Source organism: Paraburkholderia sp. BL25I1N1 (genome assembly GCF_003002025.1).
Taxonomy (GTDB): domain Bacteria; phylum Pseudomonadota; class Gammaproteobacteria; order Burkholderiales; family Burkholderiaceae; genus Paraburkholderia.
This window is the reverse complement of the sequence record NZ_PVZB01000014.1, coordinates 166031-223228: the sequence shown is the minus strand read 5'-3', so window position 1 is coordinate 223228 and position 57198 is coordinate 166031. Positions and strand designations below refer to the sequence as shown.

The window sequence follows — 57198 nt, the reverse complement described above, 5'->3', positions numbered from 1 at the left end:
CGCTCCACTTCGATCGTGAAGTCGACGTGTCCGGGGGTGTCGATGATGTTGATCCGGTGTTCCGGATAGTTGCCGGCCATGCCCTTCCAGAAAGCGGTGGTGGCCGCCGACGTGATGGTGATGCCGCGCTCCTGCTCCTGTTCCATCCAGTCCATCGTTGCCGCACCGTCGTGAACCTCGCCGATCTTGTGGGTCACGCCGGTGTAGAACAGGATGCGTTCAGTGGTGGTGGTTTTGCCGGCATCGATGTGAGCGCTGATGCCGATATTCCGGTAGCGCTCGATGGGAGTCTTGCGGGGCACGTGAACCTCCTTGGAATGGCGCGCCTGAAACGCTTGCCGGGCGGCAGTCTGTACCGCCCGGGGAGCCTTGGGTGCTGCTTTACTAAGACTACTAGGATAGCGCGTCGGCCCGTCTTTTGCAGGAAACTTGCCAGCCGGACGCGAAGGCGTGCCGGCAAGACTTCGGCTGGCGGCGCCGCGCGCCTGGTCGCGCCACAAGGCGAGCGGATGTCGCGCCGGCCGATGCCGCGGCGCGGAAAAGAAAAAAGCCGGCGCCTCGAAACGAGGCACCGGCTCCTGGAGAGCGGTGGGCCGAAGCGCGGCGCTTTGGCGCGGCCGGCGCGGGTGTTATTGCGCTGCGGGCAAGCCCTGAATCTTCATTCCCGGTTTGATGCCTTTCGCCGTGAACCAGCCTTTGCTCATCTCCAACGCATACACGCCGTTGTTCTTCGGGCAGTGATTATTGGTGGTCTCGGCTTGCATTTCGTCGATGTCGGTGACCGTGCCGTCGGCGCGGATGAACGCGATCGACAGCGGGATCAGCGTGTTCTTCATCCAGAAGCAATGCACGGCGTTTTCGCCGAAGACGAACAGCATGCCTTCATTCGGCGCGAGGCTCGTGCGATACATGAGGCCTTGCTCGCGGTCCGCGTCGTTCGCGGCGACGGCGGCGTCGATCACGAACATGCCCGCCGTCAGTTTCGCACGGGGAAATTCGCTGGGCTGTTTGGCGCCGGCCGGCATCTGCTGCGCATGCGCAGGAGCGGCAGTGGAAGCAACGAACGACAACGCGGCGAACGGCAGCGCAACGGCAACAGCGAAACGCGCAATCAACGAGCGCATGGGAAATCGCACGGCATGACTCCTTGCTGGAAATTAACCCGCGAATGTTACGCGAGCGCGTCAAAAACAAAAAGGCAGATCGCCTTGCGGTGATCTGCCTTTCAACGCCGTAAGAACGGCAATGAAGCTAGTTCTTGACTGCGTTTTTACAACAAACTTACTCCGAAGCGCCCGAAGCTGCAGCAGCTGCTGCTGCCTTCTTGTGCGACTTCTTGTGAGCGTGCTTCGTGGTCTTCTTTGCCGACGAAGCTGCTGCCATCGGAGCTGCCGAAGCTGCTGCCGGTGCCGAAGCTTGTGCGAATGCTGCCGTTGCGAAGAGACCAGCGACCAGAGCGGCGATCAGTTTGTTCATTTTGTGAATCCTCAGCTTTAGTTAATTAACCAAATGACCCGGTTATATGTAGAGTCATGTCGGTAAACGTGCCATCCACCTTTCGGTTGACATCCGCATCGACAAATTTTTCGACACGTCTGCTTTAGCGCTCAGACTGCCCGCACCTACCGCAAAAGCGGCTTGCACAAAGGCCCTTAAGGCTGAATGCCGGATAGCTTTAGGCGGCATCTGCGTCGAATAACGCCTGAGCTCGCGCACCGGTTGACGTGAATTTTATGGAAAAGTTATATGCGCTTGCGTTAGTGCAAACGACAGACTGCGGCGTACCCGCGCATGCCATTGTTTCACGCGCTCTTTTGTTTGCCGATACAACGAGTTAGCTTATTTTCCGCAGCGTGGAATGCAGGCGTGTTGCGGATTCGATCATCAGCCGGCGCGCCTGTGCGGATGATCAGGCGATGCCTTCCCACGGCGCCTTCGGTGGCAATTCGACGCTCTCGCCCGGTTGCAGCCCCAGCGAAAAAATGTCGAGCGCGCCGATGCCGACGCGTACCAAGCGAAGCGTCGGGAACCCCACGGCGGCCGTCATGCGACGGACCTGGCGGTTCTTGCCTTCGGTGATGGATAGCTCGATCCAGGTGGTCGGTATCGCGGCGCGAAAACGGATCGGCGGTGTGCGTGTCCAGAGCGCGTCGGTCGGCTCGACATAGTCGGCGCGGCAGGGGCGCGTCACATAGTCGCCGAGATCGACACCGCGTGCGAGCTTTTTCAGCGTGGCCGCGTCGACAGCGCCTTCCACTTGCGCCCAGTAACGTTTGACAAGCTTGTGACGCGGCTCGGCAATGCGCGCTTGCAATGCGCCGTCGTCGGTGAGAAGCAGCAGGCCTTCGCTGTCGGAATCGAGCCGGCCCGCGGGATACACGTTGGGCACTTTGACCCAGTCGGCCAGCGAAGCGCGCGTCTCGTGCGGCGAGAACTGACAGATGGTGCCGAACGGTTTGTTCAGAGCGAGAAGGGGCATAGGAAAAAAATAAGAATGGCGTAGAGAGGCTTGCGCCGCCACAGCGCCAGGAGGCGCCGGGCCGACCGTAAATGGCGGGATAATAAAGCATCATGCGCGACTGAATACTCGGCATCTTATATAAGACATAAGACTCGCGCTTTGCCGTTTCGCATTCGTCCATGTTGGAAAACCCCGAGCCGTTGCCGCCTCGGAGCGACCGCCGCGTGGGCTAGAATAGCGGCCAGGCCGCTTGCAGTCGTCCGGCATTGCGCGTAGCGAGGAGCGCCCCATTTCGCAGTCTCCCCACCAGCTTTCAGCACAGCCTTCACTGGAGTCCGATCATGCCGTATCAGCACATCAAGGTTCCGACCGGTGGTGACAAGATCACCGTCAACGCCGATTTTTCGCTCAACGTGTCGGATCAGCCGATCATTCCGTATATCGAAGGCGACGGCACCGGCCTCGACATCACGCCGGTCATGATCAAGGTCGTGGACGCCGCGGTTGAAAAAGCGTACGCGGGCAAGAAGAAAATCCACTGGATGGAAATCTACGCCGGCGAGAAATCGACCAAGGTGTATGGCCCGGACGTGTGGCTGCCGGAAGAGACGCTGCAGGTGCTCAAGGAATACGTCGTGTCGATCAAGGGCCCGCTCACCACGCCGGTCGGCGGCGGCATCCGTTCGCTGAACGTCGCGCTGCGCCAGGAGCTGGACCTGTACGTGTGTCTGCGTCCGGTGCAGTATTTCAAGGGCGTGCCTTCGCCGGTGCGTGAGCCCGAAAAGACCAACATGGTGATCTTCCGCGAAAACTCGGAAGACATCTACGCCGGTATCGAATGGCCGGCCGAATCCGAGCAGGCGAAGAAGGTCATCAAGTTCCTGCGCGAAGAGATGGGCGTGAAGAAGATCCGCTTCCCGGATACGACGGGGATCGGCATCAAGCCGGTGTCGCGTGAAGGCACGGAGCGTCTGGTGCGCAAGGCGATCCAGTACGCGATCGACAACGAACGCCGCTCGGTCACGCTGGTGCACAAGGGCAACATCATGAAGTTCACCGAAGGCGCGTTCCGCGACTACGGTTATGCGCTGGCGCAAAAAGAGTTCGCAGCGGAACTGATCGACGGCGGCCCGTGGATGAAGATCAAGAATCCGAAGACCGGTGGCGACATCGTCCTGAAAGACGTGATCGCCGACGCGTTCCTGCAGCAGATCCTGCTGCGTCCGGCGGAATACGACGTGATCGCCACGCTTAACCTGAATGGCGACTATGTATCGGATGCGTTGGCCGCGCAGGTCGGCGGTATCGGTATCGCGCCGGGCGCGAACATGTCGGATTCGGTCGCGATGTTCGAAGCCACGCACGGCACGGCACCGAAGTACGCGGGCAAGGACTACGTGAACCCGGGTTCGGAAATTCTCTCGGCGGAAATGATGCTGCGCCATCTCGGCTGGACCGAGGCGGCGGACCTGATCATCAAATCGATGGAAAAATCGATTTTGCAAAAACGCGTTACGTACGACTTCGCACGCTTGATGGAAGGCGCGACGCAGGTATCGTGTTCGGGCTTTGGCCAGGTGCTGATCGAGAATTTGTGAAGCGGTTCGCGCTGGACTAGTTAGTTCGTCTTTGCAACCCCGGCGCCGTGAGGCGGCCGGGGTTGTTTGCTTTTTGCCCGCGGGATCGCGAGTTCGAACGCATCGCGATGCCGCGAAAAAACGCGCTATAGCTTCGCCGGCGCGGCAGTGACGCGCGTGATCGGCATTGCGAACCGTTATTGAGATGCCGGCCGTACGGCGTCGGTTAAGTTACGCCGCAGCGAGCGCCCGCTCGCCCGGCGCGAGGGTCGCGCAACTTTGTCCGAGCCTCGGCCGCGTCACTGCATGCAAACACAATAACGATGAATACGAACCTCACACCCATCGTCGCGAATGTCTACGTCGCCACGCCGAGCTATGGCGCGGTCGTCACCACCGGCTACGCGCTCGGACTTCTGGATCTGCACGATCTGGCGCAGCAATACGGCTTTGGCGTGCGCGTGAACTTCAACAGTTTCGACAGTCTCATCACACGTGCCCGCAACACCATGGTCGCGGAGTTTCTCGCCGATGATCGCTTCACGCATCTCATGTGGATCGACAGTGATATCGGTTTCAAGGGCGACGATGTCGTCCGCCTTCTGCGGGCGAACCGGCCGGTCGTGGCCGGCGTCTATCCGATGAAGAGCGACGGCTGGCCCGCCGCGGGTCTCGCGCAGCCGCTGCCGGCCGGTTCGACGCGCGCGGACTTCCGGATGATGCACGCGTCGTATCCGGCCGTGGCGCGCTCCGACACGCTCGAACCGGACGCGGACGGCTTCCTCGACGCGCTCGATGCGCCGACCGGTTTCATGCTGATCCGACGCGAAGTGTTTCTTGCGCTGATCGAGGCGTATCCCGAACTGCATTGCCGCTCGCGCATTGTCGGCCGCCCGGAATTCGACGCCGGCAAGGCGGCGGACTTTTTCTATGCGTTTTTCGACACCGGTATCGATCCCGAGACGCGGGCGTACCTTTCCGAAGACTATTGGTTCTGCCGACTGGTGGCGAGCATCGGCATCACGCCGGCGATCGACGCCCGTTCGAACCTGACACACCAGGGAATCGCAGTGTACGAAGGCGATGTCGCCCGCAGCCTGGAAGCGCAGCGCGCGATGATGCGCCGTATCGCCGCATAGGGTGTCGCGTCGGCGCTGCTTGCCTAGGAAGCCCGGCGCAGAAAAAACGGCGAAGGGCTGTTATCGCAAGCGCGGAAGCGTGCAATGAACGAGCCTCTACCCGATATATGGGACGCACGTTCAGTCAGCACGACTAGAGACTGACGCCAAAAAAAAGAAACCCGGCACGAAGCCGGGTTTCAAAGGACGGGTATCGACCAGTATCAGGCGGGTGCCTGGATGTTCGATGCCTGTTTGCCTTTCGGGCCTTGCACGACCTCGAAGGTCACCTTTTGGCCTTCCTTCAGGGTCTTGAACCCATTCATCTGGATGGCCGAGAAGTGTGCAAACAGATCCTCACCACCTTCGTCAGGCGTGATGAATCCGAAACCTTTTGCGTCATTGAACCATTTGACCGTACCAGTTGCCATTCCAACTTCCCCTGTAACTCATGTCACTACCACGAGCCCTCGAAAAGCTCGACGACCGCGCGATGCAGCCGCTCCCTCCTCACAAGCTCACCATCGGCATTTTTTCGAAATTATGGCGCAGTGAAAAAAGTGCCAGCTTGATTGTTGAGGCTCTTTATTCGGGTGTCAAGAAAATTTTGAGACGGAGTCGCGGCGTTGCAAACAGGCCATTTCCAGGGTTTTTCCCGCTTTCGTTATGTGCGGTTGCGCAAGCGGGGCGTCTTGAAAAGTCGCATAATCGACTCACATGCTGTTCTGCGGCGCGTACCGCTCAAGTTGAGGCCGGGCGAGCCGTCAGCCAGTTAAGGCAGGTTGTGCGATACTCGATCCGACTGCGGTGCAACACGACCGCAAGGCATCACAGGATAGGGGCCGGCTCCGCAATCGGCTCGTCGATTTAACGCACGCAATGGCGGGGTCTCTCCCATCAGGCGATAGCGAACGGGCTCACCGGCCGGTCGGCCGGGTTTTGACAGGATTGCGGGCCTGTCCTAGTTGTTTAGAATGGGTGTATGGCGATTATCCCGGACAAGCAGGACGGCACCGTACTGGAGCGGCAGGAGAAAAAGCTCAAGCCGCCATCCATGTACAAGGTGGTGCTGCTGAATGACGACTTCACGCCAATGGAATTTGTCGTGATGGTCGTGCAGGAATATTTCAATAAAGATCGTGAAACCGCAACACAGGTAATGTTGAAGGTGCATCGCGAGGGCAGGGGAGTTTGTGGGGTCTATACGCGGGACATCGCGTCGACCAAAGTCGAGCAAGTCGTTACCCACGCACGGCAGGCCGGGCATCCGCTGCAGTGTGTGATGGAGGAAGCATGATTGCCCAGGAACTGGAAGTCAGCCTGCACATGGCGTTCATGGAAGCACGCCAGGCGCGGCACGAGTTCATAACGGTCGAACACCTTTTGCTGGCCCTGTTGGACAATCCAACCGCGGCGGAGGTGTTGCGTGCATGCGCGGCCAATATCGAGGATCTGCGCCAGAACCTGCGCAACTTCATTCATGACAACACGCCAACCGTGCCCGGCACGGACGACGTCGACACGCAGCCCACGCTGGGTTTCCAGCGTGTGATCCAGCGCGCGATCATGCATGTGCAGTCCACCTCGAATGGCAAGAAGGAAGTGACCGGCGCGAACGTGCTGGTGGCGATCTTCGGCGAGAAGGATTCGCACGCGGTGTACTACCTGCAACAGCAGGGCGTGACGCGTCTGGACGTGGTGAATTTCATCTCGCACGGCATCGCCAAGACGAGCAGCACGGACGCCGCGAAAGCGAGCGACGCGAATGCCGAGTCCGACGAAGCCGCCGCGCAGAAGGAAACCCCGCTTGCGCAGTTCACGCAGAACCTGAACCAGATGGCGAAAGACGGCCGCATCGATCCGCTGATCGGACGCGAGTCGGAAGTCGAGCGCGTGGTCCAGGTGCTGTGCCGCCGCCGCAAGAACAATCCGCTGCTAGTCGGTGAGGCGGGCGTCGGCAAGACGGCGATCGCCGAAGGCCTCGCGTGGCGCATTACGCGCGGCGAAGTGCCGGACATTCTCGCGGATGCCCAGGTGTATTCGCTCGACATGGGCGCGCTGCTCGCCGGCACCAAGTATCGCGGCGACTTCGAACAGCGTCTGAAGACGGTCCTCAAGGAATTGAAGGAACGTCCGCACGCGATCCTGTTCATCGACGAAATTCATACGTTGATCGGCGCAGGCGCTGCGTCGGGCGGCACGCTGGACGCGTCGAACCTGCTCAAACCGGCGTTGTCGTCGGGTACGTTGAAGTGCATCGGCGCGACTACGTTCACGGAATATCGCGGCATCTTCGAAAAAGACGCGGCCTTGTCGCGCCGTTTCCAGAAGGTCGACGTGACCGAGCCGACCGTCGAACAGACGGTGGCGATCCTGCGCGGCCTGAAGTCGCGGTTCGAAGAGCATCACGGCGTGAAGTATTCGTCGGGCGCGCTGTCGGCGGCGGCTGAATTGTCGGCACGCTTCATCACGGATCGTCATCTGCCGGACAAGGCGATCGACGTGATCGACGAAGCGGGCGCGGCGCAACGCATCCTGCCGAAGTCGAAGCAGAAGAAGACCATCGGCAAGAACGAGATCGAGGAAATCATCTCGAAGATCGCTCGCGTCCCGCCGCAAAGCGTGTCGCAAGACGATCGCAGCAAGCTGCAAACGCTGGATCGCGATCTGAAGAGCGTGGTGTTCGGGCAGGATCCGGCCATCGACGCGCTGTCGGCCGCGATCAAGATGGCGCGCGCGGGCCTCGGCAAGCTGGACAAGCCGATCGGCGCGTTCCTGTTCTCCGGCCCTACTGGCGTCGGCAAGACGGAAGTGGCCAAGCAACTGGCGTTCACGCTGGGTATCGAGCTGATCCGCTTCGACATGTCGGAGTACATGGAACGTCATGCGGTCAGCCGGTTGATCGGCGCGCCGCCGGGCTATGTCGGTTTCGACCAGGGCGGTCTGCTGACCGAAGCTGTCACGAAGAAGCCGCATTGCGTGCTGTTGCTCGACGAAATCGAGAAGGCGCATCCGGACATCTACAACGTGCTGCTGCAGGTCATGGACCACGGCACGCTAACGGACAACAACGGTCGCAAGGCGGATTTCCGCAACGTCATCATCATCATGACGACGAACGCGGGCGCCGAGGCGATGGGCAAGTCGGTGATCGGTTTCACGAACCGTCGGGAAACCGGCGACGAAATGGTCGACATCAAGCGCATGTTCACGCCTGAGTTCCGCAACCGTCTGGACGCAACGATCAGCTTCCGTTCGCTCGATGAAGAAATCATCATGCGCGTGGTCGACAAGTTCCTGATGCAACTGGAAGATCAGTTGCACGAGAAAAAGGTCGATGCGCTCTTCACCGACGCGCTGCGCAAGCATCTCGCCAAACACGGCTTCGATCCGCTGATGGGCGCGCGGCCGATGCAGCGTCTGATCCAGGACACGATCCGTCGTGCACTGGCCGACGAGCTGTTGTTCGGCAAGCTGATGAACGGCGGCCGCGTGACGGTCGACGTGGATGCCGAAGACAAGGTGCAGTTGACCTTCGACGAACATCCGGCGCCGCGCAATCCGAATCCGGAAGCAGTGGAAGTCGAGTAAACTTACGAGGTAGTACTGATAAAAAACGGCGTGGACAAGGTCCACGCCGTTTTTTTTGAGCCGCGTTATTGATCGAACGTGATCGGCTGGTTCATGTAGGCATTCAGTTTCTGTCTTGCCCACGGCTCCGGATTACCGATTGCGGAAACGATGCCGGTCGTCGCGCCACCCCCGAGCAGCACGCTGAAGATACCTCGCAACGGGAAGTCGCCGTACAGAGGGTTCGAAATGTCGAATGGTTCGGAGCGGATGAACATGTCCTCGGCGGTGGCCCCCATGTATTGCTGGAACGCCTCCGGAAATTGCAACGCGAGAATGGTGGGATGCACGTTCTCGTAATTGGAGCCGATCGCAGGATCGCCCAGCAGGCAACTGCCGCCCGTCCCCCAGTGTTGGGAGTCGAAATCCGTCGCGACCGGATCGGTCGTGTTCGGAATGCGGCTCGCGGGCATCTGCCATGGCATCACCGGCAATTTAAGCGCGCGGCTGACTGCCTTGCAGAAATCGAAGTAGCGGTCCCATTCGCGAGGGCCGTAGCAGTAGCCATTCACATAGGCGCGCTGCGTGAAGTCGTCGGCTTCGTACCGGTCGATCGCCAGGAAGTCGGGCTCGTAGGGCGCATCGTAGACGCCGAGGCTCGTCACATAGTCCGCGGTTTGTTGCGCCTTCTGAGCCGGATCGATGCCGTCGTCGTAGATCCATTCCGAGTAGCCGACACCCCACAGATTGATCTGCCAGCCGAACGTCACGCTGGGCGCGACCGTGCGCGTCAGCCAGTTCACCGCGAGCACGTAGCCGGCTATGTTCTCGGCGATGTCGTCGGGAATGGCCGCCTTGATCGACCAATGGTCGAGTGCTTGCTGTAACGGCTCGCGCACCGGCATCGGGTAGGTCGCCCCGAAGTTGGCTTGCTGGCAAGCGCCGAGAAGTTCAGGGTTCACGATAAAACCCGCAGGGACCGGGTGGTCGCTGTCGATGGCCTCCGTCGCGATGTTGAGCGCCAGAATGTAGTTGGAAAAACTGTGCGCGTGAGCGTCGGCATTGGCGAGGATGGTGGGCGTGTCGCCGAGCGACAGATTGCAGGTGTACGACACCATGACGGGCAAGACCGGCTGAGTATTTCCCAGTTGGAGCTCGACGTTGCGCGCGAGCGTGATGGTCGCTCGGGTTTGCGGATCGTCGGTCAGGTAGACGGACGAATCGCCGGCGCGTCGGTGCCGGCGTAGTCGAAGACCGAGGTCGCGCGGGCCGCGGCGAAGTCCGCCTGATTGGACGGCGTCAGGTCCGCACAGCCGCCGAAGCACAGGTAGGCCGGAAAGCCGCGCACACTGAGATTCGCCGATGCCTCGATCGTCACGTCGAGTGCGGCGCTGCCGCTGCCTGGCACGCTCAAGCTTGACGGCGTCTCGACTGCGTAGACGACGCCGGCGGAGAGGAAGTCGTCGGCCACTACGGTGTAGTCCCACGGTTGAACGAGGGCCGAGAAAGCGGTCTGTTGCGATGTTGCCGTGACGTTCTGCAGATAGTTCATGCTGCCGCCAATCAGACGCAACGGGAGCTGGCGGTCGACTGGATGGTCGACGGTGACATTGATCGCCACTCGGGTATATCCCGTGGTGTCGACGTTTTCTGTCTGCACCATGGAATTGTCGATGGTTATGGTCTGCAGTGCGTTCGTCAGCGTGACAAGCGGTACGTTGAACGAATAGTCGACATTGTCGAGTGCGATGTTCTCAATCGACACCCGCGCCGTGCCCGATGGCGGTAGCTTGCGCAGGGACGTGACGTGGTTGGTCGTGGTGGTGAACACGGCCAGCGTTTCGCCTGTCGCGCTGTCGGTCAATGTGACATTGAGTGTTTCGGTCGATAACCCTGATAGCGATCCAACCGAGATATCAAGCGCGCAGTAGTATTCGACGGGAGCGAACGTGACCCCGAGCGTGGTTGTTGCGCCAGCCACGACGTCGATCGTGTTGCGGTCGATTACAAGCGGCACAATGACCGTTTGATCGCTTGTGCTGACACTGTCGCCCGTCACCGCGTAGGTCCCTTGATCCACGGTGATGCTGGCCGTGGCGCCATAATCGAGCGGCATCGTGACGACTGCGCTGCCTCGCGTGAGTGTGAGGGCGGGCGCAATGCCGGCGAGCGCCGGATCCGGCGCGGGCGCGCAAGTTGCGGACACCGTTCCGGTGATAGCCGGCGCCTGGTCGGCGGCGAACACGAATGAATCGAGCCAGGTCTGCGAGTCGGTCAAGAGGTCACCGTCCACGCCGATCGTAATCTGATCGGCCCGCTGCATCGTATAGCTGGTTGTGTATTGGATCGTGGCCGTTACGTCGAAGGTGCCGTCGCCAATTTGCGTGGTGTCTGCCGTGATGTCGCCGGTCACCCACGTGCTAAACGACGGCTGGATTGCCGTGGCGTCCAGATTGGCCGGCGAGCGAAAGTTGAACTCGAGGAACTGATTGACGGTGACCGCGCTACCGTCTTCATAACGCAGGTTGGAAACGACGATCGTGCCATACCATTCGTTCGCGCCCGACCCAACGATTGCATCATATTCGATCTTCATACAAGCTCCGTTCAACGTAGGCCGGCGAACACCGAGCGCCCGCGTGGGCTAAAAAAGTGCTATCCGGACAGTGGCTTATCAGTGATGCGCTCAATTTAATACGTATGCCTAAATAAAAATCTTGATATAAGAATGTGATTTCGGTCTTTAACCTCCTGGGGTTTGCGTGGATAAGGTGGGAAAGCCGACGGTAAGACGGCCGCCGGATGCAGATTGATTAGTTAAGCAGATTAAGTCGTTTGTCTTGTGACTGATTTATAGGTGGCGCGTGACCCTGTCCAAATGGGACAAGTCCGAATTTAATCTGCCGCTCGCGAAAGGCGCGAGGGATATGGGAAGGGTAGAAGGAAGCCGTGCTGATTGAAGCTCATCCAGCACGGCCTCAGGCAAACATGACGGGCTTAGTGCTTGCCTGTGCTGCCGAAGCCGCCGGCGCCGCGTTCGCTGGTTTCAAAATCGTCGACGATATTGAACTCCGCTTGCACGACCGGCACGATCACCAGTTGCGCAAGACGTTCCATCGGATTCAACACGAACGTGGTCTCGCCACGGTTCCACGTCGAAATCATCAGTTGACCCTGGTAATCCGAATCGATCAGGCCGACCAGATTGCCCAGCACGATCCCGTGCTTATGCCCCAGGCCCGAACGCGGCAGAATCAACGCGGCATAGCCCGAGTCGCCGACGTGAATCGCCAGACCCGTCGGCACCAAAGCAGTCTCGCCGGGTTTCAGCGTCAACGGTTCGTCGAGGCACGCGCGCAGGTCGAGGCCCGCGCTGCCGGTGGTGGCGTAAGCCGGGAGCTGATCGCGCATGCGCGCGTCGAGGATCTTCAGGTCGAGTTTCATGCAGGTTCGAAGGTTAAGTGGTGGAGGCCGGGCGTTCAAGCTGGAACGCTTCGGCGAGAAGTTCATAGGAGCGCAACCGGGCGCGGTAGCTGCCCGCGACGGTGAGCACGATCAGCTCGTCGGCGTCGAACTGTTCCTGCAACGAGTGCAAGCGCTCGGTGACCGTTTCCGGCGTGCCGATGATACTGCGCGGCTTCTCACGATCAATCACCAGACGCTCGCGCTCACCGTATTCCTGCGCGACGCCCTGTTCGATCGTCGGGATCGGTTCGTTCAGGCCGTAGGCCATTTGCACGCGGCGCAGATCGACGGCTTTTTCCAGATCGGCTGCTTCCTGTTCGCTGTCAGCGCAAATCACGAACACCGCGGCTGCCAGATACGGTTGCTGTATGCCTTGGCCGGCCCTGAAGCGTTCGCGATACGCATGCGCGACCTGATGGCCGAAATGCGGGTTGATGAAGTGCGCGAACGCGAAGGGAATGCCGAGTTGCGCCGCCAGCAAGCCGCCGAATTCGCTCGACCCGAGCATCCACACTTGCGGACGCGTATCGACTTGCGGCTGCAGCAGCACGCCGCTCGCAATGTGATCGGCGGGCAAGGTGCCGTGCATCAGGCCGAGCAGATCGGCCACCTGCTGCGGAAAAATATCGCCGCGATTGTAGTCACCGGCAGCGACCGCTTGCGCGGTGCGCATGTCGCCGCCCGGCGCGCGTCCCACGCCCAGATCGATGCGATTGGGGAACAGCGCTTCGAGCATCATGAATTGCTCGGCGACCTTGAACGGGCTGTAGTACGGCAGCATCACGCCGCCGGAGCCGAGTCGGATATGTCGAGTCACACTGCCGAGGCGCGCCAGCATGACCTCAGGGCAGGGGTTCGACACGCCGCGCAAGCCGTGATGCTCGGCACACCAGTAGCGCGTGTAGCCGAGATCGTCGGCGAGTTGTGCGAGTTCGACCGTGGCGGCGATCGCGTCCGCCACCGAGTGCCCGGATATCACGGGCGTTTGATCGAGTACGGAGAGTCGCGTCATGTCAGTGCCGCTCCAGATGATTCCATTCGCCAACGCGACTCGCGGCGACCGCATTCAAGCGGCCGCCGGAATCGCTCAGCGAATCAGACTTGTGTCGGGCAGACGCTTCGCGATCTCCGCGATCAGCGCGCGCGCGAGCGTCTGCTTGTCGGCGCGTGGCAGCTTCGTCGCGCCGCCTGCTTCGAACAGGATCACCTCGTTGTCGTCGAGGCCGAAAGTCAGCGGGCCGAGATTGCCGATCAGAAGCGGCACGTTTTTACGCAGGCGCTTTTCTTCGCCGTGCACTTCCAGATCGCCGCTTTCCGCGGCGAAACCGACCGCGAACGGTGGATGCGGCAGCTTTGCCACCGAGGCCAGAATGTCCGGATTTTCAACGAAGGAAAACGTGGGCAGCGCGCGATCCGCAGTCTTCTTGATCTTGTGCTCGCTGGCGTGATCGACGCGCCAATCGGCTACCGCGGCCACGCCGATGAAAATGTCCGCGTCCGCGACCGAGCGCATCACCGCGTCATGCATCTGCTGCGCGGTTTGCACGTCGTGGCGGAACACGCCCCACGGCGTTTCGAGCGCGACGGGGCCGGCGATCAGATGCACCTCGGCGCCGGCCTGTTGCGCGGCGCGTGCCAGCGCGAAGCCCATCTTGCCGCTGGAGCGGTTGGTGATGCCGCGTACCGGGTCGAGCGGTTCGAACGTCGGCCCGGCGGTCAGTAGCACGCGCTTGCCGGCGAGGATTTTCGGCGCGAAGAAGGAGGCGATCGCTTCGTAAGTGGCCGCGGCCTCGAGCATGCGGCCGTCGCCCACTTCGCCGCACGCCTGCGGGCCGGAATCGGGTCCGAGCACTTCGATGCCGTCCGCGCGCAATTGGGCGACGTTGCGTTGCGTGGCCGGGTTCTGCCACATTTGCCGGTTCATGGCCGGCACCACCAGCAGCGGACAATCGCGGGCGACACACAAGGTGGACAGCAAATCGTCGGCCATGCCGTGCGCGAGTTTGGCGAGGAAGTCGGTCGAGGCGGGCGCGATCACGATCGCATCCGCTTCACGCGACAGATCGATGTGCGCCATGTTGTTCGGCACGCGTCCGTCCCACTGGCTCGTGTAGACCGGACGGCCCGAGAGCGCCTGCATGGTGACGGGGGTGATGAACTGCGTGGCCGCTTCGGTCATGACGACCTGCACGGTCGCGCCGGCCTTGGTCAAAAGACGCGTGAGTTCGGCAATCTTGTAGCAGGCAATGCCGCCCGTCATGCCGAGGACGAGGTGTTTTCCTGCGAGTTCTGCGGTTGCCAACGAAAGCCTCCGACAAAGCGTGGTGGCGGACGGCGAGGCGTTGCGTCCCCGCCGCCGCGTCTTTCAAAGCGTACTTGCGTGCAAACGTCAGTGCGCGCAGTCAGCGTGTGCGCTTAGCGCGAGCCGCGCACGCGCCGCAGTTCGTCGAGCACGAGCAGCACCGCCCCGACGGTAATCGCGCTGTCGGCGAGATTGAACGCCGGCCAGTGCCACGTGCGCACGTGGAAATCGAGGAAGTCGATCACGTGGCCATACGCGAGCCGGTCGATCACGTTGCCGAGCGCGCCGCCGAGAATCAGCGCGAGCGCCGTGCAGAACATTTTCTGCCCGCCGTGGCGCTTGAGCAGATAGCAGATCACCAGCGCGGCCACCACGCCGAGCGCGGTGAACGCCCAGCGTTGCCAGCCGCCCGCCATGGCGAGGAAGCTGAAGGCCGCGCCGCGGTTGTACACGAGGATCAGATTAAAGAACGACGTGACCTCGTGCGCGACACCGTAGGCGAACACTTTCTGCACCGCGATTTTCGTCAGCTGATCGAACAGGATGACGATCAGCGCGACGCCCAGCCAGGGCGCCAGCGAACCGTTTGCAGCAGATGTTTTCGACGCGGTTTTCGACATGGTTCTGGCCATTATGCCGCGCTCCTGATTTCACCGTTGCCGAACAGATTGCTGAAGCAGCGGCCGCACAGCGTGGGGTGTTCGGCGTTCGCGCCGACGTCCGCGCGGTAGTGCCAGCAACGTTCGCACTTCAGATACTTCGAGGCGATGACTTCGACGCCTTCTTCCGCTTCGCTATCCACCTTCACCACGCTTGCCGCGGACGTGATCAGCACGAACTTCAGGTCGTCGCCGAGGCTCGTGAGCGCGTCGTAGCGTGCGCCGCTCGCGCGGATTTCAACTTCCGCCTGCAACGACGAGCCGATCAGGTTCGCCACGCGCGCTTCCTCGAGCGCCTTGGTCACGTCGCTGCGTGCGGCGCGCAGGAGCGTCCATTTGTCGAGCAGAGCACCGGCTTCCGGCACGGCCGGGAACGCGTGATACGTCTCGGTGAAGATCGTTTCGCTATTCGGCTGGAAGATCTTCCACGCTTCTTCGGCGGTGAACGACAGGAACGGCGCCATCAGACGCAGCAGGCCGTGCGCGATGTGATACAGCGCGGTCTGCGCCGAGCGGCGCGCGACGGAGTCCGCGGCGGTCGTGTACAGGCGGTCCTTCAATACGTCCAGATAGAAACCGCCGAGGTCTTCCGAGCAGAACGTCTGCAGCTTGGCGACCACCGGGTGGAATTCATACTTGTCGTAGTGCGAGAGGATGTCGTTCTGCAGATTCGCCGACAGCGCCACCGCATAGCGGTCGATCTCGAGCCAGTCTTCGACCGGACGCGCGTTTTTCTCGAAGTCGAAGTCCGACAGATTCGCAAGCAGGAAGCGCAGCGTGTTGCGGATACGGCGGTAGCCTTCCGTGACGCGCTTCAGGATTTCCTCCGAGATCGCCAGTTCGCCCGAGTAATCGGTCGACGCGATCCACAGGCGGATGATTTCCGCGCCGAGGCGGTTCGCCACTTCGTGCGGATCGACACCGTTGCCGAGCGACTTGCTCATCTTGCGGCCTTCGCCGTCCACGGTGAAGCCGTGCGTGAGCAGCGCGTTGTACGGCGGACGGCCGTCGAGCATCGAAGCGGTCAGCAGCGACGAATGGAACCAGCCGCGGTGCTGATCCGAGCCTTCCAGATACAGGTCGGCCGGAAATTGCAGTTCGTCTTTATGCGAGCCGCGCAGCACGTGCCAATGCGTGGTGCCCGAATCGAACCACACGTCGAGCGTGTCGCGGTTCTTTTCGTACATGTTGGCGTCGTCGCCGAGCAACTCGCGCGGGTCGAGCGTTTGCCATGCTTCGATGCCGGCCTTTTCCACACGTTGCGCGACTTCTTCAAGCAACTCCAGCGTACGCGGGTGCAGTTCGCCGGTTTCCTTGTGCACGAAGAACGCCATCGGCACGCCCCATTGGCGTTGGCGCGACAGTGTCCAGTCCGGGCGGTTGGCGATCATGCTGAACAGACGCTGCTTGCCCCACGCGGGATAGAAGGCGGTGTTCTCGATGCCTTCCAGCGCGGTTTCGCGCAACGTCTTGTCGGTATCGTTCGGCTTCACGTCCATGCCGGCGAACCATTGCGAGGTCGCGCGGTAGATGATCGGCGTCTTGTGGCGCCAGCAGTGCATGTAGCTGTGCGTGTACTTCTCGGTGCGCATCAGCGTGCCGGCGCCTTGCAGCGCTTCAACGATCTGCGGGTTGGCCGCCCAGATCGACAGGCCGCCGAACAGCGCGAGCGATTCGATATAGCGGCCGTCGCCCATCACCGGATTGATGATGTCGGAATCCGCCATGCCATGCGCCTTGCACGACACGAAGTCTTCCACGCCGTACGCCGGCGACGAGTGCACGATACCCGTGCCCGTTTCGGTCGTCACGTAGTCGCCGAGATAGACCGGCGCCGTGCGTTTGTAGCCCGGATGCGCGGACGCGAGCGGGTGATGGAAGCGCAGATTGACGAGCTTCGCACCCGGCGTGGTGGCGACGATCGTGCCTTCGAGCCCGTACAGCTTCAGGCACGCTTCAACGCGCTCTTCAGCAAGGATCAGCAGGCCGCGCGGCGTGTCGACCAGCGCGTAGACGATTTCCGGATGCAGGTTCAGCGCCTGGTTGGCGGGAATGGTCCACGGCGTGGTGGTCCAGATCACAATGCCGCCTTCGTTGCGCGGCAGCGCATTCAAACCGAACGCTTGCGCCGTTTTTTCGGGCTCGGCGAAGCTGAACAGCACGTCGATGGTCGGATCGGTCTTGTCCTTGTATTCGACTTCCGCTTCGGCGAGTGCCGAGCCGCAGTCGAAACACCAGTTCACCGGCTTCAGGCCGCGGAACACATAGCCTTTCTCCATGATCTTCGCGAGCGCGCGGATTTCGCCGGCTTCGTTCGTGAAGTTCATGGTCTTGTACGGATTGTCCCAGTCGCCGAGCACGCCCAGCCGCCGGAAGCCGACCTTCTGCTTCTCGATCTGCTCGGTCGCGTAGGCGCGCGCCTTCTGCATTACTTCGGCGGCCGGCAGCGACTTGCCGAACTGCTTTTCGATCTGGATTTCGATCGGCATGCCGTGGCAATCCCAGCCCGGTACGTAGACCGCGTCGAAGCCCGCCAGATTGCGCGCCTTGACGATCATGTCCTTCAGGATCTTGTTCACCGCGTGGCCGAGGTGAATGTCGCCGTTCGCATACGGCGGGCCGTCGTGCAGGATGAACTTCTTGCGGCCCTTGGAGGCGGCGCGGATCGTTTCGTAGACCTTGCGCTCCTGCCATTCCTTGACCCATTGCGGCTCGCGCTTGGGCAGGTCGCCGCGCATCGGGAATGGCGTGTCGAGCAGGTTGACCGGGTAGCGTGACTGCGGTTTCGAATCGGCTTTCTTATTGCTCATGATGAGGTCGCGGTGAATTCTTTCTATGCGCGGTAGCGCGCGGAATGCGCACGATGCGCGAGGGCGTTGGGCGCGCCCGGCAGGCATGTCGCGTGATCCACGGACGCCCTTCGATGCGCGCGGCGAGGGTCCACGCACGCGGCGCTTGAGCGCCTGCATGGACCACGGCGGTTATCTAATTCGGTCGGTGGCCGAGGTGGCGAAGCCGGTGGAGCGGCTGCCCGGCGTGCCGGCGCCGACAGCCGCGAACCACGCGCGCGCGTTGACGACGTCGCGCTTGATGGCGGCGGTTAGCGTTTCGAGGTCGATGTACTTTTCCTCGTCGCGCAGCTTCTTCAGGAATTCGACGCGCACGAGTTTGCCATATGCGTCGCCATGCCAGTCGAGCAGGTGAACTTCGAGCAGCACGCGGCCGGAATCGTCTACCGTGGGACGCAGGCCGAGGCTCGCGACGCCCGGCAGCGGCTCGTCCGCCACGCCGTGCACGCGCACCACGAAAATGCCCGCGAGCGCCGGGCGCTTGTGAGCGATCGGCACATTGAGCGTGGGGAAGCCGAGATCGCGGCCGAGCTTCATGCCGTGCACGACATGGCCGCTGATCAGATAATCGCGGCCCAGCGCGGCACGCGCCGAGTCGAGGTCGCCCGCCACCAGCGCGGCGCGCACGCCAGAGCTGGAAATGCGCGCGCCCGACGGATCGGCCACCGTGGCCATCTGCTCGACTTCGAAACCGTACTGCTGACCCGCCGCCTTGAGCGACCCGAAGTCGCCCGCGCGCTTCGCGCCGTAGCGGAAGTCGTCGCCGATCATCACCCAGCGCGCGTGCAGTCCGTTGACGATGATCCGTTCGACGAACGTGTCCGGCGACTGGCTCGCGAACGTGTGATTGAAGTGCTCGACGACCACCCGATCGACGCCGTTGGTGCGCAGCGCCTCGAGCTTGTCGCGCAGCATGGCGATACGCGGCGGCGCGCCCGCCGGGTTGAAGAACTCGCGTGGGTGCGGCTCGAAGGTCATCACGCAGACGGGCAGGCCGCGCGCGTCGGCAGCCGCGCGCACGTGGGCGAGCAAAGCCTGATGGCCGCGGTGGACACCGTCGAAGTTGCCGATGGTCAGTGCGCAGGGCGCACGGCTTTCAGCATTGGGAAGACCGCGGAAGACTCTCACGATAGCGGGTTTGAGATGGAGCGGGCGGGGTGCCGCAAAACAAACGATTATAAACGTTCAGCGCAGTGGACGGCGGCGCGTCGCGGTTTCGGTGCCCCCGAATGATAAAATCCGCGGATGAAAAAACTCGTCATCCTGATTTCCGGACGGGGAAGCAACATGGAAGCCATCGTTCGAGCCTGCTCGAACGAGGCCTGGCCGGCGCAAGTCGCCGCCGTGATTGCCAACCGTCCCGACGCCGCGGGCCTTGCGTTCGCGGCGTCGCACGGCATTGCCACGGCGGTGGTCGACCACCGCCAGTTTCCCGACCGCGACAGCTTCGACACCGCGCTGGCCGAACAAATCGATAGTTTTGCGCCCGACCTGGTCGTGCTTGCTGGATTCATGCGGGTGCTGACGGCCGGTTTCGTCGATCATTACGCCGGGCGCATGCTGAACGTGCATCCGTCGCTGCTGCCGAGCTTTCCGGGCCTGAAAACCCATCAGCAGGCGCTCGACGCGGGCGTGCGGCTGCACGGCGCGTCCGTGCATTTTGTTACGTCGCAACTGGATCATGGGCCGATCGTCGCGCAGGCGGCGGTGCCCGTCGAGACGGGCGACACCCCGGCCATGCTCGCCGAACGCGTGCTGGCAACCGAACACATCATTTATCCACGCGCGGTGCGCTGGTTCGTCGAAGGGCGCCTTGCTCTGGACGGCCTGCGCGTCACGCTTACGCCGCCGGAGCCGCAATGGCTCTTTGCCGGTCACACCGCCGGAGAGGGCGCATGAGATTGCATGGTTTTTTGATTGGACAAACTGAGACTTTGTTGGCTGAAGTCCTAAAACTGACCGGCCCGGCCGATGCCACCACCAGCCGTTTCTTCCGCGCTCATCCAAAGCTCGGTCACGGCGAGCGCGGCGTGATCGCCGAGGCCGTTTTCGCGGTGCTGCGCCGCCGGATGGAATTCGCCCATCTGGCCGAAGGCGGCGCGGGCAACCCGGCGCGCCGCATGGCATTGCTCGGCCTGATGCAGACGGCGGGGCGCAATGCGCTCAAGCCGTTCGTGTCGGAACAGGAGTTGAGCTGGCTCGAACATGTGTCGAAGATCGACCCGGAAAGCCTGCCGCTGCGGATTCGCCTGAATCTGCCTGACTGGATCTATCAGGCGCTGGCCAAGCGTTTCGAACCCGCCGAACTGGCGCAACTCGCCGCGGCGCTGAACTACCCGGCGCCGCTGGATCTGCGCGCGAACCCGATCAAGGCCAGCCGCGACGACGTGTTGAACGCGCTGTCGAAGGCCGGCATCGAGGGCGGCGCGACGCCGTTCGCGCCGTTCGGCGTGCGCGTGGTCGGCAAGCCGCCGCTCACCAAGCTCGACGCGTTTCAGCACGGCTGGGTCGAAGTGCAGGATGAAGGCAGCCAGTTGCTCTGCTCGCTGGTCGCGCCCAAACGCGGCGAGATGATCGTCGACTTCTGCGCCGGCGCGGGCGGCAAGACGCTGGCGCTGGGCGCGGCAATGCGCTCCACCGGACGGCTGTACGCCTTCGACATCTCCGAGCGGCGTCTCGCCAAGCTCAAGCCGCGGCTTGCGCGCAGCGGTTTGTCGAACGTGAACCCGGTGCTGATCGACAGCGAACACGACGCCAAGATCAAGCGGCTCGCCGGCAAGATCGACCGCGTGCTGGTCGACGCGCCGTGCAGCGGCTTGGGCACGCTGCGCCGTAATCCGGATCTGAAGTGGCGCCAGTCGCCGGAATCGGTGGCCGAACTGGCGCCGAAGCAGGCATCGATTCTGGCCAGTGCGGCGCGGCTGGTGAAAAAGGGCGGGCGGCTCGTCTATGCCACCTGCTCGATCCTGGAAGCGGAAAACGAAGCCGTGGTGCAGCAATTCCTCGCCGACCATCCGGATTTCGCTCTGGTGCCTGCGCGCGACGTCCTGGCCGAGCAGCGTATCGATCTGGAAATGGGCGATTACCTGTCGCTGTGGCCGCACCGCCACGCGACCGACGGCTTCTTCGCCGCCGTGCTGGAACGCCAGAGCTAAGCGCAACAGGCTTTTGCCGGCGCATCCGGGTTCGATTCATCAACCTGTCCGTGCGTCGGCGATTGCGGCGACATCATGCAAAACCGTCTCTTCCCTCATATGTTCAGCGACCTCGGGCGCGACTTCGGTCAGCCCGTGATGCTGTGGCAGGTCGGCGTGCTGGCCGCGACCCTCGCGGGCGCGTGGCTGCTCGCGCGCGTGTTGGATCTACGCCGCCAGACGCGTTACCAGACGCTGCGCTTCGGCGCGGAAAGCCTGAATCGCGCGTTCTTTCCGCTGATCGGCGCGGTCCTCGTGTGGCTTGCACGATCGATCACCGGCCAGTTCATGCACACCGCGCTGCTCGATCTGGCTTTGGTGCCGCTGTTTGGCATCGGCTTGATTTACATCGTATTTTTCTTCGCGCGACGGGTTTTCAGTCACGACGGCGAGACGCATCCGCTGCTTTTCCTCGTCGAGAAAATCGTCTCGGCGGTGGTCTGGGTCGGCATGGTGCTCACAGTCATGGGCATTCAGGACGACGTTGTCGCGTGGGCGGCCGGCGTGCATTTCAGCGTCGCCAACGCGCATCTGACGCTGCTCTCGCTCATCTCGGGTCTGCTGTGGGTGTGCGTGACGATGATCGTCGCGATGTGGCTCGGCACCACGTTCGAAGACCGCCTGATGCGCTCGAAGACGCTCGACGCCAACCTGAAGGTCGTGGTGGCGCGAGTCGGCCGGGCGGCGTTCGTGCTGGCCGCGGTGCTGATCAGTCTGTCGCTGGTCGGCATCGACATCACCGTGCTGGGCGTGTTCGGCGGCGCGTTGGGTGTCGGGCTTGGCTTCGGCCTGCAGAAGATTGCGAGCAACTATGTGTCGGGCTTCATCATCCTGATCGACCGCTCGCTGCGTATCGGCGACACGATCAACGTAAGCGGTTTGCAAGGCATGGTGACGCAGATCCGCACGCGCTACACGGTGGTGCGCGGGCTGGACGGCATCGAAACGCTGATTCCGAACGAAAAGCTGATTACGGACGTGGTGCAGAACCAGTCGTCTTACCTGACGCGCGGCCACGCGAAAGCGGCCGTGCAGGTCGCCTACACGTGCGACGTCGACCAGGCCATGACCTTGCTTGCTCAAGCCGCGCAGGGCGTGCCGCGGGTGCTGCAGGAGCCGGCGCCGACGGCTTATCTGGCGGGTTTCGGCTCGGACGGTATCAACCTCGAACTGGGCTTCTGGATCGAGGATGCGGCGACCGGCACTTCGGGCGTGCGCTCGGCGGTCAACCGCAATATCTGGCGTCTGTTCTCCGAACACGATATCGCCATTCCGTTCGCGCAACGCGAAGTGCGAATAGTCGGCAATGTCAGCGACGTTATGCCGCAGTCGGTAACAATGACCGCCGCGGCAGTCAATCCGTCCGACAGCACCCGCTGACGGGCACTCTACGCGCGCCGATGGGTCTATCAGAGACCTTTGGCGCGTTCCATCTGTTGATCCCGCACAAAAAATCCCTATTTGTTACAAACACTTGGAACGCTTCAAGTAGAATACCGTCCAATCCCGCTGTATGCTTTCACTTTCTTGACGCGCGCATTTTGCGTGTGTCTCGTGTCTCTCGTTCCACAGGTAAATTGCCTTGTTGAATTCTTTGCTCGACTTCCTTGCCCACGGTCTGTTGCACTTCTCGTGGTGGCAACTTGTGCTGTACACGGCGATCGCGACGCACATCACGATCATCGGCGTGACGGTCTATCTGCATCGCTGCCAGGCGCACCGCGCGCTGGAGCTGCATCCGGTCGTCAGTCATTTTTTCCGTTTCTGGCTGTGGATGACCACGGGCATGTTGACCGGCCAGTGGGCCGCGATTCACCGTAAGCACCACGCCAAGTGCGAGACCGAAGAAGATCCGCACAGCCCGCAAACGCGCGGTATCTGGAAGGTGCTGCTCGAAGGCGCGGAACTGTATCGCGTCGAAGCGAAAAACGAAGAAACCATGCGCAAGTTCAGTCACGGCACGCCGAACGACTGGATGGAACGCAACGTGTACACCAAATACCCAATCCTCGGCGTGAGCCTGATGATGGTGCTGAACGTCGCGCTGTTCGGCGTCGTCGGTCTGACCATCTGGGCCGTGCAAATGGTGTGGATCCCGTTCTGGGCCGCCGGCGTGGTCAACGGTCTCGCGCACTTCTGGGGCTATCGCAACTTCAACTCGTCGGATGCGAGCACCAACATCTTCCCGTGGGGCATCATCATCGGCGGTGAAGAGTTGCATAACAATCACCACACGTATGCGACGTCGGCCAAGCTGTCGAACAAATGGTACGAGTTCGATATCGGCTGGATGTATATCCGTATCATGTCGGCATTCCGTCTGGCCAAGGTGAAGAAGGTCGCGCCCACGCCGCGTCTGACCACCGGCAAGCTGGTGCTCGATCAGGACACGCTGCAAGCCGTGCTGGCCAACCGCTACGAAGTGATGGCGCGTTACGGCAAGGCGCTCAAGCGCGCCTATCGTCAGGAACTGGCGCATTTGAAGGAAGTCGGCGCGCGCGAGAAGTATCAGGTCATGCGTGGTGCGCGTAGCTGGTTCCACAAAGAAGAAGCAGGTCTGGACGAGCCGCAGAAACGTCAGCTGCCGCAAATCTTCGCGAACAGCCAGAAGCTCAAGACCTACATCGACATGCGCAATGAGCTCGCCGCCATGTGGGAGCGCTCGAATGCATCGCGCGATCAGTTGCTGATCCAGTTGCAGGACTGGTGTCACCGTGCTGAGCAGAGCGGTATTAAAGCGCTGCAAGAGTTTGCGATGCGACTGCGTCGTTATGCCTGATAGCGAAATCCATTAAAATCTCTGTACGTCACAAAACCCCGCGTTGGCGGGGTTTTGCTTTTTGGGCCGCGGAAACTGCAACGACACGCGATTGACAGTCCGCGGCGGCAGAGCGAAGGCAGAGGAGATCATGGATCAGCAGGCGATCAGGACCGTCGAATACGACCGGCCGCAGGCACAGGGCACGACCTGCGGAATCGGGCAGGCGTGGGCGAAGGTGCCGGACAGGCCGTCGGCGGAAGAGAAGGTAGCGCTGAAGGCACGTATCCGCGCATTGCTCAAGCGCGAGAAAGCGGTGCTTGTCGCGCACTATTATGTCGATGCGGAATTGCAGGAACTGGCCGACGAGACCGGCGGTTGCGTGGCCGACTCGCTGGAAATGGCGCGCTTCGGGCGCGATCATGCTGCGCAGACGCTAGTCGTCGCGGGCGTGCGTTTCATGGGCGAGACGGCAAAAATCCTCAGTCCCGACAAGCGCATTCTGATGCCGGATCTCGATGCGACCTGTTCGCTCGATCTCGGCTGCCCGGCCGACGAATTCTCCGCTTTTTGCGACGCGCACCCAGACCGCACGGTGGTCGTGTACGCGAACACGAGTGCGGCGGTGAAGGCGCGCGCGGATTGGATGGTGACGTCGTCGATCGGTCTGGAAATCGTTGCTGATCTGCACGCGCGCGGCGAAAAGATCATCTGGGCGCCGGATCGGCACCTTGGCAGCTATATCCAGAACAAGACCGGCGCGGACATGCTGCTGTGGCAAGGTTCGTGTCTTGTGCACGACGAGTTCAAAGGTATCGAACTCGATCTGCTGCGCGCCGAATATCCGGGCGCCAAAGTGTTGGTGCACCCGGAGTCGCCAGCTAATGTGGTCGCGCAAGCGGATGTGGTGGGATCGACCACCCAGTTGATCGACGCGGCGCAAAAACTCGACGCGACGCATTTCATCGTGGCGACCGATCTCGGTATTCTGCACAAGATGCAGCTCGCCGCGCCCGGCAAGACCTTGATTGCCGCGCCGACGGCCGGCAACAGCGCGACCTGCAAGAGCTGCGCGCATTGCCCGTGGATGGCAATGAACGGCCTTGCGAATCTGGCCGAGGTGCTCGAGCGCGGCCACAACGAAATTTTCGTCGATCGTGCGATCGGCGCGCGCGCGCGTTTGCCGATCGACCGGATGCTGGACTTCGCGGCGCGCCATAAGAAGCGCGTGCAGGCAAGCGGCGATCTCGCGCGCGACACGCAACTGTATTCGAACGTGGGGGCGGCTTAATGGGCGCGGTAGAAGGCAACAAGCTCGAAGCGGTGTCGCCGCTGTTCGCTGAAATTTACGCGCAATACGGCGTGGCGTTTGACGCCGCGCTCACGCGCAACGTGACCGATGCACTGGCCGAAGATATCGGCGCGGGTGACCAGACGGGTCGCCTCGTTCCCGCTGACGACGTGCGTGACGCACGCATCATCGTGCGCGAAGATGCGGTGCTGTGCGGCGTGCCGTGGTTCGAAGCGGTGATGCGCCAGGTCGATCCGCGTATCGAAGTCCAGTGGCGTTATCGCGAAGGCGATCTGATGACGGCCAATTCAACGGTCTGTGAAATGCGCGGCCCCGTTCGCGCGTTGTTGACCGCGGAACGCAACGCGCTGAACTTCCTGCAATTGCTGTCGGGCGTGGCGAGCGCTACGCGCCGCTATGTCGATGCCGTCGCGCATACGCGAACGCGCATTCTCGACACGCGCAAGACCTTGCCGGGCTTGCGGCTCGCGCAGAAGTACGCCGTGCGCGTGGGCGGTGGGGCGAACCAACGGCTCGCGCTGTACGACGGTATTCTCATCAAGGAAAACCACATTGCCGCGGCCGGCGGTGTGGGCGCGGCAATGGACGCGGCGCTGGCGCTGAATGCTGGCGTGTCGATCCAGATCGAAGTCGAGACGCTCGAGCAGTTGGAAACGGCGCTGGCTCATCGCGCGCAATCCATTCTGCTGGACAATTTTTCATTCGATGCCATGCGAGATGCCGTGGACATCACGGCGGGGCGAGCAGTGCTGGAGGTATCGGGCGGCGTGAACTTCGACACGGTGCGCACGATTGCGGAAACCGGCGTCGACCGCGTGTCGATCGGTGCGCTGACCAAAGACGTTCGCGCAACGGATTACTCGATGCGAATCGTCTGACGCCCAGGCTCGCAATCATTCATGTCCAATCGGACAAAAGGCCATCGCCGGATCATTTCGGCGATGGCCTTTTCGCATCGGCTTGTCTCGATCACACGTTGCGATTGCGCACATGCTCAGGCGAAAGCACGGTCGGCAGCGCCTTGGGCAAGGTCGCCGGCCAGTCACGGCTGAAGTGCAGGCCGCGGCTCTCGCGCCGCGAACGCGCGCCTTCGACGATCAGCGAAGCCACGTCGACCAGATTGCGCAATTCGAGCAGGTCGCGGCTCACCTTGAAGTTCGCATAATACTCGTGGATCTCGTCGCGCAGCAGGGCGAGCCGATGCTTCGCTCGCGCGAGCCGCTTGTCGGTCCGTACGATACCGACGTAATTCCACATCAGGCGGCGCAGTTCGTCCCAGTTGTGCGCGACCACGACTTCTTCGTCGGGATCGGACACGCGGCTTTCGTCCCAGTCCGGCAGCGGGGCGTGGACGGCGGCACTAAACCCTTCTTCTTCGATAGCCTGCGCCGCGGAGAGGCCGATCACGAGGCACTCCAGCAACGAATTGCTGGCCAACCGGTTCGCGCCGTGAAGGCCGGTGCATGACGTCTCGCCGACCGCGTAGAGGCCCGCGAGATCCGTGCGGCCCGCCAGATCGGTGACGACGCCACCACACGTGTAGTGTGCAGCCGGCACGACCGGAATGCCCTCTTTGGTGATATCGATGCCGAATTCCTGGCAGCGCGCCAGAATCGTCGGGAAGTGTTCACGCAGGAATTCGGGCGACTGGTGGCTAATGTCGAGATACACACAGTCGATGCCGCGCTTCTTGATTTCGAAGTCGATCGCTCGCGCGACGATATCGCGCGGCGCAAGTTCAGCGCGTTCGTCGTGATTCGGCATGAAGCGCGTGCCGTCGGGCAATTTGAGAATGCCGCCTTCGCCACGCACCGCTTCTGAGATCAGGAATGATTTTGCATACGGATGGAACAGGCAGGTCGGATGGAACTGGATGAATTCCATGTTCGACACGCGGCAACCAGCCCGCCACGCCATCGCGATGCCGTCTCCCGTCGCAGTGTCGGGATTCGTGGTGTAGAGATAGACCTTGCCCGCGCCGCCCGTGGCGAGCACCGTATGCGGTGCTTCGATCGTGACCGTGCGTCCACTTTGCAGATCCAGCGCGTACAGGCCGTGACAACGACGACCCGGCAAGCCGAGACGGTCGGACGTGATGAGGTCGATGGCGTAGTGATCTTCGAGCAGCGTGATGTTCGGGTGGCGGCGCACGCGCTCGCTGAGCGTGGCCACCACGGCATGGCCGGTTGCATCTGCCGCATGAATGATCCGGCGATGGCTATGGCCGCCTTCGCGCGTGAGGTGGAAGCCGAGCTCGGCGTCGTCGTCTTTGGTGAACGGCACGCCTTGCGCGATCAACCATTCGATCGCCGCGCGACCATGTTCCACGATGAAACGCGTGGCTGCTTCGTCGCAAAGACCGCCGCCGGCGATCAGCGTATCGCGTACGTGATTTTCGATGCTATCCGCCGAGTCCAGAACTGCGGCGATGCCGCCTTGCGCCCAGTCGCTTGCGCCTTCAGTCATCGATCGCTTGGCGACCACCGCTACACGACGTGTTTCCGCCAGATTGAGCGCGACGCTCAAGCCAGCCAGACCGCTACCGACAATCGCCACATCGAATTCCATTGCCTACATCTCCGTCTTTTCGTTTTGCGGTGACGGCGTGCCATTCGCTCGCCGCTAAAACGAGAAAGGATACGCGCCGCAATGGATGAGGGAAAGCTGGCCGAATGGCATAAGACTATTCGGTAAGCGAATATGCATCGATAGCGGCACACATGCAAAAATAAGTGCACGCCGAAAACAAAAAAGCCCCGCACGAATGCGAGGCTTTTTGCATGTCTTTGCCTTCGTCAGGCAGGAGCCAAGATTTATTTAATCTTGGTTTCCTTGTACTCAACGTGCTTACGGACGACCGGATCAAACTTCTTGATCAGCATCTTTTCCGGCATGTTGCGTTTGTTCTTCGTCGTCGTGTAGAAGTGACCCGTGCCTGCGGTCGATTCCAACTTGATCTTGTCGCGTGCGCCTTTTGCCATGATTTACTCCTTAGGCTTCGCCGCGTGCGCGCAGATCTGCGAGCACGGAGTCGATACCGTTCTTGTCAATCAAGCGCAGACCAGCGTTCGAAATGCGCAGACGCACGAAACGGTTTTCGCTTTCCACCCAGATACGGCGGCTTTGCAGGTTCGGCAGGAACCGGCGCTTGGTTTTGTTGTTCGCGTGGGAAACGTTGTTGCCGCTCATCGGCGCTTTCCCAGTTACTTGGCATACGCGTGCCATGAGAGCACTCCTAATACGCTAATTCTGAGTTCGAACGCCGTGAAAGTTTCCCGAAAAGACTCGCGCTGAGCTTGTGACACAACTCTAGGCACGTTTCCTTTCCGGAACGCCTTGGTGGCTTCGGAACAGGGGGTTGGAAATAGGCAAACCGGAATTATAGCGGAAAAAAAGCCGCAAAATCAAACCTTATTTGCGATGCCGGACCCGCCGTGGCATCTGCGCGACCCTGATTCGCGCCTTCTCACGGCCAGCCGGCGCGGGCAAACGAGTAAACGCTGTCGACGCCGACAACCAGATGATCGACCAGTTGCACGTCGATTAGTGTCAGGGCGTCGCGCAACGTATGCGTCAGGCGGTGGTCGCTTGCGCTCGGCTGGACGGCGCCCGAAGGGTGATTGTGCGCGACGATCAGGCTGGCCGCGTTCAGGCTCAGCGCGCGCCGCACGATCTCCCGTGGATACACGGCCATGCGCGTGAGCGTGCCGTGCGCGCTTTCCTCGCAGTGTATCAGTCGATGCCGCGCGTCAAGGAAGAGCGAGACGAAAACCTCCAGCGGACGCCCGCCGATGCGCAGACGCAGGTAATTTTCCACGGCTTCGGGTGAATTCAACAGCGAGCGTGAGCGCAGCTTATCGACTAACGAACGGCGCGCCATTTCCATAATGGCGAGCAATTGCGCTTTTTTCGCCGGGCCGACGCCGCGCAGGCCGTCGAAATCCGTGTAGGTCGCGTCGAGCATGGCGCGCAGCGAGCCAAAACGGTCGAGCAACTCACGCGCGACGCTGAAGACGTCGTGACCGGGCAGGCCGGAGCCGAGTATCAGCACGATCATTTCGGTATCCGACAACGCGCCGGGCCCTTTCTTCAGCAACCGCTCGCGCGGCATATCGTCTTTAAGCCATTTGCCCCGCAGAAGCGGCGAGGGCGATGGTGCGCCGCAAGCCGTTCCGTTGGGCGGCTGCGACTTGGTGGCGGGCGCCTCCAGGGCTGCCTCGTCAAACAGGGTGGCGTCATCTGCCATATATAGAGTGTCCTCCGCTTCGGGTTTTGGGCGCCACGACGCGAGCCGCCGCTCGCCATGTGGCTTACAATAGACGCTTTGCGCACGGCACCCGACGGTTTGCCACACGCGTCGACTGCGCCAGCGGCGCACGCGTGCAGCGCGCTTCGACTGAGCGAGCATTGCATGAGCATCATCGACATTTCCGAAGTGAAACCCGGTTCACATGTGACGCTTCACTACCGGCTTTCCCTTGCCGATGGCGCCGAAGTCATCAATACGTTTAACGACAAACCGGCCACGCTGCTGCTGGGCGCGGGCCAACTGGCGCCGCCGCTGGAAGATATTTTGCTCGGTTTGAAGGTGGGCCACCATTCGACCTTTCAGCTAACGCCGGGGCAGGCGTTCGGTCCCCGCAATCCGGAACTGATCCAGCGCGTGTCGCTGGCCACACTGCGGGAAAACAGCATGATCGGGGAGGATTTTTCGCCGGGCGACCTGGTCGAATTCAACGCACCGGGCGGCGGCCGTTACGCCGGCGTCCTGAAAGAAGTCGGCGAAACCTCGGCTCTGTTCGATTTCAACCACCCGCTTGCCGGCCAGGCGCTGGCGTTTGAAGTGAAAATCATCGGGATTCTGTAAACATGAGCACCACGGATACGACTCTTGCTGAAACCGAGATCCTGCTGGCGCAGCCGCGCGGGTTCTGCGCCGGCGTCGACCGGGCTATCGAGATCGTCGAGCGGGCCATCAAGTTGCACGGCTCGCCGATCTACGTTCGTCACGAAATCGTCCATAACGCCTACGTTGTCGAGGATCTGCGCAAGAAAGGCGCGATCTTCATCGAGCGGCTGGAGGAAGTGCCGGCCGGCAATACCGTCATTTTCAGCGCACACGGCGTGTCGAAGGCCGTGCGTTCGGAAGCCGAGTCGCGCGGGTTGCGCGTGTACGACGCGACGTGTCCGCTCGTGACCAAGGTGCATATCGAAGTCGCGAAGATGCGCCAGGACGGCTTCGACATCGTAATGATCGGCCACAAAGGCCATCCCGAAGTCGAAGGCACGATGGGGCAGGCGGGCGAGGGCATGCATCTGGTGGAAGACATCGAAGACGTGCAGGCCTTGCAGCTGGCCGATCCCGAGCGGATTGCCTTCGTCACGCAAACCACGCTCTCGGTCGACGACGCCGCCGAGATCATCGGCGCGTTGAAGGCCAAATACCCGGCCATCCGCGAGCCGAAGAAGCAGGACATCTGCTACGCCACGCAAAACCGTCAGGACGCGGTGAAGTTCATGGCGCCGCAGTGCGACGTCGTGATCGTGGTCGGCAGCCCAAATAGTTCGAATTCCAACCGGCTGCGCGAGTTGGCCGAAAAGCTTGGCGTGCCTGCCTATATGGTGGACTCGCCCGATCAGATCGATCCGGTCTGGGTCGAAGGCAAGCGCCGCATCGGCGTGACGGCCGGCGCTTCGGCGCCGGAAGTGCTGGCGCAGGCGGTGATCGCCAGGTTGCGTGAACTCGGCGTGCGCAACGTGCGCGCGCTGGACGGCATCGAGGAAAACATCGCGTTTCCGTTGCCGCGCGGGCTGGGTTTGCCAGCCTGACAATCTGCCAACTGCTGAAAGAAAAGCGCGCCCGAGGGCGCGCTTTTTTTATCTCCAGCCGTCATCAAGCCTATCCATAATAAAGTGCCAGATCACAAGAAAGTGCCGGTTTTGGCGTCTGCGCGCACAAATTTTTTTGAAAAGTGATCCGGTTTTTTATAGATTTATATGTGATGCGGCCCCGTTTTATATGACTTAAAGCAGTCGGCGGTTTTTTGACGCACTAAGATAGTGCGTGTATCGCCATAGTCACTAAAACGTAATACCTAAGGCGAAGCGCGCTGTCACCGGGGCTCGGCGAAATTCGCCGCAACACTTGATGCCATTGGGTGCGACGCTGGTGCAACTGATGCACGGAAAACTATCGCAACCGGGTTGCGCCTTTTAGGGGATTTCGCTCTCAAAATAAGGTTGCAATGCAGGAAAACCCTGCCGGTTCAACAATATTGCCCGTCGCAAAATTGGAGTTACAATGCGCGCGTTCTCAAGGCCTTAGGGCCCTGAACGATAGTTTCTGGAAGGTGCGGGAGACCTACTTAATGCGAGTCAGATTTGCTTACGCCGTGTCCATCGCGGCCGCGGTTGCGATGTTGACCGCGTGCGGCAAGAAACAGGATGGCGAGGCGGGAGCGGGTGCGTCGGCGGCTACGGTCGCGGCGGCGCCGGCGAGCGAAGCGACTGTCGTGAAGATCGGTCATGCGGCCCCGTTGACCGGGCCCATTGCTCATCTTGGCAAAGACAATGAAAACGGCGCGCGTTTGGCGGTCGATGAAATCAACACCCAGGGTTTGACTATCGACGGCCGCAAGATCCAGCTGCAGCTCGACGCGCAAGATGACGCCGCGGACCCGAAAACGGGCACGGCGGTCGCCGAAAGATTCGTCGACGATCATGTCGTCGCCGTGGTCGGCCACTTGAATTCGGGCGTCTCGATCCCGGCGTCCAAGATATATAGCGATGCCGGGATCCTGGAAATCTCGCCGTCGTCAACGAACCCGGGGTACACGCAACAAGGTTTCAAGACGACTTATCGCGTGGTGGCGACCGATGCCCAGCAGGGGCCGGCGCTTGCCAATTACGCAACGAAAGTGCTCAACGCGAAACGCATTGCGATCGTCGACGACTCGAGCGTCTACGGCAAGGGTCTAGCTGACGAGTTCGCGAAGACAGTACAGGCGAGCGGGGCAAAGGTCGTTGCGCGCGAAACCACGAATGACAGGGCTACGGAGTTTCAGGCCGTCCTTAAAAAGATCAAGCGTGTTCAGCCGGACGTGATCATGTTCGGCGGCATGGACGCAACGGGCGGGCCGTTTACCAAACAGGCGGCGGCGCTCGGTATCAGGGCAAAAATCCTTGGCGGCGACGGTGTGTGTACCGACAAGGTGGGTGAGCTGGCGGGAACCGCCGTGCAAAACCTGGTCTGTTCGGAAGCAGGACTTGCGCTTTCGAAAATGGACAAGGGAGCGGACTTCGAAAAGAAGTACGTGGACCGCTTCCACACACCGGTGCAGATTTACGCGCCATTCACGTATGACGCTGTATACGTGATTGTCGATGCAATGAAGCGCGCTAATTCGATCGAGGCGCCCAAGGTGCTGGCTGCGATGCCGTCGACGGATTACAACGGGGTAATCGGTCACATCGCGTTCGACGACAAGGGTGATTTGAAAGAGGGCGCCATTACGCTTTACGACTTCAAGGACGGCAAAAAAGCGGTTCTCGACGTCGTGAAGATGTGATGACGGGACGTTCAGCCTGACGGCACCGAAACCACCCAACGGTGCCGTTTTTGCATCCGCCGAAGGCAAGCCCGCGACTGTCATCCAGTCGCCCAGGTGAACCGGCAGCGGATAACCCTTACCGGTCTTTTACATCAGTACCCGCAGTGCCGTTGAGATTGGCGTACCGCATCACCGCCCACCGGCTGATGAAGAACGCGAATCCAGTCGCACGGGCTAAGGAGCATTAAATGGATATTTTCATCCAGCAGGTCCTCAACGGGCTGGTGCTTGGCAGCGTTTACGCCATCATCGCACTGGGCTATACGATGGTTTACGGCATCCTGGGCATCATCAACTTCGCTCACGGCGATGTGTTGATGGTGGGCGCGATGGTTGCGCTCTCAGCCATAGGCGTGCTTCAGAACCACTTCCCCGGCCTCGGCAATGTGCCGACGCTCATCATCGCGCTGATCATTGCGGCCATTGTGTGCGCGGCGGTCGGCTACACGATCGAGCGCGTGGCCTACCGGCCGTTGCGCAAAGCGCCGCGTCTCGCCCCGCTGATCACCGCGATCGGCGTGTCGATCCTGCTGCAAACCCTCGCGATGATGATCTGGTCGCGCAACCCGCTGCCGTTCCCGCAGCTGTTGCCCACCGACCCGCTCAACGTGATCAAGGCCACCGACACGACGCCTGGCGCCGTGATCTCGATGACTGAAATCGTGATCATCGTGGTGGCGTTCCTCGTGATGGGCGGCCTGCTGCTGTTGGTCCACAAGACCAAGCTCGGCCGCGCCATGCGAGCCATCGCTGAAAACCCGGGCAATGCCTCGCTGATGGGCGTGAACCCGAACTTCGTGATCTCGGCCACCTTCATGATCGGCTCGGCGCTCGCCGCACTGGCCGGCGTGATGATCGCGTCGGAATACGGCAACGCGCACTTCTATATGGGCTTCATCCCCGGCCTGAAGGCCTTTACCGCAGCGGTGCTCGGCGGTATCGGCAATCTCGGCGGCGCGATGGTGGGCGGCGTGATTCTTGGGCTGATCGAACAGTTGGGTGCCGGCTATATCGGCAACCTCACTGGCGGTGTGTTCGGCAGTAACTATCAGGACGTGTTCGCTTTCATCGTGCTGATCATCGTGCTGGTGTTCCGTCCGTCGGGCCTGCTTGGCGAACGTGTTGCGGATCGCGCCTGATCCCGGGAGAAAACAGACATGACCTCAATTCAACCGATCGAGCCGTCCACGACGCTCATCCCTGAAAAGAACCTGACGAAGACGTTGACCGTCGGCATCATCACCGCGATCTTCGTGATCGCGGCACCGATGATCATCGGCACCGCAGGCGGCAACTACTGGGTCCGCGTGCTCGACTTCGCGATGCTGTATGTGATGCTCGCGCTCGGCCTCAATGTGGTGGTCGGCTTCGCCGGCCTGCTCGACTTGGGCTACATCGCGTTCTACGCGGTCGGCGCTTACACGTCCGCGCTGCTGAGTTCGCCGCATCTGTCCTCGCAGTTCGAGTGGATCGCGCATCTCGCGCCGAATGGCCTGCACGTGCCGTTCCTGATCATCGTGCCGTGCGCGATGGCCGTCGCCGCGTTCTTCGGCGTGATTCTCGGCGCACCGACGCTGCGTCTGCGCGGCGACTACCTCGCCATCGTGACGTTGGGCTTCGGGGAAATCGTGCGGATCTTCCTGAACAACCTCGACCGTCCGGTGAACATCACCAACGGCCCGAAGGGGATCACGGGGATCGACCCGGTGCACGTCGGCGACTTCAGCCTTGCGCAAACGCACTCGCTGTTCGGCTTCCAGTTCCCGTCGGTGTACTCGTACTACTACCTGTTCGTGCTCGCCGCGTTGCTGGTGATCTGGGTGTGTACGCGCCTGCAGCACTCGCGTATCGGCCGTGCATGGGCCGCGATCCGCGAAGACGAAATCGCCGCCAAGGCGATGGGCATCAACACCCGCAACGTGAAGCTGCTGGCCTTTGCGATGGGCGCGTCGTTCGGCGGCCTGTCGGGCGCGATGTTCGGCTCGTTCCAGGGCTTCGTGTCGCCGGAATCGTTCACGCTGCCGGAGTCGATCGTGGTGCTGGCGTGCGTGGTGCTGGGCGGCATGGGCCACATTCCCGGCGTGATTCTCGGCGCGGTTCTGCTCGCGGTGCTGCCGGAATTCCTGCGCTCGACGATGGGCCCGCTGCAGAACATGGTGTTCGGCCACGAAATCGTCGATACGGAAGTGATCCGTCAGCTGGTCTACGCACTCGCGATGGTGCTGATCATGCTGTACCGCTCGGAAGGCTTGTGGCCGTCGCCCAAGCATGAAGACAAGATCGCGAAACTGTCGAAGCGCAGCGGCAAGAAGCCGGTGCGCGCCTAAGCACCGCCGGAGAAAAAACATGAGCGATAACATTCGACTGTCGGTGAAAGGGGCCAACAAACGCTTCGGCGGTTTGCAGGCGCTGTCCGACGTCGGGCTTGAAATCAAGTCCGGCCAGATTTACGGTTTGATCGGCCCGAACGGCGCCGGCAAGACGACCTTCTTCAACGTGATCACGGGCCTGTACACGCCGGATTCGGGCGAGTTCAAGCTCGACGGCGAGAACTACACGCCGACCGCGGTGTATCAGGTGGCGAAAGCCGGCATCGCGCGCACGTTCCAGAACATCCGTCTGTTCGGCGGCATGACCGCGCTGGAAAACGTGATGGTCGGGCGCCACGTGCGCACCAAGCACGGCCTGCTGGGTGCGGTGTTCCAGACGCCGGCCGAGCGCAAGGAAGAGCGCGAGATCAAGGAACGCGCGATCGAACTGCTGGAATACGTGGGCATTGCGCAGTACGCGGACTACACGTCGCGCAACCTGTCGTACGGCCACCAGCGTCGACTGGAAATCGCGCGCGCGCTGGCAACCGATCCGAAGCTGCTCGCGCTGGACGAACCGGCCGCCGGCATGAACGCGACGGAAAAGGTCGAGCTGACCAAGCTGCTCGACAAGATCCGCGCGGACGGCAAGACGATTCTGCTGATCGAGCACGATGTGAAGCTCGTGATGGGTCTGTGCAACCAGATGACGGTGCTCGACTACGGCAAGGTGATTGCGCAAGGTCTGCCGCAGGACGTGCAGAAGGATCCGAAGGTGATCGAAGCTTATCTGGGTGCGGGGGTCCACTAATGGCTACAGCAATGTTGAAAATCAAGGGCCTGCAGGTCAATTACGGTGGCATCCAGGCAGTCAAGGGGATTGACCTCGAGGTTGCGCAGGGCGAGCTGGTCACACTGATCGGCGCGAACGGCGCGGGCAAGACCACGACAATGAAGGCGATCACCGGTCTCAAGCCGTACACGATCGGCGACATCGAGTACATGGGCGAGTCGATCAAGGGCGTGCCGCCGCATCTGCTGCTCAAGAAGGGTCTCGCGATGGTGCCGGAAGGGCGCGGCATCTTCGCGCGCATGTCGATCGTCGAGAACATGCAGATGGGCGCTTATCTGCGTACGGATACGGACGGCATCAAGGCGGACGTGGATCGCATGTTCGGCTTCTTCCCGCGTCTGAAAGAACGTGCGGCCCAGTACGCCGGCACGCTTTCGGGCGGAGAACAGCAAATGCTGGCGATGGCGCGCGCGATCATCTCGCGTCCGAAGCTGTTGCTGCTGGACGAGCCGTCGATGGGTCTGTCGCCGATCATGGTCGAGAAGATTTTCGAAGTGGTGCGGGCGATCTCGGCTGAAGGCATGACCGTGCTGCTGGTCGAACAGAACGCGCGTCTCGCGCTGCAGGCGGCGAATCGCGGCTACGTGATGGACTCGGGTCTGGTCACGATGTCGGGTGACGCGAAGCAGATGCTGGATGATCCGAAAGTGCGGGCGGCGTATTTGGGTGAATGAGTTGGGCGAATGAGTCGGGTGAATAAGCCCGTTTAGTTTGCTCTGCCTACGAAAAAGGCCGCATGCGCGAAAACGCATGCGGCCTTTGTCTATTTGGCGTGGCTCGAATCAGGCGGCAGGCACCGCGTCCGCAAACTCACCCAGACGCTTGCCGAGGCTGATCACAGCATCGGCGCGATAACCGAGCGCCTCGTAAAACGCACGGACGTCGGCTTTCGCGGACAACACCTGCAGATTCAGCTTCGGACAGCCTCGCTCCGTCAACGCGTTTTCGACATGCGCGACGAGCCGCGTGCCGATCCCGTGACGACGCAGCGACTCATCCACCGCGAGCGAATACAGCCAGCCGCGGTGGCCGTCATAGCCGCCCATCACCGTGCCGACGATGCGCTCGTCGAGCACCGCGACAAAGAACAGTTCCGGCTGCGTCGCCAGCTTGTTGGCGATCGACAGATGCGGATTGCGCTGCGGCCTCGTGACGTCCCGGTACTCGGGGAAGGCTTGCTGCCACAGTGCGACCACGACATCGGTGTCGCTCGCTTCGAAGCGGCGGATCGATAGCGTTGCGCTCGTCGTCATACGCGCGGTCCTGTTCGGTTACAGCGTGTCGAGAATCGAACGCAACATCGCCATCATCTGGTCGATTTCTTCGTTCGTCACGTTCAGCGCCGGCATGAAGCGCAGCAGGTTCGGACGCGCCGCGTTCAGCAACAGACCGTCGGGCTGCATGTCGCGCGCCTTTTCGACGATCTGGTTGCCGATGTCCTTGCCGAGCAGCAGCGCGCGCAGCAACCCTTCACCGCGTTCGCCCTTGAAGCCGCGCTCTTCCGACAACTCCAGCAGCTTCGCGCGCAGATACTCGCCGCGCGCCCGCACGCCTTCGAGGAAGCCCGGCGCCGTGAGTTGCGAAATCACCGAGTAGCCGACCGCGGTCATCAGCGGATTGCCGTTGTAGGTGCCGCCCTGGTCGCCCGCTTCGAATATGGCGACCTCCGCCTTCGAGAGCAGTGCCGCGAGCGGCACGCCGCCGCCGATGCCCTTGCCGAGCGTCATGATGTCCGGCTCGATGCCCGACAGTTCGTACGCGAACAGCGTGCCGGCACGGCCGCAGCCGCTTTGGACTTCATCGACGATCAGCAACAGGTTGTGCTTCTTCGTCAACTCGCGCAGTTGCTGCATGAACTCGCGGGTGGCGGGAATCACGCCGCCTTCGCCCTGAATCGGTTCCAGCATCACGGCAACGGTTTTCGCGTTGATCAGTTTTTCCACCGACGCGATGTCGTTCAGGTCCGCCTTCGGGAAGCCCGGCACTTGCGGTGCGTAGATCGTGTCCCAGCCCGGCTTGCCGCTCGCCGACATGGTGGCGAGCGTGCGGCCGTGGAAGCTGTGATCGAACGTGATGATCTCGAACGCGCCGTCCTTGAATTTCTTACCCCACTTGCGGGCGAGCTTGATCGCGCCTTCGTTGGCTTCGGCGCCGCTGTTCGCGAAGAACACTTTGTCGAAGCAGCTATGTTGCGTGAGCAGGTCGGCGAGCTGCGCCATCGGCTGGTTGTAGAAAGCCGGCGATGGGTTGATCAGCAATTGCGCCTGCTTGTTCAGCGCTTCGATCATGCCGTCGTTGCAATGGCCGAGGCTGTTGACCGCCCAACCCTGGATGAAGTCCAGATATCGCTTGCCGTTGTTGTCGTAGAGCCACGAGCCTTTGCCGTGCGTGAAAACGATTTCGGGCCGGTTCGTGATGTACATCAGCGACTCGATCGGATATTCATTGAAATTCATGACGGCAGGCTCCAGACAGCAGGGGTGAAGGGTAGATGAAGATTGGCCAACTACGAACCAGCGGCCGAAAAACAGAAAAGCCACGGCATGCCGTGGCTTTCATGATTCGAACAGCTCGCGCCCTGGTGCGGCGCGAATCCGTGACGAAGCCAGCGGCGTCCCTAGGGGAGCGGCGAGCGGCGACGTCGAAGTTCGGATGGGATGCGGTTCATGCGCGAAAGAATACGACAAGGAAAGCGCTGGTGTAAACCGTGAATTTGCGTCGGACGGATATTTTTGTCCGCTGCGCGAGTTCATGCGGCGTTCCGATTATGAGATGTGCGGCTGACTAAAATATGACGGCGGCGCGTTGAATCGACTGTCCGACGGGCAAGGCGGCTCGCAACGAACGCAAAGAACGGTCGCCGGAAATGCAAATGGGCGCTCAGTTGAGCGCCCATTCTGAATCAGGAAGCCGGGGGTCCGCCCACCCGAAGATAGCTGCCGACGCTGATCCCGACTTATCGCCAACAATTCTAAAATCCAGGGAGACTTCCGTCAATGGACCACCTCACAGACCAGGAAATTTCCGCAGTCGCAACGCTGCTTTCCGGAGAGCGTTTGAGTACATTTCATGCGATGGCGGGCACGACTCGCGCGGCCGTTGCCCTTCATCAGCAGATGCTGCAACTCGCCGGGGCACTGATGAGCGTGACGGCGGTGATCGAAATAGCGCTGCGCAACGCGGTGTGCGATCGGCTGGCCGATCACTTTGGCGTAGACGGCTGGTTGCGTCGTCCACCCGCTTCGTTCGTTTGGAAAGTTGAGGAGCGCAGCAAGATCGAAGCGGCGGTGCGCGGAGCGCAACGAGCGGCGTATGCCAAGCTATCACCTTCTGACAAGCGTGCACTCGATCAAACGGTGTTCCGCCGTGGTGTGCCGGCGGGCCTGGCACATGAGCTCCGGGTCGACGCGCGGCAAAAAGCGATCGCTGTTCAAAGCGGCCAGGTGATTACCCAACTCACGATGTATTTCTGGAAGCGCCTCTTTTCGCGCGACTACGAACAGACTCTCTGGAAGCCGGCGCTAAAGCGCATTTTCCCGGAAAAGCAGATCGACAGGTCCGCGATTGCCGTTCAGCTTGAGCGCATCTACCAGACACGCAATCGCGTCGCACACCATGAACCGGTGTATGGTCACAGGCTGTTCGACACGCTGAGCGCGGTGGATTTCCTGGCTTCGAATCTGGGAACGGCTGGCGGCGATGGCCGCACCGCATTGCATAAAATGCTGGCGTCCGAACATGCTGCGCTCGAAAATCAGGCGCACTTGCTTCGGCGCGGAATCGAGACTGGCGTCGGCGTGAACCATCAATGCACGAAGCGCGGCCATTCGCATAACCGCGCTTCCAGAAATGCGCATGGCGAACATCGACGCACTTACGCCGATGCCGCCTGTCACATCAAACCGCGTTCGCCAGATCCGCTGCGCTCGTGAACGAATCCGCGTAAAACTCGTCTTCCGGCAGGGCGTGATGCTGCGTGAAATCGCGCTGCGCCGACTCGACCATCACCGGCGCGCCGCACGCATACACCTGATATGCCGACAGATCCGGCAGATCCTCGATCACCGCGCGATGCACGAAACCGACGCGGCCTGTCCATGCATCGCTCGCGTCCGGTTCCGAGAGCACCGGCACGAACTTGAAGTTCGGAATCTCGCGCGCCCATTGTTCGGCCAGCTCGAGCAGATACAGATCTTTCTTGCGACGTGCGCCCCAGTAGAGCGTCATCGGCCGGTTCAGGTTCTTGAACACCGCGTGTTCGACGATCGCCTTTAGCGGCGCGAAGCCCGTGCCCGAGGCAAGCAGCACGATCGGCTTGTCCGAATCCTCGCGCAGGAAGAACGTGCCGAGCGGCGCTTCGAAGCGCAGGATGTCGCGCTCTTTCATGGTGTTGAACACGTGATCGGTGAAGGCGCCGCCGGGCATGTGACGGATGTGCAATTCGATCGGGCCTTCCGCGTGGGGCGCATTCGCCATCGAATAGCTGCGGCGCTTGCCGTCTTTCAGAATGAATTCGAGGTACTGACCGGCGAGATATTGCAGACGCTCATTGGCGGGCAATTGCAGCTTCAGCACGACGACGTCGTCGGCCTTGCGCTCGATCGCGTTCACGCGGCAGGGCAGCTTCTTGACCTGTACGTCGCCGACGCCCGCCACTTCGCGGATGTCCACCTCGAGATCGGTGCAAGCGGTCGCGCAGCAAAAGAGCGCCATGCCGCGCGTCTTTTCGTCGTTCGACAAAGCCGACGACGAATGCGGACGCTGCTCGATTTCCCCACTGATCACGGTGCCCTTGCACGAACCGCAAGCGCCGTTCTTGCAGCCGTATGGCAGGCCGATGCCCTGACGCAAGGCGGCGCTGAGCACCGGTTCGTCCTGTTCTACCTGAAACTGCCGGCCGCTTTGCCGGAGCGTGACGTTAAATGCCATAAAGTGTTCGAAATCGAAAAGTCGGTAATCGTTATCGGACCCGCGTGATCGGACCCGGCGTGTGAACCGCGCGGTACGTGCCGCGCTTGACGGCTACAATGCGTCCACCATGAAAGCGACACGAAACTTCCGCCGGCCGCGCGTGTTAATCGTAGGTTGCGGCGATGTCGGCATGCGCTGCGTGCCCTTGCTGCGGCCACGCGCACATGTCTTCGCGCTGACCAGCCACGCCGGGCGGTGCGCCGAATTGCGCGCCGCGGGCGTCACGCCGCTGGTCGGCGATCTCGACGTGCGCGGCAGCCTGAAGCGGTTGGCGGGCCTCGCACCGACGGTGCTGCATCTCGCCCCGCCGCAGAAAACTGGCGACGACGACCGCCGTACCCGCGGGTTGCTCGCTACTTTAAGCACGCGCCGCGCTTCAGCGCGGGCCGCCGTGGCGCCTGCAGTCTCGCCGGTAGGGCGGTTGCGCCAACTTCGTGCCTCGTGGGCGGAATCTGGAACAGCCAATATTGTACCCGACGGGGTGCGCCGGACCGCCGGTTCGCGTGCACCCGTGCGCCTTGTGTACGCGAGCACGACGGGCGTCTATGGCGACTGCGGTGGCGCGTGGATCGACGAAACCCGCGCGACGAAGGCGGCCAACCCGCGCGCCAGGCGGCGCGTCTCGGCCGAGCGGCAATTGCGGCGCGCGAACGCGCGCGGCAGCGTCGCGGCGAGCATCGCGCGGATTCCGGGCATTTATGCGGGCAACCGCCTGCCGCTCGCGCGGCTCGAAAAGCGCACGCCGGCCCTGATCGATGCCGACGACGTCTACACCAATCATATTCACGCCGACGATCTGGCCGCGATCCTCGTGCGCCTCCTCACCCACGGGCGGCCGGGGCGCGTGGTGCACGCATCCGACGACACGTCGCTGAAAATGGGCGAGTACTTCGACGAGGTTGCCGACGCGTTCGGCCTCGCGCGCGCGCCGCGAATCACGCGAGCCGAGGCGGAGTCGCAGGTCGAGCCGACCTTGCTGTCGTTCATGCGTGAATCGAGGCGGTTGATAAACCGGCGTCTCAAAGAGGAATTGCGCGTGCGCTTGCGGTATCCGAGCGTCGAGGATTTTTTGCGTGAAAGCGTGAAAGGGTAGCCTGAACCGCGTTGTTGCGAGCCGTCTCACGCACCCAGAAAGCCATGAAAGAGCGTGGCAAAAAGCCACCTCTCCAGGCATCGCCCGGAAAAATCCCGCCCGCGCCGCGCTTCGCCACCAGCGCGGCGCGGCCTCGCGCGACCTATGTCAGCGCGGGCAATGCTTCCAGCAACAGGAAACACAGCATCGCGCCGATCAATGCGCCGATCAGGTTCGGATGATATTTATGCCGCAGCCGCATCATGACCAGCAATCCGCCGATCAGGACCAGTCCGACGCACACGAAAGCAATCATCACGGACGAAATCTGCAAACCATCGTGGATGACCATGGCGCCCCTCCTTGAACTCTTTGTAGTCTTTGTTTAAACGAGTATAGAGCGAGGTGTAAGGAAGATCATGCTGCGACGCAGCGCGCAAACAGGCGCCGCGCGCGTTATGTGGGCAGCCGCTCACGCGTTTTCCTGCGGCATCAAGAGCTTAAAGAGGCGCTACCGGTTTACCCGCTCCGTAAAGATCCGAGGTCGGTTTCGTCGAGCCATTGCCACGCGCCCGGCGCAAGCGTTGCGGGCAAGGCGAGTCCGCCGATCCGCTCGCGATGCAGCGCTTCGCATCGGTTGCCGGCGGCGGCGATCATCCGCTTGACCTGGTGATACTTGCCTTCCATCACGGTGAGCGCGAGCGTGTGAGCGCCGCGCGCCGCTGCGTCGACTGCGGCGATCGGTTTGGGCTCGCCGTGCAGCAGCACGCCGTCGCGCAGTGCGCTCAATTGCGCGTCGTCGATCGGATGACGCGTGGTCGCGACATACACCTTCGGCACTTTGCGTTTCGGCGACGTGAAGAGGTGCACGAACTTGCCGTCGTCGGAGAGGAGCAGCAGGCCGGTGGTGTCCTGATCGAGCCGGCCCACGCATTGCACGCCGCGCTCGGCGAACTGCGGCGGCAACAGGCTGAACACGCTCAGATGATGCTGCGGATCACGCGAACACTCGTAGCCCGCCGGCTTGTTCAGCAGCAGATAGGCGTCCTCGCGATACGGCCAGACGACGCCGTCCACGCTGAAGGAGAAGGTAGTGTCGCCGATGGGGAAGTCGGCGTCGGCATCGGTGCAAACAGCGCCGCCGATGCTCACGCGCGCGTCGGCGATCAGCGCGCGGCATTGGCGGCGCGAGCCGAAACCTTGAGTGAAGAGAATGCTTTCGAGATTCATGGCGAGCGAAGAATAACACCGCAAGAAGCGGAGCGCCCCGCGCCGCGAGTCGGACGACGATGAACGCTCCAATGTCCCGTCACCGGAGTTCATCGATGCACGCCACATCTGCCGCTTCATCCACACACCCACTGCCGGCCGCTTTTCGGCGGCTCGCGTGGTCGAACCTGGTCGCACAATCCGCCGAACAGATCAGCCTCGCCGCCGCGCCACTCGTCGCGGTCTTCGCACTCGGCGCCGACGCGCGCGACACGGGTCTGCTGCAAACCGCGCAGACGCTGCCGTTCCTGTTGCTGTCGACCCCGCTCGGCGTCTGGGCCGACCGCCGCTCGCGCCGCACGTTGATGACGCTCGCTGAAAGCGTGCGCGTGATCGCCATGCTGTGCGTGCTGCTGCTCGTCATGAGCCATGCGTTGAGCTTGCCGCTGCTCGCCGCGCTCGGCTTCATCGCCGCGACCGGCACGGTGGCCTACAACGTCGCGGCGCCTTCGCTGGTGCCAGCACTCGTGCCGCGCGAAGCATATGCCAGCGCGAACGGCCGGCTGGAATTGGCGCGCAGCGTGGCCTATTCCGCGGGGCCGGCGCTCGGCGGCCTGCTGGTCGGCTGGATCGGCGCGGGTTGGGCGTATGGCTGCGCGGCCGCGCTGTCGGCGCTGGCTGTCGCGTTGCTGGCGGGCTTGCGCGAACCGCCGCGCAGTGCACTGCCGCCACGTCACTTCATGCTGGAACTGCGCGACGGCACGCGTTTCGTGCTGCGCGATGCGTTGCTGCGTCCCATGCTCGCGACCGCGGTGTTCTTCAACCTCGGCTTCTTCGTACTGCAAGCGGTGTATGTGCCGTATGCGGTGCATCGGCTGGGCCTGGGCGCGTCGGCGGTGGGCGTGACGCTCGGCGCCTACGGTGTCGGCATGGTGTGCGGCGCGTTGGCCGCGCCCGCCATCGCGCGACGTCTCGCATTCGGCCGCGTGCTGATCATCGGGCCTTCGTGCGGGTTGCTCGCGTCGCTCGTGATGGTGGCCACGCTCGTTGCGCCGTCGTTCTGGTTGGCATTGCTGAGCTTCTTCCTGCTCGGCGCCGGACCGATTCTGTGGGTAGTCGGCTCGACCACGCTGCGCCAGGCGATCACGCCCGAACGGATGATGGGCCGCGTCTCCGCGCTCAACAGCACCGCCACCTACGGCGCGCGGCCGCTCGGCGCATTGCTCGGTGCCGCGATCAGCGCGCGCTGGGGTATGGAAGCGTGTCTCGTCGCGGCGGCGGTGGCCTTCCTCGTGCAGGCGTTGATCATCGTCATGTCGCCAGCGGCGCGGCTGGCCCGCATTCCGGAGCAAAGCGCGGCGGCGTGCTGAAAATGGATTTTCACGAAGCCGCACGGGTGCGCGCTTGAAATGCGTCTTTTGTTCGCAACGCGTCGGTGAAAACCCTCAAAAATGAAAATGAATTTTTTTCTGCGAGATTTCCGTGTAAATATACTTTCATTCATTTTCATTACGCCAAGCGCCAGGCCGCCTCGTTCGCATGATCCGTCAACCATCCGTTGCATCCGATTCCGCCGAGCAGGCCATCGCCGCGCGCATCGCCGCGGCCATGCCGACCCTCACGCCGATCCATCGGCGCATGGGCGACTACGTGCTGGCCAATCTGTTTCGCGCGGCGACCATGCGCATCGACGAACTGGCCAGCGTGGTCGGCGCCTCGGTGGCGACGGCGAATCGCTTCGCCCGCGCGCTCGGTTTCGACGGCTATCCGCAATTTCGTGAGGCGCTGGTGCGTGGTTTCGAGGCGACGCTCGCACCGGTCGAGCGCTTGCGCAGTGCGCAGGAATCGCTCGCAGCCGGCGACGATGTGGTCGACGCCTCGCTCGAACAGGCCGCCACTAATCTGCATGCCACCCGCACGGCAATCGACGGCGCGGCGGCCGAAGCCGCCGTCGAAGCGATCATCGCCGCGCGCCGCGTGTTCGTGCTCGGCTTCGGCGCCAGCGCGTTTCTCGCGGGTCTGATGGAACACGGCCTGATGCCTTATCACGACAACGTGCAGTCGCTCGCGCTGATGGGCGGACCGTCGCACGCCGCGCGGCGTCTGTTTGCTTCGAACGAGGGAGATCTCGTCATCGGCATCGCGTTCCCGCGTTACGTAGAAGACACGATCGAACTCGCGCATCGCGCGGCGGGCCGTGGCGCTCGCGTGCTCGCGCTCACCGACAGTCCGCGTTCGCCGCTCGCGCAATTCGCCGACATCTCGCTCTATGTCCGGGCGGACCGGCGGCTCGCGGCGAATGCCGATTCGGCCGTGCTCGCCGTGATCGAAGCGCTGTGCGACGCGGTGGCGTATCGCGCCAAGCGCTCGGTGAAGGCCGCCGCCGAGGTCAGCGAATTCCTGTTGCCGTGGCTCGTCGATCCGCAAGCCGAGGCTACCGGCACGAACGCGCGACCCGCGCGCGGCGCGGTCCGAGCCACCCGCACTCCCCGTACTCCTCGCACTACCAAAGCCAAACGATGAACTCCAACGCAGTCATTGCCATTCATGGCGGGGCAGGGACGATCCTGCGCACGTCGATGTCAGCCAGCGCCGAAGCCGAATATCACGCCGCCCTGCACGCGGTGCTGAGCGCCGGCCAGCGCGTGCTCGCCGATGGCGGCAGCGCGCTCGACGCCGTCAGCGAGGCCGTGCGTCTGCTCGAAGATTGCCCGCTTTTCAACGCGGGCCACGGCGCGGTTTATACGGCGGCCGGCACGCATGAACTTGACGCGGCGATCATGGACGGCAGCACGCTCGAAGCCGGCGCGATCTGCTGCGTGAAGCGCGTGCGCAATCCGATTCTGGCGGCGCGCCGCGTGCTCGAACGCAGCGAGCATGTGCTGTTTACCGGCGAAGGCGCGGAAGCGTTCGCCGCCGCGCAAGGACTCGAATTCGTCGAGCCGGAGTATTTCCATACTGAGGCGCGTCATCGTCAATGGCTAATCGCGCGCGGTCAACAACGCGCCATGCTCGATCACGATGGCGCGACGCTGGCCGCCGCATCATCGTCGAACGACGACGATCCCACGCCGCACGAACCGATCGATCCGAACCGCAAGTTCGGCACGGTCGGCGCGGTCGCGCTCGATCAGCACGGCCATGTGGCGGCGGCGACGTCGACAGGCGGCGTCACTAACAAGCAGGTCGGCCGGGTCGGGGACACGCCGCTGATCGGCGCGGGCTGCTATGCGGACGACGCGACCTGCGCGGTCTCGACCACCGGCTCCGGCGAAATGTTCATGCGCATGGTCGCGGCCTACGACGTCGCCGCGCAAATGGCCTACCGCAACGTGTCGTTGCAGGAAGCCGCCGACGACGTGGTGATGAACCGTCTGCCGAAGATCGACGGACGCGGCGGCCTGATCGCCGTCGATGCGCGCGGCAACGTCACGCTGCCGTTCAACACCGAAGGCATGTATCGCGGTTTCGCGCGGCTCGGCGAAAGCCCGGTGACGGCGATTTACCGCTAGTCAGTCTGGCCGCTCACAGCATGCACCCCCGTTAGCCGCGTTCGAATTCAAAGGAACTACCGTGCCGACTTCATCGCACACCGCCCGTCCGCTTATCGAGACCTTGCCGCCGCAACGCGTGCTGGCGGTCGACGATCTATCGGTCGCCTTCCGTAGCGGCGACACCACCTTCAACGCGGTGCGCAATCTGTCGCTGACGGTCGAGCGCGGCGAGACGTTGGCGATCGTCGGCGAATCGGGTTCGGGCAAATCAGTAACCTCGCTCGCGTTGATGCGGCTGATCGAGCATGGCGGTGGGCGCCTTGCCGGCGGCAGCATCGCTTTTCGGCGCCGCGACGGCGGCGTGCTCGACCTCGCGAAAGCGTCGTCCGGCACGATGCGTTCGATTCGCGGCGCCGACATCGCGATGATTTTCCAGGAGCCGATGACCTCGCTCAATCCGGTCTTCACGGTGGGCGATCAGATCAGCGAGGCGATCGCGTTGCATCAGGGTAAGAGCCGCTCTGCCGCGCACGCTGAAACGCTGCGCCTGCTCGAACTCGTGCGCATTCCCGAAGCGCGGCGCGTGGCGGCGCGCTTTCCGCATCAACTGTCGGGCGGCATGCGCCAACGCGTGATGATCGCGATGGCGCTGTCGTGCAAGCCGGCGCTGTTGATCGCCGATGAACCGACCACCGCGCTCGACGTGACGATCCAGGCGCAGATCCTGCAATTGATCCGCGGCTTGCAGGACGAGATGAACATGGGCGTGATCTTCATCACGCACGACATGGGCGTGGTCGCCGAAGTGGCCGATCGCGTGCTGGTGATGTATCGCGGCGAGAAGGTGGAAGAGGGCGCGTCCGACGCGTTGTTCGCCGCGCCGTCGCATCCTTATACGAAGGCGTTGCTCGCCGCGGTGCCGCGTCTCGGCGCGATGCAAGGCACGGATCAGCCGGCCAAGTTTCCGATCCTGACCGTCGAGCAGGCGAGCCTGAGCGGCGCGGATCAAGCCGTGCGTCCCGCAGCCGCCGTCGCCGAAGAAACGCAGCCGCTGGTGCAGGAAACCACGCCACCGATTCTGCGCGTCCGCGATCTGGTCACGCGCTTTCCGGTCAAGAGCGGAGTGTTCGGCCGCGTGACGGGCCGCGTGCATGCGGTGGAAAAAGTCAGCTTCGATTTGCGGCCCGGCGAAACACTCGCGCTGGTCGGCGAATCGGGTTGCGGCAAATCGACAACCGGCCGCTCGCTGCTGCGCCTCGTCGAAAGTCAAAGCGGGTCGATCGAATTCAACGGCCGCGAAATCAGTTCGCTGACCGGCCCCGCGTTGCAGGCGCTGCGCCGTGATATCCAGTTTATTTTCCAGGACCCGTTCGCGTCGCTGAATCCGCGCTTGACGGTCGGCTTCTCGATCATGGAGCCGCTGCTCGTGCACGGCGTCGCGCAAGGCGCCGAAGCGCAGGCGCGTGTGGCGTGGCTGCTCGACAAAGTCGGCTTGCCGCCCGAAGCCGCGCGGCGCTATCCGCACGAATTCTCCGGCGGTCAGCGGCAACGCATTGCGATTGCGCGCGCGCTGGCGTTGAACCCCAAAGTCGTGATCGCCGACGAATCCGTGTCCGCCCTCGATGTCTCCGTGCAAGCGCAGATCGTCAACCTGATGCTCGATTTACAGCGTGAACTCGGCGTCGCGTATCTGTTCATTTCACACGACATGGCCGTGGTCGAACGTGTCAGTCATCGCGTTGCGGTGATGTATCTCGGCCAGATCGTCGAGATCGGCCCGCGCCGCGCGGTGTTCGAAGCGCCGCAGCATCCGTACACGCGCAAGCTGATGGGCGCGGTGCCGGTCGCCGATCCGGCGCGCCGTCACGCCAAACGCATGCTCGCCGCCGATGAGATTCCGAGTCCGATTCGCGCGCTCAACGATGAACCGATCGTAGCGCCGCTCGTCGCGGTCGGACCGGATCATTTCGTCGCCCAGCATCACGTGGGCGGCGCGTACTAAAACCCCGTACTAAAACCTCTAGCCACACGCTTGTTCTCGCAGCATCACAACCTGTTTCATTTCGCAGCCTGGAGCCAACCTCATGAACCTGCTGGTCCCGTCTTCTCCGTTTCGTTTGCGCGCGCTGGTTAGCGGCGGCGCAGTGGTGTTCGCGATGCTCGCGGGCAATGCGGCGCACGCCGACACCACGGCAGTAATGGCCGTCGCCTCGACCTTCACGACGCTCGATCCGTACGATGCCAACGACACGCTCTCGCAAGCCGTCGCCAAGTCGTTTTATCAGGGGCTGTTCGGCTTCGACAAGGACATGAAGCTGGTCAACGTGCTGGCCGACAGCTACGAAGCCAGCCCGGATGCGAAGGTCTACACGTTCAAGCTGCGCCACGGCGTGAAGTTCCAGGACGGCACCGACTTCAACGCCACCGCGGTGAAGGCGAACTTCGACCGTGTGACGGATCCGGCGAACAAGCTCAAGCGCTACAACATGTTCAACCGCATCGAGAAGACCGAAGTGATCGATCCGTACACGGTGAAGATCACGCTGAAGGCGCCGTTCTCGGCGTTCATCAACGTGCTGGCGCATCCTTCGGCGGTGATGATTTCGCCGGACGCGCTGAAGAAGTACGGCAAGGACATCGCGTTTCATCCGGTCGGCACGGGTCCGTTCGAACTGGTGAAGTGGGATCCGGCGGGCGATCTGACGGTGAAGAAGTTTGTCGGCTACTGGAAGAAGGGCTACCCCAAGGTCGACGCGATCGACTGGAAGCCGGTGGTCGACAACAACACGCGCGCCGCGTTGATGCGCACCGGCGAAGCGGATTTCGCCTTCCAGGTGCCGTTCGAACAGGCCGCGCAATTGCAGTCGAGCCCGAAGGTCGATCTGATCGCGTCGCCGTCGATCATTCAGCGTTATATCAGCCTGAACGTGAACCAGAAGCCGTTCGACAATCCGAAGGTGCGTGAAGCGCTGAACTATGCCGTCAACAAGGACGCGCTCACCAAGGTCGTGTTCGCCGGTTACGCGACGCCGGCCGACGGCGTGGTGCCGCAAGGCGTCGACTACGCGGTGAAGCAGGGCCCGTGGCCGTACGATCCGGCCAAGGCGCGCGCGTTGTTGAAGGAAGCGGGCTATCCGAACGGTTTCGAAACCACGCTGTGGTCCGCTTATAACTACTCGACCGCGCAGAAGGTGATCCAGTTCGTGCAGCAGCAACTCGCGCAGGTGGGCATCAAGGCGCAGGTCGAAGCGCTCGAGGCAGGCCAACGCGTCGCCAAGGTGGAAAGCGCGCAGGACGCCGCGACGGCGCCGGTGCGCATGTATTACGCGGGCTGGTCGTCGTCGACGGGCGAAGCGGATTGGGCGATCACGCCGCTGCTGGCGTCGGTCTCGTTCCCGCCGAAGATGGTCAACACGGCGTACTACAAGAACGACACCGTCGACAGCGATCTGAAGCAGGCGCTCGAAACCACCGACCGTGCGAAGAAAGCCGAGCTCTATACCGACGCGCAAAAACGCATCTGGGCCGACGCGCCGTGGATCTTCCTCGTCAAGGAGAAGGTGGTGTATGCGCGCAGCAAGCGTCTGTCGGGTGCTTATGTCGCGCCGGACGGCTCGTTCAATTTCGACGAGATCGCGATCAAGTGATGAGCTGACGTGAGCGCGGGCGTGTTGTTTCATCAGCACGCCCGCGCTGCACGCTGGCTGCTTTGCTTCACTACGCGCCGCACAAGATCTTTCGTTGCCCGCATCATTGCTGGATTGGATGTCATGCTGAATTTCCTCGTCAAACGTCTCTTTGGCCTGCTGCCGACGCTTTTCATCGTCGCCGTGCTGGTGTTCCTGTTCGTGCATATGCTGCCGGGCGATCCGGCGCGGCTCGCCGCCGGTCCCGACGCGGACGAGGCGACTGTTGCGCTGGTGCGGGCCGACCTCGGGCTGAACAAGCCGATGCCGCAGCAATTCGCCAGCTTCTTCGTGAAGATCGCGCACGGCGACTTCGGCATTTCGACGCGCAGCAAGCGCCCGGTCAGCCAGGAAATCGGCGAGCGCTTCATGCCGACGCTGCTGCTCACGCTCGCCAGCATGGTGTGGGCGGTCGTGCTGGGCATGGGCATCGGCATCGTTTCGGCGGTGTGGCGCAACCGCTGGCCGGACCGGCTCGGCATGACGCTCGCGGTGTCGGGTATATCGTTTCCCGCATTCGCGCTCGGCATGCTGCTGATGGAGATCTTTTCGGTGAAGCTCGGCTGGCTGCCGATTGTCGGTGATGGTTCGTGGCAGAGCTATGTGCTGCCGTCGCTCACGCTCGGCGCGGCCGTCGCGGCGGTGATGGCGCGCTTCACGCGCGCGTCGTTCGTCGAAGTGATGAACGAGGACTTCGTGCGCACCGCGCGCGCCAAGGGCGTGCCGGAGCGTCTCGTGATCGTCAAACACTGCCTGCGCAACGCGATGATTCCCGTCATCACGATGATGGGTCTGCAATTTGGTTTTCTGCTGGGCGGTTCGATCGTGGTCGAAGTGGTGTTCAACTGGCCGGGCCTCGGACGCCTGCTGGTGGATGCCGTTTCGATGCGCGACTATCCGGTGATTCAGGCGGAAGTGCTGTTGTTCTCGCTGGAATTCATCATCATCAATCTGATCGTGGACGTGCTGTACGCCGTGATCAATCCGACCATCCGTTTCAAGTGAGGCCCGCATGAGCACGACCGCCACCGAGCCGACTGCGGCCAGCACCGTGAAAGCACAAGCCGCCATCCGCACGCCATGGAGCGAGTTCTGGCGCAAATTCCGTAAGCAGCACGTGGCGCTCGGCGCCGGCATCTTCGTGCTGCTGTTGATTGCGGTCGCGATCGTCGCGCCGCATATCGTGCCGTACGATCCGGAGAATTTTTTCGACTACGACGCGTTGAACGCGGGGCCCTCCGCTGCGCACTGGTTCGGCGTGGATTCGCTGGGCCGCGATATTTTCAGCCGAATTCTTGCGGGCTCGCGTATTTCGCTCGAAGCGGGATTTCTGTCCGTTGCGATCGGCGCGGTGATCGGCACGTTCTTCGGCTTGCTCGCCGGCTACTACGAAGGCTGGTGGGATCGCATCACCATGCGCGTGGCCGACGTGCTGTTCGCCTTTCCCGGCATTCTGCTGGCGATCGGCGTGGTGGCGATTCTCGGCAACGGCATGATCAACGTGATCTGCGCGGTCGCGATCTTCAGCATTCCGGCGTTCGCGCGGCTTGTGCGCGGCAATACGCTGATGCTCAAGCAGCTCACGTATATCGAAGCGGCGCGCAGCATCGGCGCGTCGGATTGGACGATCATCGTGCGGCACATTCTGCCGGGGACGATTTCCTCGGTGGTCGTGTACTTCACGATGCGTATCGGCACCTCGATCATCACCGCGGCGAGTCTGTCGTTTCTCGGCCTCGGCGCGCAACCGCCGACGCCGGAGTGGGGCGCGATGCTCAATGAAGCGCGCGCCGACATGGTTACGGCGCCGCACATCGCGCTGTTTCCCAGTCTCGCGATTTTCCTGACCGTGCTGGCGTTCAATCTGCTCGGCGACGGTTTGCGCGATGCGCTCGATCCGAAGCTCGACCGGCCATGAATTCGACTGCGCTTTGTGGTGCGCCGCATATCGGCGGATTGCCAAGCGGTCCGCTCGGCACGATTGCCGATGTGCAGGGCGTGACGGTTGGGCATTGCACGCTCGACCAAGGTGCCGTGCAAACCGGTGTGACCGTAATTCGTCCGCATGACGGCGATCCGTTTCTCGCGAAGGTGCCGGCGGCGGCGTCGGTGATCAACGGGTTCGGCAAAAGCATCGGGCTCGTGCAGGTCGAAGAACTCGGCACACTCGAAACGCCGATTGCGTTGACCAATACATTCGGCGTCGCGGCTGTCGCGCAGGCGCAGATTCGTGCGGCCATTCGCGCGAATCCGCAGATCGGGCGCGAGTGGTCGACGGTCAATCCCCTGGTGTTCGAATGCAATGACGGGTATCTGAACGATATCCAGGCGCTGGCCGTCACCGACCAGCATTTCGACGATGCTTATGCCGCGGCCAGTGCGGATGTAGCGAGCGGATCGATCGGTGCCGGCCGGGGCATGTCGTGCTTCGATCTGAAGGGCGGGATCGGCAACGCGTCCCGTGTGGTAATCGCAGCGGGGCGCAGCTATACCGTCGGCGCTCTGGTGCTGGCGAACTTCGGCCGGCTGCCGATGTTGACCGTCGACGGCACGCCGCTCGGCCGTGTGCTCGCCGAGCGCGCCAACAAGGAGTCAACGAAGCCCGAACAAGGCTCGATCATCATGATCGTCGCCACGGACGCGCCGCTCGACGCACGCCAGCTCAAACGTCTCTCCTTGCGCGCGGCGGCGGGTCTCGCGCGCACCGGTTCGGTCTACGGCCACGGCAGCGGCGATATCGCGCTGGCGTTTTCAACGGCCTATACGGTGCCTCACGGCGCCGACTTCATCACGCTCCCACCGCTCCTCGCCGACGAACGTCTCGACCCGCTCTTTCGCGCGTGCGCTGACAGCGTCGAGCAGGCGATTCTCGATGCCTTGTGGAGCGCCGTATCCGTAACCGGGCGCGACGCTCACCAGCGTCTATCGCTGCGTGACTCTGTGCCCGATCTTGCCCAACTATTCGAACGCACCCGCTGATGAAAGTCCTCATTTCCACCGACATCGAAGGCATTGCCGGCGTATTTCATCCTGAACAGACGCGCGCGGGCAACGGCGAATACGAAGCCGCGCGCCGCTGGATGACGCTCGAAGCCAACGCCGCCATCGAAGGCGCCTTCGCCGGTGGCGCGACGCAAGTGTGGGTCAACGATTCGCACGGCGGCTTTCGCAACCTGCTGCCCGACCTGCTCGACGCGCGCGCCCAGGTGGTGCTCGGCAAACCACGCACGTTGGGCATGATGGCCGGCCTTGAATACGGCGCGGCGCTAGTCTTCATGATCGGCTATCACGCCATGTCGCAAACGCGCGGCATCCTCGCGCACACCATCAACAGCTTTGCGTTCGCACGCGTTTCGCTGAATGGCATCGAGGTCGGCGAGGCGGGCGTATACGGCGCGCTGGCGGAAGAATATGGCGCACAGGTCGCGCTTTTATCCGGCGACGATGTCTTCGCCGAAGAAACCGCGCCGCGTTTTCCAGGCGCGCGTTTTGTCGTCACCAAGAGCGCGACCGGACATGCGAGCGGCGTGACGCAATCGCCGGCGAGCGCTCGTGCTGCAATCGAAACCGCCGCGCGCGAAGTGGTTCAGCAGCATCTCGCGAAGGGGCATGCGCGCGAATCCACCCGCAGCGAAGCGAAGCCCGTGGAATGCGAACTGCGCGTGCAAACCAGCGCGCTCGCCGATCTGTTCTGCCAATGGCCGACGCTTACGCGCGTGGATGCGGTCACGTTGCGCTTCAGCGCGGCTTCGGCGGAACATGTGGTGCGTATGCTGAATTGCCTGTCGGCGATGTCGTTCATGTTGCGCTGAGCGTGCGGTAACAGGCCGTTCTCAAATGCGATCATTTCACCGCGCTTACAGCGGCACCGTGGCGGCACGTTTCGTGAGGAAGCGTTACTCTCGTGCATTCCGGAGGCAGCGTCTTTCTCACTGAGCGGAGTACAGCATGGGTAAGCAGACTATCGCGGATTATCTGGCCAAAACACTGGCGGCGGCGGACGTCGAGCGAATCTGGGGCGTGACGGGCGACAGCCTGAACGGCCTGTCGGATAGCTTGCAACGCCTTGGTTCCATTCGCTGGATGCACACGCGCCATGAAGAAGTGGCCGCTTTCGCCGCCGGCGCCGATGCCGCCGCGACCGGCAAGCTCGCGGTCTGCGCGGGCAGTTGCGGTCCGGGCAATCTGCACCTCATCAACGGCCTGTACGACTGTCATCGCAATCATCAGCCTGTGCTCGCGATTGCCGCGCATATTCCATCGTCGGAAATCGGCCTCGGCTACTTTCAGGAAACCCATCCGCAAGAGTTGTTCAAGGAGTGCAGCCACTACGTCGAACTGGTGACGAACCCGTCGCAGTTCCCGCGCGTGTTGGCGCGCGCCATGCGCACCGCGATCGAAGAGCGCGGCGTTGCCGTGATCGTGCTGCCGGGCGATGTCGCGCTGGGCGACGCACCCGAGGAAACGCCGGCATGGGCCGGCACGCTGGAGCGTTCCACCGTGGTGCCGTCCGATGCGGATCTCGACCGGCTTGCCGATCTGCTCAACCAGGCGGGCGGCGTGACGCTGCTGTGCGGCAGCGGCTGCGCCGGCGCGCACGACGAAGTGGTCGCCTTCGCGGATCAGCTCGGCGCCCCGACCGTGCATGCGCTGCGCGGCAAGCAATACGTGGAGTGGGACAACCCGTTCGATGTCGGCATGACCGGGCTGATCGGCTTCAGCTCCGGCTATCACGCGATGATGTCGTGCGACACGCTCGTGATGCTCGGCACCGATTTCCCGTATCGCAACTTCTACCCGTCGCATGGCAACGTGGTGCAGATCGACCGGCGCGGTTCCGCGCTCGGCAAGCGAGCGCCGTTGAAGCTCGGTCTGGTCGGCGACGTGAAGGCGACCTTGCAGGCGCTAATGCCGCGGCTCAAGCACAAGAGCGACCGGCGTTTCCTGGAGAATGCGCGCAAGCACTATGCGGACACGCGCAAGGATCTCGACGACCTCGCGCGGCCATCCGCCCCGGGACGCGCGATTCATCCGCAATATCTCACCAGCATCGTCGACAAGGTCGCCAACGAGGACGCGGTGTTCTCCGCCGACGTCGGCACGCCGACGCTCTGGGCCGCGCGCTATCTGACCATGAACGGCAAGCGCTCGTTGCACGGTTCGTTCAATCACGGCTCGATGGCGAACGCGATGCCGCAAGCCCTGGGCGCGCAGGCCGCGAACCCCGGCCGCCAGGTGATCTCGCTGTCAGGCGACGGCGGCCTGTCGATGCTGCTCGGCGATCTGCTCACTGCGCGTCAGCTGGATTTGCCGATCAAGGTCGTGGTGTTCAACAACAGCGTGCTCGGCTTCGTCGCGATGGAGATGAAAGCGGGCGGTTATCTGGAAGCCGGCACCGATCTGGCCACCACCGACTTCGCAGCCATCGCGCGCGGCGCGGGAATCTACGGTGTCCGAATCGAACTGTCGGAAAACATCGAACCGGCATTGCGCGAGGCGTTCGCGCATCCGGGTCCGGCGGTGATCGACGTGGTGACCGCGAAGCACGAACTCGCCATGCCGCCGAAAATCCAGTGGGCGCAGGCCAAGGGCTTCAGCCTGTATATGCTGAAGGCGGTGCTGAACGGTCGCGGGGATGAGGTCGTCGAGCTGGCGACGACGAATCTGCGCTGAGTTGGAGTGGGTTTGTTTTGACCGGCGTATGCGCGATCGCCTTCACGCATACGCCTGAACCGGACTACTGCTGCCGGCTCAATTCACGCGCCGCGCGATCTATCACGTCGGCGATCGCGCCCGCGTGCGACACCGGTGCCAGGTGGCTCGATGCCATCGGCACGATCTTGGCGCCCATCCGATCGGCCATAAATTTTTCCACTTCCGGCGACACCGCGCGATCGCGTGTCGTGAGCACATACCACGACGGTTTTTCCTTCCACGCGACCTGGCTGACTGTCTCATTGAAGGCGCTCGCGGCGATCGGCACCTGTGCGGTGGCCAGCACGCGGGTCAGATTCGCGGGAACATCCGCGGCGAAGTCGGCGTGATATTTCGTGCGATCGAGCCAGAGGAAGCCGCTCGAATCCTTCATGATGCCCTCGCCCGCGGGCGCCGGTGCGGCGCGCTTCAACAGATCCATGGTCGACTCGTGCAGATCCGGCGCAATGGCGGCGACATAGACGAGACCGGCGACGTTCGGCGCGTTCGCACCTGCTTCGGTGATCACGACGCCGCCCCACGAATGTCCCACCAGAATGGTCGGGCCATTCTGACGCGCGAGGACGCGGCGGGTCGCGGCGACATCGTCGGCGAGGGAGGTGAGCGGATTTTGCACCGAACTCACGTGATAGCCCTTCTGCTGCAATTTCGCGACCACGCCGTTCCAACTGGAGCCGTCGACGAACGCGCCATGTACCAGCACGACGTTGCGGACCGGGCCCGTCATGGGCGCGGCGGGAGGCGGCGCGGCGCCAACTTTGGAGGGTGGTGCGGCGGGCGCCATGGCAGGCGCTATGGGCGCCGGCGCTTCGGGCGCGCTTGCCTCCGTGGGCGGTTCGTCGACCGGCTCGGCCGCGGGCGCCATGCCCGGTGCCATGGTGGGCGCGGCGGGTGCCGGCGCCGCGTTGGGCACGGCGGTCTGGGCGAGCGCGGCGACCCCCGTGAAGCAGAGACACAAAGCAGCGGCGCAAAGCAGATGTTTGGGCGACATGTTGAATCTCCGGAGGCTGACAG

52 protein-coding genes (1 of these 52 running past the window's edge) are annotated in these 57198 nt (G+C 62.4%); 29 read left to right on the top strand and 23 right to left on the bottom strand.

The features are described from left to right. From fusA to B0G73_RS22245, 4 genes are all read right to left on the bottom strand, one after another. Positions 1–302: the beginning of an elongation factor G gene (fusA, locus tag B0G73_RS22260; protein WP_106283427.1), read on the bottom strand. It extends 1804 nt beyond the left edge of the window; the window shows 302 of its 2106 coding nt (coding positions 1–302); its start codon is at positions 300–302; its stop codon lies off the left edge, out of view. Positions 303–629: 327 nt separating this feature from the next. Next, positions 630–1136 (bottom strand): DUF192 domain-containing protein, encoded by a 507-nt coding sequence (locus B0G73_RS22255; RefSeq protein ID WP_106283426.1) that lies wholly within the window; start codon positions 1134–1136, stop codon positions 630–632. Between the two features lie 145 nt (positions 1137–1281). Beyond that, positions 1282–1476 carry a hypothetical protein gene (locus B0G73_RS22250; RefSeq protein ID WP_041758551.1) on the bottom strand — a complete coding sequence of 65 codons (195 nt, stop codon included), beginning with the start codon at positions 1474–1476 and terminating at the stop codon, positions 1282–1284. Positions 1477–1909: 433 nt separating this feature from the next. After that, positions 1910–2479: a pseudouridine synthase gene (locus tag B0G73_RS22245; protein WP_106283425.1), complete on the bottom strand. Its 570-nt coding sequence runs from the start codon at positions 2477–2479 to the stop codon at positions 1910–1912. Positions 2480–2802: 323 nt separating this feature from the next. Between B0G73_RS22245 and icd the strand changes: the two genes are divergently transcribed. Further along, positions 2803–4059 (top strand): NADP-dependent isocitrate dehydrogenase, encoded by a 1257-nt coding sequence (gene icd, locus B0G73_RS22240; RefSeq protein WP_106283424.1) that lies wholly within the window; start codon positions 2803–2805, stop codon positions 4057–4059. A gap of 302 nt (positions 4060–4361) precedes the next feature. Continuing rightward, the gene (locus tag B0G73_RS22235) at positions 4362–5177 is read left to right on the top strand and encodes a hypothetical protein (protein WP_106283423.1); all 816 of its coding nucleotides are present in this window, start codon (positions 4362–4364) and stop codon (positions 5175–5177) included. A gap of 203 nt (positions 5178–5380) precedes the next feature. Here B0G73_RS22235 and B0G73_RS22230 read toward each other — a convergent pair whose 3' ends face one another. Next, entirely contained in the window at positions 5381–5587 is a 207-nt protein-coding gene (locus B0G73_RS22230; protein WP_007180614.1) for a cold-shock protein, read from the bottom strand. A gap of 551 nt (positions 5588–6138) precedes the next feature. On the opposite strand from B0G73_RS22230, the gene clpS reads away from it, so the two are divergent. Continuing rightward, positions 6139–6453, top strand: a complete 315-nt coding sequence (clpS, locus tag B0G73_RS22225) for an ATP-dependent Clp protease adapter ClpS (protein ID WP_012434130.1) — start codon at positions 6139–6141, stop codon at positions 6451–6453. After that, the gene (gene clpA / locus B0G73_RS22220) at positions 6450–8747 is read left to right on the top strand and encodes an ATP-dependent Clp protease ATP-binding subunit ClpA (RefSeq protein ID WP_074765373.1); all 2298 of its coding nucleotides are present in this window, start codon (positions 6450–6452) and stop codon (positions 8745–8747) included. The genes clpS and clpA overlap by 4 nt, the downstream gene beginning before the upstream one ends. Positions 8748–8812: 65 nt before the next feature. On the opposite strand, the gene B0G73_RS41385 is transcribed toward clpA, so the two are convergent. The 8 genes from B0G73_RS41385 to B0G73_RS22185 form a co-directional block, all read right to left on the bottom strand. Then, on the bottom strand, positions 8813–9844 hold the full coding sequence (locus B0G73_RS41385; RefSeq protein ID WP_258193413.1) for a hypothetical protein: 1032 nt from the start codon (positions 9842–9844) through the stop codon (positions 8813–8815). An 86-nt stretch (positions 9845–9930) separates the two neighbouring features. Further along, positions 9931–11322 carry a hypothetical protein gene (locus tag B0G73_RS41380; RefSeq protein WP_258193412.1) on the bottom strand — a complete coding sequence of 464 codons (1392 nt, stop codon included), beginning with the start codon at positions 11320–11322 and terminating at the stop codon, positions 9931–9933. A gap of 401 nt (positions 11323–11723) precedes the next feature. Then, on the bottom strand, positions 11724–12170 hold the full coding sequence (gene dut, locus B0G73_RS22210; protein ID WP_106283422.1) for a dUTP diphosphatase: 447 nt from the start codon (positions 12168–12170) through the stop codon (positions 11724–11726). A 13-nt stretch (positions 12171–12183) separates the two neighbouring features. Further along, positions 12184–13203: an LLM class flavin-dependent oxidoreductase gene (locus B0G73_RS22205; protein WP_106283421.1), complete on the bottom strand. Its 1020-nt coding sequence runs from the start codon at positions 13201–13203 to the stop codon at positions 12184–12186. A gap of 75 nt (positions 13204–13278) precedes the next feature. Then, entirely contained in the window at positions 13279–14493 is a 1215-nt protein-coding gene (gene coaBC / locus B0G73_RS22200) for a bifunctional phosphopantothenoylcysteine decarboxylase/phosphopantothenate--cysteine ligase CoaBC (protein ID WP_106283420.1), read from the bottom strand. Positions 14494–14606: 113 nt separating this feature from the next. Next, entirely contained in the window at positions 14607–15113 is a 507-nt protein-coding gene (lspA, locus tag B0G73_RS22195; protein ID WP_106283460.1) for a signal peptidase II, read from the bottom strand. 11 nt (positions 15114–15124) lie between these two features. Beyond that, positions 15125–17962, bottom strand: a complete 2838-nt coding sequence (ileS, locus tag B0G73_RS22190; RefSeq protein ID WP_106283419.1) for an isoleucine--tRNA ligase — start codon at positions 17960–17962, stop codon at positions 15125–15127. 171 nt (positions 17963–18133) lie between these two features. Beyond that, positions 18134–19129, bottom strand: coding sequence for a bifunctional riboflavin kinase/FAD synthetase (locus B0G73_RS22185; protein ID WP_106283418.1), 996 nt, complete (start codon positions 19127–19129; stop codon positions 18134–18136). 117 nt (positions 19130–19246) lie between these two features. On the opposite strand from B0G73_RS22185, the gene purN reads away from it, so the two are divergent. The 6 genes from purN to nadC all read left to right on the top strand — a co-directional run bounded on the left by purN (position 19247) and on the right by nadC (position 26143). Continuing rightward, positions 19247–19900: a phosphoribosylglycinamide formyltransferase gene (gene purN / locus B0G73_RS22175; RefSeq protein ID WP_106283417.1), complete on the top strand. Its 654-nt coding sequence runs from the start codon at positions 19247–19249 to the stop codon at positions 19898–19900. Beyond that, positions 19897–21156: an RsmB/NOP family class I SAM-dependent RNA methyltransferase gene (locus B0G73_RS22170; protein WP_106283416.1), complete on the top strand. Its 1260-nt coding sequence runs from the start codon at positions 19897–19899 to the stop codon at positions 21154–21156. Before purN ends, B0G73_RS22170 begins: the two co-directional genes overlap by 4 nt. Positions 21157–21231: 75 nt before the next feature. Next, positions 21232–22575 (top strand): mechanosensitive ion channel family protein, encoded by a 1344-nt coding sequence (locus B0G73_RS22165; protein ID WP_106283415.1) that lies wholly within the window; start codon positions 21232–21234, stop codon positions 22573–22575. 202 nt (positions 22576–22777) lie between these two features. Beyond that, positions 22778–23974, top strand: a complete 1197-nt coding sequence (locus B0G73_RS22160; RefSeq protein WP_012434118.1) for a fatty acid desaturase — start codon at positions 22778–22780, stop codon at positions 23972–23974. A 130-nt stretch (positions 23975–24104) separates the two neighbouring features. Continuing rightward, positions 24105–25244: a quinolinate synthase NadA gene (gene nadA, locus B0G73_RS22155; protein WP_106283414.1), complete on the top strand. Its 1140-nt coding sequence runs from the start codon at positions 24105–24107 to the stop codon at positions 25242–25244. Beyond that, complete coding sequence (gene nadC, locus B0G73_RS22150; protein WP_106283413.1) at positions 25244–26143, top strand: carboxylating nicotinate-nucleotide diphosphorylase; 900 nt, start codon at positions 25244–25246, stop codon at positions 26141–26143. Before nadA ends, nadC begins: the two co-directional genes overlap by 1 nt. A 91-nt stretch (positions 26144–26234) precedes the next feature. Here the strand turns inward: nadC and nadB are convergent, their stop codons facing one another. The 4 genes from nadB to radC all read right to left on the bottom strand — a co-directional run bounded on the left by nadB (position 26235) and on the right by radC (position 29511). Next, entirely contained in the window at positions 26235–27833 is a 1599-nt protein-coding gene (gene nadB / locus B0G73_RS22145; protein WP_106283412.1) for an L-aspartate oxidase, read from the bottom strand. A gap of 245 nt (positions 27834–28078) precedes the next feature. Beyond that, positions 28079–28246, bottom strand: coding sequence for a 50S ribosomal protein L33 (rpmG, locus tag B0G73_RS22140; RefSeq protein WP_007180630.1), 168 nt, complete (start codon positions 28244–28246; stop codon positions 28079–28081). A gap of 10 nt (positions 28247–28256) precedes the next feature. Beyond that, the gene (rpmB, locus tag B0G73_RS22135) at positions 28257–28490 is read right to left on the bottom strand and encodes a 50S ribosomal protein L28 (protein WP_012434114.1); all 234 of its coding nucleotides are present in this window, start codon (positions 28488–28490) and stop codon (positions 28257–28259) included. A gap of 241 nt (positions 28491–28731) precedes the next feature. After that, entirely contained in the window at positions 28732–29511 is a 780-nt protein-coding gene (radC, locus tag B0G73_RS22130) for a DNA repair protein RadC (protein WP_106283411.1), read from the bottom strand. Between the two features lie 165 nt (positions 29512–29676). Between radC and B0G73_RS22125 the strand changes: the two genes are divergently transcribed. From B0G73_RS22125 to B0G73_RS22095, 7 genes are all read left to right on the top strand, one after another. Beyond that, positions 29677–30132 (top strand): peptidylprolyl isomerase, encoded by a 456-nt coding sequence (locus tag B0G73_RS22125; protein WP_106283410.1) that lies wholly within the window; start codon positions 29677–29679, stop codon positions 30130–30132. A 2-nt stretch (positions 30133–30134) separates the two neighbouring features. Then, positions 30135–31094, top strand: a complete 960-nt coding sequence (ispH, locus tag B0G73_RS22120) for a 4-hydroxy-3-methylbut-2-enyl diphosphate reductase (protein WP_106283409.1) — start codon at positions 30135–30137, stop codon at positions 31092–31094. A gap of 539 nt (positions 31095–31633) precedes the next feature. After that, complete coding sequence (locus B0G73_RS22115; RefSeq protein ID WP_106283408.1) at positions 31634–32833, top strand: branched-chain amino acid ABC transporter substrate-binding protein; 1200 nt, start codon at positions 31634–31636, stop codon at positions 32831–32833. 230 nt (positions 32834–33063) lie between these two features. Continuing rightward, a complete protein-coding gene (locus B0G73_RS22110; protein WP_012434109.1) occupies positions 33064–34014 on the top strand; it encodes a branched-chain amino acid ABC transporter permease in 951 nt (316 codons plus the stop codon). Positions 34015–34032: 18 nt separating this feature from the next. Next, the gene (locus B0G73_RS22105; protein ID WP_106283407.1) at positions 34033–35202 is read left to right on the top strand and encodes a branched-chain amino acid ABC transporter permease; all 1170 of its coding nucleotides are present in this window, start codon (positions 34033–34035) and stop codon (positions 35200–35202) included. Between the two features lie 19 nt (positions 35203–35221). Beyond that, positions 35222–35995: an ABC transporter ATP-binding protein gene (locus B0G73_RS22100; RefSeq protein ID WP_106283406.1), complete on the top strand. Its 774-nt coding sequence runs from the start codon at positions 35222–35224 to the stop codon at positions 35993–35995. After that, positions 35995–36711 (top strand): ABC transporter ATP-binding protein, encoded by a 717-nt coding sequence (locus tag B0G73_RS22095; RefSeq protein ID WP_012434106.1) that lies wholly within the window; start codon positions 35995–35997, stop codon positions 36709–36711. Before B0G73_RS22100 ends, B0G73_RS22095 begins: the two co-directional genes overlap by 1 nt. Positions 36712–36819: 108 nt before the next feature. On the opposite strand, the gene B0G73_RS22090 is transcribed toward B0G73_RS22095, so the two are convergent. Beyond that, positions 36820–37290: a GNAT family acetyltransferase gene (locus tag B0G73_RS22090; protein WP_106283405.1), complete on the bottom strand. Its 471-nt coding sequence runs from the start codon at positions 37288–37290 to the stop codon at positions 36820–36822. Positions 37291–37308: 18 nt separating this feature from the next. After that, positions 37309–38493 (bottom strand): acetylornithine transaminase, encoded by a 1185-nt coding sequence (locus B0G73_RS22085; protein WP_106283404.1) that lies wholly within the window; start codon positions 38491–38493, stop codon positions 37309–37311. Positions 38494–39033: 540 nt separating this feature from the next. On the opposite strand from B0G73_RS22085, the gene B0G73_RS22080 reads away from it, so the two are divergent. After that, entirely contained in the window at positions 39034–39969 is a 936-nt protein-coding gene (locus B0G73_RS22080; protein ID WP_181196620.1) for a hypothetical protein, read from the top strand. Here B0G73_RS22080 and B0G73_RS22075 read toward each other — a convergent pair. Continuing rightward, positions 39935–40966, bottom strand: coding sequence for a CDP-6-deoxy-delta-3,4-glucoseen reductase (locus B0G73_RS22075; RefSeq protein WP_106283403.1), 1032 nt, complete (start codon positions 40964–40966; stop codon positions 39935–39937). The two genes, B0G73_RS22080 and B0G73_RS22075, sit on opposite strands and share 35 nt — an antisense overlap. A gap of 109 nt (positions 40967–41075) precedes the next feature. Here B0G73_RS22075 and B0G73_RS22070 point away from each other — a divergent pair, with 109 nt between their 5' ends. Then, complete coding sequence (locus B0G73_RS22070; protein ID WP_106283402.1) at positions 41076–42101, top strand: NAD-dependent epimerase/dehydratase family protein; 1026 nt, start codon at positions 41076–41078, stop codon at positions 42099–42101. A gap of 142 nt (positions 42102–42243) precedes the next feature. Here the strand turns inward: B0G73_RS22070 and B0G73_RS22065 are convergent, their stop codons facing one another. Together B0G73_RS22065 and B0G73_RS22060 are read right to left on the bottom strand one after the other, a co-directional pair. Continuing rightward, entirely contained in the window at positions 42244–42432 is a 189-nt protein-coding gene (locus tag B0G73_RS22065) for a hypothetical protein (RefSeq protein WP_106283401.1), read from the bottom strand. A gap of 167 nt (positions 42433–42599) precedes the next feature. Next, the gene (locus B0G73_RS22060; protein ID WP_106283459.1) at positions 42600–43310 is read right to left on the bottom strand and encodes a pseudouridine synthase; all 711 of its coding nucleotides are present in this window, start codon (positions 43308–43310) and stop codon (positions 42600–42602) included. Positions 43311–43405: 95 nt separating this feature from the next. On the opposite strand from B0G73_RS22060, the gene B0G73_RS22055 reads away from it, so the two are divergent. From B0G73_RS22055 to poxB, 10 genes are all read left to right on the top strand, one after another. Then, positions 43406–44659 carry an MFS transporter gene (locus B0G73_RS22055; protein WP_106283400.1) on the top strand — a complete coding sequence of 418 codons (1254 nt, stop codon included), beginning with the start codon at positions 43406–43408 and terminating at the stop codon, positions 44657–44659. 169 nt (positions 44660–44828) lie between these two features. Then, complete coding sequence (locus tag B0G73_RS22050; protein WP_106283399.1) at positions 44829–45812, top strand: MurR/RpiR family transcriptional regulator; 984 nt, start codon at positions 44829–44831, stop codon at positions 45810–45812. Beyond that, positions 45809–46801: an isoaspartyl peptidase/L-asparaginase family protein gene (locus B0G73_RS22045; RefSeq protein ID WP_106283398.1), complete on the top strand. Its 993-nt coding sequence runs from the start codon at positions 45809–45811 to the stop codon at positions 46799–46801. The genes B0G73_RS22050 and B0G73_RS22045 overlap by 4 nt, the downstream gene beginning before the upstream one ends. A 61-nt stretch (positions 46802–46862) precedes the next feature. Continuing rightward, positions 46863–48785, top strand: coding sequence for a dipeptide ABC transporter ATP-binding protein (locus tag B0G73_RS22040; protein ID WP_106283397.1), 1923 nt, complete (start codon positions 46863–46865; stop codon positions 48783–48785). A gap of 82 nt (positions 48786–48867) precedes the next feature. Further along, positions 48868–50430, top strand: coding sequence for a glutathione ABC transporter substrate-binding protein GsiB (gene gsiB / locus B0G73_RS22035; protein ID WP_106283396.1), 1563 nt, complete (start codon positions 48868–48870; stop codon positions 50428–50430). A 123-nt stretch (positions 50431–50553) separates the two neighbouring features. Further along, on the top strand, positions 50554–51474 hold the full coding sequence (gene gsiC, locus B0G73_RS22030; protein WP_106283395.1) for a glutathione ABC transporter permease GsiC: 921 nt from the start codon (positions 50554–50556) through the stop codon (positions 51472–51474). Positions 51475–51481: 7 nt separating this feature from the next. After that, positions 51482–52387, top strand: a complete 906-nt coding sequence (gene gsiD, locus B0G73_RS22025) for a glutathione ABC transporter permease GsiD (RefSeq protein ID WP_106283394.1) — start codon at positions 51482–51484, stop codon at positions 52385–52387. Next, the gene (locus B0G73_RS22020; RefSeq protein ID WP_106283393.1) at positions 52384–53448 is read left to right on the top strand and encodes a P1 family peptidase; all 1065 of its coding nucleotides are present in this window, start codon (positions 52384–52386) and stop codon (positions 53446–53448) included. Before gsiD ends, B0G73_RS22020 begins: the two co-directional genes overlap by 4 nt. Next, on the top strand, positions 53448–54281 hold the full coding sequence (locus B0G73_RS22015; protein WP_106283392.1) for a M55 family metallopeptidase: 834 nt from the start codon (positions 53448–53450) through the stop codon (positions 54279–54281). The genes B0G73_RS22020 and B0G73_RS22015 overlap by 1 nt, the downstream gene beginning before the upstream one ends. 136 nt (positions 54282–54417) lie before the next feature. Beyond that, complete coding sequence (gene poxB / locus B0G73_RS22010; RefSeq protein WP_106283391.1) at positions 54418–56142, top strand: ubiquinone-dependent pyruvate dehydrogenase; 1725 nt, start codon at positions 54418–54420, stop codon at positions 56140–56142. A 64-nt stretch (positions 56143–56206) separates the two neighbouring features. Here poxB and B0G73_RS22005 read toward each other — a convergent pair whose 3' ends face one another. Beyond that, a complete protein-coding gene (locus tag B0G73_RS22005; RefSeq protein ID WP_106283390.1) occupies positions 56207–57175 on the bottom strand; it encodes an alpha/beta fold hydrolase in 969 nt (322 codons plus the stop codon). Positions 57176–57198: the final 23 nt, after the last annotated feature.

Excerpts from the sequence above, each read along its gene's own strand:
- B0G73_RS22250 (WP_041758551.1), bottom strand. The coding sequence starts at position 1,476 with ATGAACAAACTGATCGCCGCTCTGGTCGCTGGTCTCTTCGCAACGGCA.
- B0G73_RS22245 (WP_106283425.1), bottom strand. The coding sequence starts at position 2,479 with ATGCCCCTTCTCGCTCTGAACAAACCGTTCGGCACCATCTGTCAGTTC.
- icd (WP_106283424.1), top strand. The coding sequence starts at position 2,803 with ATGCCGTATCAGCACATCAAGGTTCCGACCGGTGGTGACAAGATCACC.
- B0G73_RS22235 (WP_106283423.1), top strand. The coding sequence starts at position 4,362 with ATGAATACGAACCTCACACCCATCGTCGCGAATGTCTACGTCGCCACG.
- B0G73_RS22230 (WP_007180614.1), bottom strand. The coding sequence starts at position 5,587 with ATGGCAACTGGTACGGTCAAATGGTTCAATGACGCAAAAGGTTTCGGA.
- clpS (WP_012434130.1), top strand. The coding sequence starts at position 6,139 with ATGGCGATTATCCCGGACAAGCAGGACGGCACCGTACTGGAGCGGCAG.
- clpA (WP_074765373.1), top strand. The coding sequence starts at position 6,450 with ATGATTGCCCAGGAACTGGAAGTCAGCCTGCACATGGCGTTCATGGAA.
- B0G73_RS41385 (WP_258193413.1), bottom strand. The coding sequence starts at position 9,844 with ATGGTGTCGTACACCTGCAATCTGTCGCTCGGCGACACGCCCACCATC.
- B0G73_RS41380 (WP_258193412.1), bottom strand. The coding sequence starts at position 11,322 with ATGAAGATCGAATATGATGCAATCGTTGGGTCGGGCGCGAACGAATGG.
- dut (WP_106283422.1), bottom strand. The coding sequence starts at position 12,170 with ATGAAACTCGACCTGAAGATCCTCGACGCGCGCATGCGCGATCAGCTC.
- B0G73_RS22205 (WP_106283421.1), bottom strand. The coding sequence starts at position 13,203 with ATGACGCGACTCTCCGTACTCGATCAAACGCCCGTGATATCCGGGCAC.
- lspA (WP_106283460.1), bottom strand. The coding sequence starts at position 15,113 with ATGTCGAAAACCGCGTCGAAAACATCTGCTGCAAACGGTTCGCTGGCG.
- ileS (WP_106283419.1), bottom strand. The coding sequence starts at position 17,962 with ATGAGCAATAAGAAAGCCGATTCGAAACCGCAGTCACGCTACCCGGTC.
- purN (WP_106283417.1), top strand. The coding sequence starts at position 19,247 with ATGAAAAAACTCGTCATCCTGATTTCCGGACGGGGAAGCAACATGGAA.
- B0G73_RS22170 (WP_106283416.1), top strand. The coding sequence starts at position 19,897 with ATGAGATTGCATGGTTTTTTGATTGGACAAACTGAGACTTTGTTGGCT.
- B0G73_RS22165 (WP_106283415.1), top strand. The coding sequence starts at position 21,232 with ATGCAAAACCGTCTCTTCCCTCATATGTTCAGCGACCTCGGGCGCGAC.
- nadA (WP_106283414.1), top strand. The coding sequence starts at position 24,105 with ATGGATCAGCAGGCGATCAGGACCGTCGAATACGACCGGCCGCAGGCA.
- nadC (WP_106283413.1), top strand. The coding sequence starts at position 25,244 with ATGGGCGCGGTAGAAGGCAACAAGCTCGAAGCGGTGTCGCCGCTGTTC.
- nadB (WP_106283412.1), bottom strand. The coding sequence starts at position 27,833 with ATGGAATTCGATGTGGCGATTGTCGGTAGCGGTCTGGCTGGCTTGAGC.
- rpmG (WP_007180630.1), bottom strand. The coding sequence starts at position 28,246 with ATGGCAAAAGGCGCACGCGACAAGATCAAGTTGGAATCGACCGCAGGC.
- rpmB (WP_012434114.1), bottom strand. The coding sequence starts at position 28,490 with ATGGCACGCGTATGCCAAGTAACTGGGAAAGCGCCGATGAGCGGCAAC.
- radC (WP_106283411.1), bottom strand. The coding sequence starts at position 29,511 with ATGGCAGATGACGCCACCCTGTTTGACGAGGCAGCCCTGGAGGCGCCC.
- B0G73_RS22125 (WP_106283410.1), top strand. The coding sequence starts at position 29,677 with ATGAGCATCATCGACATTTCCGAAGTGAAACCCGGTTCACATGTGACG.
- ispH (WP_106283409.1), top strand. The coding sequence starts at position 30,135 with ATGAGCACCACGGATACGACTCTTGCTGAAACCGAGATCCTGCTGGCG.
- B0G73_RS22115 (WP_106283408.1), top strand. The coding sequence starts at position 31,634 with ATGCGAGTCAGATTTGCTTACGCCGTGTCCATCGCGGCCGCGGTTGCG.
- B0G73_RS22110 (WP_012434109.1), top strand. The coding sequence starts at position 33,064 with ATGGATATTTTCATCCAGCAGGTCCTCAACGGGCTGGTGCTTGGCAGC.
- B0G73_RS22105 (WP_106283407.1), top strand. The coding sequence starts at position 34,033 with ATGACCTCAATTCAACCGATCGAGCCGTCCACGACGCTCATCCCTGAA.
- B0G73_RS22100 (WP_106283406.1), top strand. The coding sequence starts at position 35,222 with ATGAGCGATAACATTCGACTGTCGGTGAAAGGGGCCAACAAACGCTTC.
- B0G73_RS22095 (WP_012434106.1), top strand. The coding sequence starts at position 35,995 with ATGGCTACAGCAATGTTGAAAATCAAGGGCCTGCAGGTCAATTACGGT.
- B0G73_RS22090 (WP_106283405.1), bottom strand. The coding sequence starts at position 37,290 with ATGACGACGAGCGCAACGCTATCGATCCGCCGCTTCGAAGCGAGCGAC.
- B0G73_RS22085 (WP_106283404.1), bottom strand. The coding sequence starts at position 38,493 with ATGAATTTCAATGAATATCCGATCGAGTCGCTGATGTACATCACGAAC.
- B0G73_RS22080 (WP_181196620.1), top strand. The coding sequence starts at position 39,034 with ATGGACCACCTCACAGACCAGGAAATTTCCGCAGTCGCAACGCTGCTT.
- B0G73_RS22075 (WP_106283403.1), bottom strand. The coding sequence starts at position 40,966 with ATGGCATTTAACGTCACGCTCCGGCAAAGCGGCCGGCAGTTTCAGGTA.
- B0G73_RS22070 (WP_106283402.1), top strand. The coding sequence starts at position 41,076 with ATGAAAGCGACACGAAACTTCCGCCGGCCGCGCGTGTTAATCGTAGGT.
- B0G73_RS22065 (WP_106283401.1), bottom strand. The coding sequence starts at position 42,432 with ATGGTCATCCACGATGGTTTGCAGATTTCGTCCGTGATGATTGCTTTC.
- B0G73_RS22060 (WP_106283459.1), bottom strand. The coding sequence starts at position 43,310 with ATGAATCTCGAAAGCATTCTCTTCACTCAAGGTTTCGGCTCGCGCCGC.
- B0G73_RS22055 (WP_106283400.1), top strand. The coding sequence starts at position 43,406 with ATGCACGCCACATCTGCCGCTTCATCCACACACCCACTGCCGGCCGCT.
- B0G73_RS22050 (WP_106283399.1), top strand. The coding sequence starts at position 44,829 with ATGATCCGTCAACCATCCGTTGCATCCGATTCCGCCGAGCAGGCCATC.
- B0G73_RS22045 (WP_106283398.1), top strand. The coding sequence starts at position 45,809 with ATGAACTCCAACGCAGTCATTGCCATTCATGGCGGGGCAGGGACGATC.
- gsiB (WP_106283396.1), top strand. The coding sequence starts at position 48,868 with ATGAACCTGCTGGTCCCGTCTTCTCCGTTTCGTTTGCGCGCGCTGGTT.
- gsiC (WP_106283395.1), top strand. The coding sequence starts at position 50,554 with ATGCTGAATTTCCTCGTCAAACGTCTCTTTGGCCTGCTGCCGACGCTT.
- gsiD (WP_106283394.1), top strand. The coding sequence starts at position 51,482 with ATGAGCACGACCGCCACCGAGCCGACTGCGGCCAGCACCGTGAAAGCA.
- B0G73_RS22020 (WP_106283393.1), top strand. The coding sequence starts at position 52,384 with ATGAATTCGACTGCGCTTTGTGGTGCGCCGCATATCGGCGGATTGCCA.
- B0G73_RS22015 (WP_106283392.1), top strand. The coding sequence starts at position 53,448 with ATGAAAGTCCTCATTTCCACCGACATCGAAGGCATTGCCGGCGTATTT.
- poxB (WP_106283391.1), top strand. The coding sequence starts at position 54,418 with ATGGGTAAGCAGACTATCGCGGATTATCTGGCCAAAACACTGGCGGCG.
- B0G73_RS22005 (WP_106283390.1), bottom strand. The coding sequence starts at position 57,175 with ATGTCGCCCAAACATCTGCTTTGCGCCGCTGCTTTGTGTCTCTGCTTC.